General features: G+C 69.2%; 60 protein-coding genes (1 of these 60 cut by a window edge). 49 read left to right on the forward strand and 11 right to left on the reverse strand.

What is annotated here, in order from left to right:
• From rplJ to NQU54_RS26825, 4 genes are all read left to right on the forward strand, one after another.
• Nucleotides 1-109: the end of a 50S ribosomal protein L10 gene (gene rplJ / locus NQU54_RS26810; protein ID WP_069865240.1), read on the forward strand. It extends 455 nt beyond the left edge of the window; only the last 109 of its 564 coding nucleotides appear in the window; its start codon lies beyond the left edge, outside the window; it ends in the stop codon at nt 107-109.
• Nucleotides 110-193: 84 nt separating this feature from the next.
• Complete coding sequence (rplL, locus tag NQU54_RS26815; RefSeq protein WP_257633352.1) at nt 194-583, forward strand: 50S ribosomal protein L7/L12; 390 nt, start codon at nt 194-196, stop codon at nt 581-583.
• A gap of 606 nt (nt 584-1189) precedes the next feature.
• Nucleotides 1190-4672 carry a DNA-directed RNA polymerase subunit beta gene (gene rpoB / locus NQU54_RS26820; protein WP_069865236.1) on the forward strand — a complete coding sequence of 1161 codons (3483 nt, stop codon included), beginning with the start codon at nt 1190-1192 and terminating at the stop codon, nt 4670-4672.
• A 98-nt stretch (nt 4673-4770) separates the two neighbouring features.
• On the forward strand, nt 4771-8685 hold the full coding sequence (locus NQU54_RS26825; RefSeq protein WP_069865234.1) for a DNA-directed RNA polymerase subunit beta': 3915 nt from the start codon (nt 4771-4773) through the stop codon (nt 8683-8685).
• Nucleotides 8686-8768: 83 nt separating this feature from the next.
• On the opposite strand, the gene NQU54_RS26830 is transcribed toward NQU54_RS26825, so the two are convergent.
• From NQU54_RS26830 to NQU54_RS26855, 6 genes are all read right to left on the reverse strand, one after another.
• Nucleotides 8769-9722, reverse strand: coding sequence for a M48 family metalloprotease (locus NQU54_RS26830; RefSeq protein WP_257633353.1), 954 nt, complete (start codon nt 9720-9722; stop codon nt 8769-8771).
• 281 nt (nt 9723-10003) lie between these two features.
• On the reverse strand, nt 10004-10522 hold the full coding sequence (locus NQU54_RS26835) for a Pycsar system effector family protein (protein ID WP_257633354.1): 519 nt from the start codon (nt 10520-10522) through the stop codon (nt 10004-10006).
• Entirely contained in the window at nt 10519-11697 is a 1179-nt protein-coding gene (locus NQU54_RS26840; RefSeq protein ID WP_257633355.1) for a PE-PGRS family protein, read from the reverse strand. The genes NQU54_RS26835 and NQU54_RS26840 overlap by 4 nt, the downstream gene beginning before the upstream one ends.
• A gap of 31 nt (nt 11698-11728) precedes the next feature.
• Nucleotides 11729-13849, reverse strand: a complete 2121-nt coding sequence (locus NQU54_RS26845) for a hypothetical protein (protein WP_257633356.1) — start codon at nt 13847-13849, stop codon at nt 11729-11731.
• On the reverse strand, nt 13846-14661 hold the full coding sequence (locus NQU54_RS26850) for a hypothetical protein (protein WP_257633357.1): 816 nt from the start codon (nt 14659-14661) through the stop codon (nt 13846-13848). Before NQU54_RS26850 ends, NQU54_RS26845 begins: the two co-directional genes overlap by 4 nt.
• Before the next feature lie 260 nt (nt 14662-14921).
• Complete coding sequence (locus NQU54_RS26855; RefSeq protein WP_257633358.1) at nt 14922-15644, reverse strand: Crp/Fnr family transcriptional regulator; 723 nt, start codon at nt 15642-15644, stop codon at nt 14922-14924.
• Between the two features lie 391 nt (nt 15645-16035).
• On the opposite strand from NQU54_RS26855, the gene rpsL reads away from it, so the two are divergent.
• The 4 genes from rpsL (at nt 16036) to tuf (ending at nt 20459) form a co-directional block, all read left to right on the forward strand.
• Nucleotides 16036-16407 carry a 30S ribosomal protein S12 gene (gene rpsL, locus NQU54_RS26860; RefSeq protein WP_014054153.1) on the forward strand — a complete coding sequence of 124 codons (372 nt, stop codon included), beginning with the start codon at nt 16036-16038 and terminating at the stop codon, nt 16405-16407.
• Between the two features lie 2 nt (nt 16408-16409).
• Nucleotides 16410-16880, forward strand: a complete 471-nt coding sequence (gene rpsG / locus NQU54_RS26865; protein WP_137979061.1) for a 30S ribosomal protein S7 — start codon at nt 16410-16412, stop codon at nt 16878-16880.
• A gap of 38 nt (nt 16881-16918) precedes the next feature.
• Entirely contained in the window at nt 16919-19039 is a 2121-nt protein-coding gene (gene fusA, locus NQU54_RS26870; protein ID WP_069865220.1) for an elongation factor G, read from the forward strand.
• A 226-nt stretch (nt 19040-19265) separates the two neighbouring features.
• Entirely contained in the window at nt 19266-20459 is a 1194-nt protein-coding gene (tuf, locus tag NQU54_RS26875) for an elongation factor Tu (protein ID WP_069865218.1), read from the forward strand.
• 56 nt (nt 20460-20515) lie between these two features.
• Here the strand turns inward: tuf and NQU54_RS26880 are convergent, their stop codons facing one another.
• Together NQU54_RS26880 and NQU54_RS26885 are read right to left on the reverse strand one after the other, a co-directional pair.
• Entirely contained in the window at nt 20516-22678 is a 2163-nt protein-coding gene (locus tag NQU54_RS26880; protein WP_257633359.1) for a PIG-L family deacetylase, read from the reverse strand.
• Nucleotides 22679-22824: 146 nt separating this feature from the next.
• Nucleotides 22825-23814 (reverse strand): GNAT family N-acetyltransferase, encoded by a 990-nt coding sequence (locus NQU54_RS26885; RefSeq protein ID WP_257633360.1) that lies wholly within the window; start codon nt 23812-23814, stop codon nt 22825-22827.
• Nucleotides 23815-24297: 483 nt separating this feature from the next.
• Between NQU54_RS26885 and rpsJ the strand changes: the two genes are divergently transcribed.
• From rpsJ to NQU54_RS27070, 37 genes are all read left to right on the forward strand, one after another.
• Nucleotides 24298-24606: a 30S ribosomal protein S10 gene (rpsJ, locus tag NQU54_RS26890; RefSeq protein WP_003948644.1), complete on the forward strand. Its 309-nt coding sequence runs from the start codon at nt 24298-24300 to the stop codon at nt 24604-24606.
• A 13-nt stretch (nt 24607-24619) separates the two neighbouring features.
• Entirely contained in the window at nt 24620-25264 is a 645-nt protein-coding gene (rplC, locus tag NQU54_RS26895) for a 50S ribosomal protein L3 (protein WP_069865644.1), read from the forward strand.
• Between the two features lie 10 nt (nt 25265-25274).
• Nucleotides 25275-25934, forward strand: coding sequence for a 50S ribosomal protein L4 (gene rplD, locus NQU54_RS26900; protein ID WP_257633361.1), 660 nt, complete (start codon nt 25275-25277; stop codon nt 25932-25934).
• On the forward strand, nt 25934-26260 hold the full coding sequence (rplW, locus tag NQU54_RS26905; protein WP_069865211.1) for a 50S ribosomal protein L23: 327 nt from the start codon (nt 25934-25936) through the stop codon (nt 26258-26260). Before rplD ends, rplW begins: the two co-directional genes overlap by 1 nt.
• A gap of 48 nt (nt 26261-26308) precedes the next feature.
• The gene (rplB, locus tag NQU54_RS26910; RefSeq protein ID WP_069865209.1) at nt 26309-27145 is read left to right on the forward strand and encodes a 50S ribosomal protein L2; all 837 of its coding nucleotides are present in this window, start codon (nt 26309-26311) and stop codon (nt 27143-27145) included.
• 12 nt (nt 27146-27157) lie between these two features.
• Nucleotides 27158-27439 carry a 30S ribosomal protein S19 gene (rpsS, locus tag NQU54_RS26915; protein ID WP_020869258.1) on the forward strand — a complete coding sequence of 94 codons (282 nt, stop codon included), beginning with the start codon at nt 27158-27160 and terminating at the stop codon, nt 27437-27439.
• A gap of 43 nt (nt 27440-27482) precedes the next feature.
• A complete protein-coding gene (gene rplV, locus NQU54_RS26920; RefSeq protein ID WP_059148970.1) occupies nt 27483-27830 on the forward strand; it encodes a 50S ribosomal protein L22 in 348 nt (115 codons plus the stop codon).
• Complete coding sequence (gene rpsC, locus NQU54_RS26925) at nt 27830-28657, forward strand: 30S ribosomal protein S3 (protein WP_069865208.1); 828 nt, start codon at nt 27830-27832, stop codon at nt 28655-28657. Before rplV ends, rpsC begins: the two co-directional genes overlap by 1 nt.
• A gap of 5 nt (nt 28658-28662) precedes the next feature.
• Nucleotides 28663-29082, forward strand: coding sequence for a 50S ribosomal protein L16 (gene rplP, locus NQU54_RS26930; RefSeq protein ID WP_014178774.1), 420 nt, complete (start codon nt 28663-28665; stop codon nt 29080-29082).
• Nucleotides 29082-29306, forward strand: a complete 225-nt coding sequence (gene rpmC / locus NQU54_RS26935) for a 50S ribosomal protein L29 (protein ID WP_009715874.1) — start codon at nt 29082-29084, stop codon at nt 29304-29306. Before rplP ends, rpmC begins: the two co-directional genes overlap by 1 nt.
• A complete protein-coding gene (gene rpsQ / locus NQU54_RS26940; protein WP_014054172.1) occupies nt 29306-29593 on the forward strand; it encodes a 30S ribosomal protein S17 in 288 nt (95 codons plus the stop codon). Before rpmC ends, rpsQ begins: the two co-directional genes overlap by 1 nt.
• 99 nt (nt 29594-29692) lie before the next feature.
• On the forward strand, nt 29693-30061 hold the full coding sequence (gene rplN / locus NQU54_RS26945) for a 50S ribosomal protein L14 (protein ID WP_003998823.1): 369 nt from the start codon (nt 29693-29695) through the stop codon (nt 30059-30061).
• A gap of 3 nt (nt 30062-30064) precedes the next feature.
• Nucleotides 30065-30388, forward strand: coding sequence for a 50S ribosomal protein L24 (gene rplX / locus NQU54_RS26950; RefSeq protein WP_030835110.1), 324 nt, complete (start codon nt 30065-30067; stop codon nt 30386-30388).
• The gene (rplE, locus tag NQU54_RS26955; protein ID WP_020869255.1) at nt 30388-30948 is read left to right on the forward strand and encodes a 50S ribosomal protein L5; all 561 of its coding nucleotides are present in this window, start codon (nt 30388-30390) and stop codon (nt 30946-30948) included. The genes rplX and rplE overlap by 1 nt, the downstream gene beginning before the upstream one ends.
• Before the next feature lie 3 nt (nt 30949-30951).
• Entirely contained in the window at nt 30952-31137 is a 186-nt protein-coding gene (locus NQU54_RS26960; protein ID WP_003948630.1) for a type Z 30S ribosomal protein S14, read from the forward strand.
• A gap of 209 nt (nt 31138-31346) precedes the next feature.
• A complete protein-coding gene (rpsH, locus tag NQU54_RS26965) occupies nt 31347-31745 on the forward strand; it encodes a 30S ribosomal protein S8 (RefSeq protein ID WP_055556099.1) in 399 nt (132 codons plus the stop codon).
• 20 nt (nt 31746-31765) lie between these two features.
• Nucleotides 31766-32305 (forward strand): 50S ribosomal protein L6, encoded by a 540-nt coding sequence (rplF, locus tag NQU54_RS26970; protein ID WP_069865206.1) that lies wholly within the window; start codon nt 31766-31768, stop codon nt 32303-32305.
• Nucleotides 32306-32308: 3 nt separating this feature from the next.
• Nucleotides 32309-32692 carry a 50S ribosomal protein L18 gene (gene rplR, locus NQU54_RS26975; RefSeq protein WP_069865204.1) on the forward strand — a complete coding sequence of 128 codons (384 nt, stop codon included), beginning with the start codon at nt 32309-32311 and terminating at the stop codon, nt 32690-32692.
• 43 nt (nt 32693-32735) lie between these two features.
• Nucleotides 32736-33341 carry a 30S ribosomal protein S5 gene (gene rpsE, locus NQU54_RS26980; protein WP_030835127.1) on the forward strand — a complete coding sequence of 202 codons (606 nt, stop codon included), beginning with the start codon at nt 32736-32738 and terminating at the stop codon, nt 33339-33341.
• A 2-nt stretch (nt 33342-33343) separates the two neighbouring features.
• Nucleotides 33344-33526, forward strand: coding sequence for a 50S ribosomal protein L30 (gene rpmD, locus NQU54_RS26985; RefSeq protein WP_037952898.1), 183 nt, complete (start codon nt 33344-33346; stop codon nt 33524-33526).
• 1 nt (nt 33527) lies between these two features.
• Nucleotides 33528-33983, forward strand: coding sequence for a 50S ribosomal protein L15 (gene rplO / locus NQU54_RS26990; RefSeq protein ID WP_257633362.1), 456 nt, complete (start codon nt 33528-33530; stop codon nt 33981-33983).
• Nucleotides 33984-34186: 203 nt separating this feature from the next.
• Nucleotides 34187-35500, forward strand: a complete 1314-nt coding sequence (gene secY, locus NQU54_RS26995) for a preprotein translocase subunit SecY (protein ID WP_257633363.1) — start codon at nt 34187-34189, stop codon at nt 35498-35500.
• The gene (locus NQU54_RS27000) at nt 35500-36156 is read left to right on the forward strand and encodes an adenylate kinase (protein ID WP_257633364.1); all 657 of its coding nucleotides are present in this window, start codon (nt 35500-35502) and stop codon (nt 36154-36156) included. The genes secY and NQU54_RS27000 overlap by 1 nt, the downstream gene beginning before the upstream one ends.
• A 90-nt stretch (nt 36157-36246) precedes the next feature.
• Complete coding sequence (gene map, locus NQU54_RS27005) at nt 36247-37083, forward strand: type I methionyl aminopeptidase (RefSeq protein WP_257633365.1); 837 nt, start codon at nt 36247-36249, stop codon at nt 37081-37083.
• Between the two features lie 149 nt (nt 37084-37232).
• Nucleotides 37233-37454, forward strand: a complete 222-nt coding sequence (gene infA, locus NQU54_RS27010; protein WP_003956442.1) for a translation initiation factor IF-1 — start codon at nt 37233-37235, stop codon at nt 37452-37454.
• 28 nt (nt 37455-37482) lie between these two features.
• Nucleotides 37483-37596, forward strand: coding sequence for a 50S ribosomal protein L36 (rpmJ, locus tag NQU54_RS27015; protein WP_003956441.1), 114 nt, complete (start codon nt 37483-37485; stop codon nt 37594-37596).
• 211 nt (nt 37597-37807) lie between these two features.
• On the forward strand, nt 37808-38188 hold the full coding sequence (gene rpsM / locus NQU54_RS27020; protein ID WP_030835145.1) for a 30S ribosomal protein S13: 381 nt from the start codon (nt 37808-37810) through the stop codon (nt 38186-38188).
• Between the two features lie 66 nt (nt 38189-38254).
• Complete coding sequence (gene rpsK / locus NQU54_RS27025) at nt 38255-38659, forward strand: 30S ribosomal protein S11 (RefSeq protein WP_009715860.1); 405 nt, start codon at nt 38255-38257, stop codon at nt 38657-38659.
• 28 nt (nt 38660-38687) lie between these two features.
• A complete protein-coding gene (gene rpsD / locus NQU54_RS27030) occupies nt 38688-39314 on the forward strand; it encodes a 30S ribosomal protein S4 (protein WP_044571646.1) in 627 nt (208 codons plus the stop codon).
• A gap of 129 nt (nt 39315-39443) precedes the next feature.
• On the forward strand, nt 39444-40466 hold the full coding sequence (locus NQU54_RS27035) for a DNA-directed RNA polymerase subunit alpha (protein ID WP_009715858.1): 1023 nt from the start codon (nt 39444-39446) through the stop codon (nt 40464-40466).
• Between the two features lie 112 nt (nt 40467-40578).
• Nucleotides 40579-41106 (forward strand): 50S ribosomal protein L17, encoded by a 528-nt coding sequence (rplQ, locus tag NQU54_RS27040; protein ID WP_069865191.1) that lies wholly within the window; start codon nt 40579-40581, stop codon nt 41104-41106.
• Between the two features lie 86 nt (nt 41107-41192).
• Nucleotides 41193-42056, forward strand: a complete 864-nt coding sequence (truA, locus tag NQU54_RS27045; RefSeq protein ID WP_257633366.1) for a tRNA pseudouridine(38-40) synthase TruA — start codon at nt 41193-41195, stop codon at nt 42054-42056.
• A 178-nt stretch (nt 42057-42234) separates the two neighbouring features.
• Nucleotides 42235-43113, forward strand: coding sequence for an STAS domain-containing protein (locus NQU54_RS27050; RefSeq protein ID WP_167502745.1), 879 nt, complete (start codon nt 42235-42237; stop codon nt 43111-43113).
• Nucleotides 43110-43520: an STAS domain-containing protein gene (locus tag NQU54_RS27055; RefSeq protein WP_257633367.1), complete on the forward strand. Its 411-nt coding sequence runs from the start codon at nt 43110-43112 to the stop codon at nt 43518-43520. Before NQU54_RS27050 ends, NQU54_RS27055 begins: the two co-directional genes overlap by 4 nt.
• Nucleotides 43521-43557: 37 nt before the next feature.
• Nucleotides 43558-43983, forward strand: a complete 426-nt coding sequence (locus NQU54_RS27060; protein WP_167504491.1) for an anti-sigma regulatory factor — start codon at nt 43558-43560, stop codon at nt 43981-43983.
• Nucleotides 43980-44999 (forward strand): SpoIIE family protein phosphatase, encoded by a 1020-nt coding sequence (locus NQU54_RS27065; RefSeq protein WP_257633368.1) that lies wholly within the window; start codon nt 43980-43982, stop codon nt 44997-44999. The genes NQU54_RS27060 and NQU54_RS27065 overlap by 4 nt, the downstream gene beginning before the upstream one ends.
• The gene (locus tag NQU54_RS27070) at nt 44996-46228 is read left to right on the forward strand and encodes a PP2C family protein-serine/threonine phosphatase (protein WP_257633369.1); all 1233 of its coding nucleotides are present in this window, start codon (nt 44996-44998) and stop codon (nt 46226-46228) included. The genes NQU54_RS27065 and NQU54_RS27070 overlap by 4 nt, the downstream gene beginning before the upstream one ends.
• Here NQU54_RS27070 and NQU54_RS27075 read toward each other — a convergent pair.
• Together NQU54_RS27075 and NQU54_RS27080 are read right to left on the reverse strand one after the other, a co-directional pair.
• Entirely contained in the window at nt 46222-46758 is a 537-nt protein-coding gene (locus NQU54_RS27075) for a hypothetical protein (RefSeq protein ID WP_099014561.1), read from the reverse strand. The genes NQU54_RS27070 and NQU54_RS27075 overlap by 7 nt on opposite strands.
• 99 nt (nt 46759-46857) lie before the next feature.
• Nucleotides 46858-48954, reverse strand: a complete 2097-nt coding sequence (locus tag NQU54_RS27080) for a glycosyltransferase family 4 protein (RefSeq protein WP_257633370.1) — start codon at nt 48952-48954, stop codon at nt 46858-46860.
• A 306-nt stretch (nt 48955-49260) separates the two neighbouring features.
• Between NQU54_RS27080 and NQU54_RS27085 the strand changes: the two genes are divergently transcribed.
• Nucleotides 49261-50037: a hypothetical protein gene (locus tag NQU54_RS27085; protein ID WP_257633371.1), complete on the forward strand. Its 777-nt coding sequence runs from the start codon at nt 49261-49263 to the stop codon at nt 50035-50037.
• 92 nt (nt 50038-50129) lie between these two features.
• On the opposite strand, the gene NQU54_RS27090 is transcribed toward NQU54_RS27085, so the two are convergent.
• Complete coding sequence (locus NQU54_RS27090) at nt 50130-50990, reverse strand: hypothetical protein (RefSeq protein WP_257633372.1); 861 nt, start codon at nt 50988-50990, stop codon at nt 50130-50132.
• Nucleotides 50991-51407: 417 nt separating this feature from the next.
• On the opposite strand from NQU54_RS27090, the gene rplM reads away from it, so the two are divergent.
• From rplM to glmM, 3 genes are all read left to right on the forward strand, one after another.
• Nucleotides 51408-51851: a 50S ribosomal protein L13 gene (gene rplM, locus NQU54_RS27095; RefSeq protein WP_069865174.1), complete on the forward strand. Its 444-nt coding sequence runs from the start codon at nt 51408-51410 to the stop codon at nt 51849-51851.
• Nucleotides 51852-51891: 40 nt separating this feature from the next.
• A complete protein-coding gene (rpsI, locus tag NQU54_RS27100) occupies nt 51892-52419 on the forward strand; it encodes a 30S ribosomal protein S9 (protein ID WP_069865172.1) in 528 nt (175 codons plus the stop codon).
• 141 nt (nt 52420-52560) lie between these two features.
• Nucleotides 52561-53919 (forward strand): phosphoglucosamine mutase, encoded by a 1359-nt coding sequence (glmM, locus tag NQU54_RS27105; protein WP_093705773.1) that lies wholly within the window; start codon nt 52561-52563, stop codon nt 53917-53919.
• The last annotated feature ends 722 nt before the right edge of the window (nt 53920-54641 follow it).

The following is a 54641-nucleotide window of genomic DNA, read 5'->3' on the forward strand; positions in this document are numbered from 1 at the left end:
GGCCCCGCTGTCGAAGTTCGTCCGGACCGCCGAGGCGCTCCGGCAGAAGCAGGCCGAGCAGGGCGGTGCCGACACCCCGGCTCCCGCCGAGGCCGAGGCCGCCGAGTAATCAGGCCCCGGTCGCAGCGGGCCCGGAAGCCCGCCGACATGTACATCCGGCACCACCTGCCGAATTAGTGGAAGGACCGCCACCATGGCGAAGCTCAGCCAGGACGACCTGCTCGCGCAGTTCGAAGAGATGACCCTCATCGAGCTCTCCGAGTTCGTGAAGGCGTTCGAGGAGAAGTTCGACGTCACCGCCGCGGCCCCGGCCGCCGTGGTCGCCGCCGCCCCGGGTGTCCCCGGTGCCGCTGCCCCGGCCGAGGAGGAGAAGGACGAGTTCGACGTCATCCTCACCGGCGCCGGCGACAAGAAGATCCAGGTCATCAAGGTCGTGCGTGAGCTGACCTCCCTGGGTCTGAAGGAGGCCAAGGACCTCGTCGACGGCACCCCGAAGCCGGTCCTCGAGAAGGTCAACAAGGAGCAGGCCGACAAGGCCGCCGAGTCCCTCAAGGGCGCCGGCGCCTCCGTCGAGGTCAAGTGACCCGTCGAGGTCGCTGACCTCTCGGCCCGCCGCCACACGCCGATAGGACGTCCGGCGGCGTGATCCGATTCACGCCAGGGGCGATCACCCGTTCGGGTGGTCGCCCTTCGGCGTTCCCGTGACGGCTACATTGCCTTATGGGCTTGTGGAGGTAGGGTGATCTTCGTTGCCCGTCGCCACGCCCTGTGACGATCTCGCCGGAGTGGGGGGCCTTGACGAACGGCACGCAGCGCGCAATTCTCAGGACGCGACGTCACATCGATCCGAAATTCCGAGGCATGGATCGTCGGCGAAGCGGGCAGTATCGATATGCGCATCGAGCGCGCAGGCTGCCGACAGGGCGGATGAAGACAACGAGGGGCGCGCCCCCTCACCGGAGGGAGAGATTGGCACTGCCGGTCTCAGAAACTCGGCGCTGGACATCAGTGTGCCAAGTGGCTACACTGACCCTTTGCGCTGCCTGTTAGCTGCTCCCTGCCCGTCACCAGGGGCATACCTACCTTCGAGCACTACCGATGGAAACGCCCTGACCAGGGATTTCATCCATGGGCTCTCGGTGGGACCGGTACGCGCGTAGTGAGTCCGAGCCCTCGGAAGGACCCCCTCTTGGCCGCCTCGCGCAACGCCTCGACTGCCAATACGAACAATGGCGCCAGCACCGCCCCGCTGCGCATCTCCTTTGCGAAGATCAACGAGCCTCTCGAGGTTCCGAACCTCCTCGCGCTTCAGACCGAGAGCTTCGATTGGCTGCTCGGCAATGCCGCGTGGAAGGCTCGCGTCGAGGCTGCGCTGGACAGCGGTCAGGACGTCCCCACCAAGTCCGGTCTGGAGGAGATCTTCGAGGAGATCTCCCCGATCGAGGACTTCTCCGGGTCGATGTCCCTGACCTTCCGTGATCACCGTTTCGAGCCGCCGAAGAACTCGATCGACGAGTGCAAGGAGCGCGACTTCACGTACGCCGCTCCGCTCTTCGTCACGGCCGAGTTCACCAACAACGAGACCGGTGAGATCAAGTCTCAGACGGTCTTCATGGGCGACTTCCCGCTCATGACCGACAAGGGCACCTTCTGCATCAACGGCACCGAGCGTGTCGTCGTCTCGCAGCTGGTCCGCTCGCCGGGTGTCTACTTCGACTCCTCCATCGACAAGACCTCCGACAAGGACATCTTCTCGGTCAAGGTCATCCCCTCCCGGGGTGCCTGGCTGGAGATGGAGATCGACAAGCGCGACATGGTCGGTGTGCGCATCGACCGCAAGCGCAAGCAGTCCGTCACCGTCCTCCTGAAGGCGCTCGGCTGGACCACCGAGCAGATCCTGGAGGAGTTCGGCGAGTACGAGTCCATGCGCGCCACCCTGGAGAAGGACCACACCCAGGGTCAGGACGACGCGCTGCTCGACATCTACCGCAAGCTGCGTCCGGGCGAGCCCCCCACGCGTGAGGCCGCGCAGACGCTGCTGGAGAACCTCTATTTCAACCCCAAGCGCTACGACCTCGCCAAGGTCGGCCGTTACAAGGTCAACAAGAAGCTGGGTTCGGCCGCTCCGCTGGACGCGGGCGTCCTGACGGTCGAGGACGTCATCGCCTCGATCAAGTACCTGGTGAAGCTGCACGCCGGTGAGACCGAGACCGTCGGGGACAACGGCCAGTCCGTGGTCGTCGAGACCGACGACATCGACCACTTCGGCAACCGCCGTATCCGTAACGTCGGCGAGCTGATCCAGAACCAGGTCCGCACGGGTCTGGCCCGTATGGAGCGCGTCGTCCGCGAGCGCATGACCACTCAGGACGTCGAGGCGATCACGCCGCAGACCCTGATCAACATCCGGCCGGTCGTCGCCTCCATCAAGGAGTTCTTCGGCACCAGCCAGCTGTCGCAGTTCATGGACCAGACGAACCCGCTGTCCGGTCTGACCCACAAGCGCCGGCTGAACGCGCTCGGCCCCGGTGGTCTCTCCCGTGAGCGGGCGGGCTTCGAGGTCCGTGACGTGCACCCGTCGCACTACGGCCGCATGTGTCCGATCGAGACGCCCGAAGGCCCGAACATCGGTCTGATCGGCTCGCTCGCCTCGTACGGCCGGGTCAACGCGTTCGGTTTCATCGAGACCCCGTACCGCAAGGTCGTCGACGGTGTCGTCACCGACGAGGTCCACTACCTCACGGCCGACGAGGAGGACCGCTTCGTCATCGCGCAGGCCAATGCCCCGCTGACGAACGACCTGCACTTCGCCGAGAACCGCGTCCTGGTCCGCCGCCGTGGCGGTGAGGTCGACTACATCCCCGGCGACGACGTGGACTACATGGACGTCTCGCCGCGCCAGATGGTGTCGGTCGCGACCGCGATGATCCCGTTCCTGGAGCACGACGACGCCAACCGCGCCCTCATGGGCTCGAACATGATGCGCCAGGCCGTGCCGCTGATCAAGGCGGAGTCCCCGCTGGTCGGCACCGGTATGGAGTACCGCTGCGCGGTCGACGCCGGCGATGTCATCAAGGCCGAGAAGGACGGTGTCGTCCAGGAGGTCTCCGCCGACTACGTGACGGTGGCCAACGACGACGGCACCTACACCACCTACCGGGTGGCCAAGTTCTCCCGCTCCAACCAGGGCACCTCCTTCAACCAGAAGGTCGTCGTGGACGAGGGCGCCCGGGTGATCGCCGGCCAGGTGCTCGCCGACGGGCCGTCCACCGAGGACGGCGAGATGGCGCTCGGCAAGAACCTCCTGGTGGCGTTCATGCCGTGGGAGGGCCACAACTACGAGGACGCGATCATCCTCAGCCAGCGTCTGGTGCAGGACGACGTCCTCTCCTCGATCCACATCGAGGAGCACGAGGTCGACGCCCGGGACACCAAGCTGGGCCCCGAGGAGATCACCCGGGACATCCCGAACGTCTCCGAGGAGGTCCTGGCCGACCTCGACGAGCGCGGCATCATCCGCATCGGCGCCGAGGTCGTGGCCGGAGACATCCTGGTCGGCAAGGTCACCCCGAAGGGCGAGACCGAGCTGACCCCGGAGGAGCGCCTGCTGCGCGCGATCTTCGGTGAGAAGGCCCGTGAGGTCCGTGACACCTCGCTGAAGGTGCCGCACGGCGAGATCGGCAAGGTCATCGGCGTGCGCGTCTTCGACCGCGAGGAGGGCGACGAGCTGCCGCCCGGCGTGAACCAGCTGGTCCGCGTCTACGTGGCGCAGAAGCGCAAGATCACCGACGGTGACAAGCTGGCCGGCCGCCACGGCAACAAGGGCGTCATCTCCAAGATCCTCCCCGTCGAGGACATGCCGTTCCTGGAGGACGGCACCCCGGTCGACATCATCCTCAACCCGCTGGGTGTCCCGTCCCGGATGAACCCGGGGCAGGTGCTGGAGATCCACCTCGGCTGGCTGGCCTCCCAGGGCTGGAAGGTCGAGGGCGACGAGGACTGGATGAACCGGCTGCGGACGATCGGCGCGGACGAGGTCCAGCCCGGTACCAACGTCGCGACCCCGGTCTTCGACGGCGCCCGCGAGGACGAGCTGGCCGGCCTGTTCGAGCACACCGTGCCGAACCGGGACGGCGAGCGCATGGTGCTGCCCTCGGGCAAGGCCCGGCTGTTCGACGGCCGCTCCGGCGAGCCGTTCCCGGACCCGATCTCGATCGGCTACATGTACATCCTCAAGCTGCACCACCTGGTGGACGACAAGCTGCACGCCCGGTCCACCGGTCCGTACTCGATGATCACCCAGCAGCCGCTGGGTGGTAAGGCTCAGTTCGGTGGCCAGCGCTTCGGCGAGATGGAGGTGTGGGCGCTGGAGGCTTATGGCGCCGCGTACGCCCTCCAGGAGCTGCTGACCATCAAGTCCGACGACGTGACCGGCCGAGTGAAGGTCTACGAGGCCATCGTCAAGGGCGAGAACATTCCCGAGCCCGGCATCCCCGAGTCCTTCAAGGTGCTCATCAAGGAGATGCAGTCCCTGTGCCTCAACGTGGAGGTGCTGTCGTCCGACGGCATGTCCATCGAGATGCGCGACACCGACGAGGACGTCTTCCGCGCTGCGGAGGAGCTCGGTATCGACCTGTCCCGGCGGGAGCCGAGCAGCGTCGAAGAGGTCTGACGGGTCTGGTCGGGGCGCCCCCCACGCGACGCCCCGGCCTCTCCCCGGACCCCCAGTCAGACCCGAAGACACGACCCTGAAAGAGGGATTGACGACAAGTGCTCGACGTCAACTTCTTCGACGAGCTGCGGATCGGCCTCGCCACCGCTGATGACATCCGTCAGTGGTCCCACGGTGAGGTCAAGAAGCCGGAAACCATCAACTACCGCACCCTCAAGCCCGAAAAGGACGGACTCTTCTGCGAGAAGATCTTCGGTCCGACCCGGGACTGGGAGTGCTACTGCGGGAAGTACAAGCGCGTCCGTTTCAAGGGCATCATCTGTGAGCGCTGCGGTGTCGAGGTCACCCGCGCCAAGGTGCGCCGTGAGCGGATGGGCCACATCGAGCTGGCCGCTCCCGTCACCCACATCTGGTACTTCAAGGGCGTGCCCAGCCGTCTGGGCTACCTGCTCGACCTCGCCCCGAAGGACCTCGAGAAGGTCATCTACTTCGCCGCCTACATGATCACGTGGGTGGACGAGGAGCGCCGTACGCGCGATCTGCCCTCACTGGAGGCCCATGTCTCCGTCGAGCGTCAGCAGATCGAGCAGCGCCGCGACGCCGATCTGGAGGCCCGCGCCAAGAAGCTGGAGGCGGACCTCGCCGAGCTCGAGGCCGAGGGCGCCAAGGCCGATGTGCGCCGTAAGGTGCGCGAGGGCGCCGAGCGCGAGATGAAGCAGCTGCGCGACCGTGCCCAGCGCGAGATCGACCGTCTCGACGAGGTGTGGAACCGCTTCAAGAACCTCAAGGTCCAGGACCTGGAGGGCGACGAGCTGCTCTACCGCGAGCTGCGTGACCGCTTCGGCACGTACTTCATGGGCGGCATGGGCGCGGCCGCGCTCCAGAAGCGCCTGGAGTCCTTCGACCTCGACGAGGAGGCCGAGAAGCTCCGCGAGATCATCCGGACCGGCAAGGGCCAGAAGAAGACCCGTGCGCTCAAGCGCCTCAAGGTCGTCTCCGCCTTCCTCCAGACCCGCAACAGCCCCAACGGCATGGTGCTGGACTGCATCCCGGTGATCCCGCCGGACCTGCGTCCGATGGTGCAGCTGGACGGTGGCCGCTTCGCGACCTCCGACCTGAACGACCTGTACCGCCGTGTGATCAACCGGAACAACCGCCTCAAGCGTCTGCTCGACCTCGGTGCCCCCGAGATCATCGTGAACAACGAGAAGCGGATGCTCCAGGAGGCCGTCGACGCGCTGTTCGACAACGGCCGCCGCGGCCGCCCGGTCACCGGTCCCGGTAACCGTCCGCTGAAGTCCCTCAGCGACATGCTGAAGGGCAAGCAGGGCCGGTTCCGTCAGAACCTGCTCGGTAAGCGAGTCGACTACTCGGCCCGTTCGGTCATCGTCGTCGGCCCGCAGCTCAAGCTGCACCAGTGCGGTCTGCCCAAGGCCATGGCGCTGGAGCTCTTCAAGCCGTTCGTGATGAAGCGCCTGGTGGACCTGAACCACGCGCAGAACATCAAGTCGGCCAAGCGCATGGTCGAGCGCGGCCGCACGGTCGTGTACGACGTGCTCGAAGAGGTCATCGCCGAGCACCCGGTGCTGCTGAACCGTGCGCCGACCCTGCACCGCCTCGGTATCCAGGCGTTCGAGCCGCAGCTGGTCGAGGGCAAGGCCATTCAGATTCACCCGCTCGTCTGCACCGCGTTCAACGCGGACTTCGACGGTGACCAGATGGCCGTGCACCTGCCGCTGTCCGCGGAGGCGCAGGCCGAGGCCCGCATCCTGATGCTGTCCTCGAACAACATCCTCAAGCCGGCCGACGGCCGTCCGGTGACCATGCCGACCCAGGACATGGTGCTGGGCCTGTTCTTCCTCACCACCGACGAGGAGGAGCGCGAGGTCGTCGGCGAGGGCCGTTCCTTCGGCTCCACCGCCGAGGCGATCATGGCGTTCGACGCCCGGGAGCTCTCGCTCCAGGCGAAGATCGACATCCGCTTCCCGATCGGTACGGTTCCGCCCCGTGGCTGGACCCCGCCGGTGGCCGAGGAGGGGGACGACGGCGTCGGCGGCGGTGTCTGGCAGCCCGGTGACAGCTTCCGGCTGCGCACCACGCTGGGCCGCGCGCTCTTCAACGAGCTGCTGCCCGAGGACTACCCGTTCGTCGACTACTCGGTGGGCAAGAAGCAGCTCTCCGAGATCGTCAACGACCTCGCCGAGCGCTACCCCAAGGTCATCGTCGCGGCGACGCTGGACAACCTGAAGGCGGCCGGTTTCCACTGGGCCACCCGCTCCGGTGTCACCGTCGCCATCTCCGACGTGGTCGTGCCCGAGGCCAAGAAGGCCATCATCACGGGCTACGAGGCGCAGGACGAGAAGGTCCAGAAGCAGTACGAGCGCGGTCTGATCACCAAGGACGAGCGCACCCAGGAGCTGATCGCGATCTGGACCAAGGCGACCAACGAGGTCGCCGAGGCGATGAACGCGAACTTCCCGAAGACCAACCCGATCTTCATGATGGTCAACTCGGGCGCGCGCGGAAACATGATGCAGATGCGTCAGATCGCCGGTATGCGTGGTCTGGTGTCCAACGCGAAGAACGAGACCATCCCGCGGCCCATCAAGGCGTCGTTCCGTGAGGGTCTCTCCGTGCTGGAGTACTTCATCTCCACCCACGGTGCCCGTAAGGGTCTCGCCGACACCGCCCTGCGTACCGCCGACTCGGGTTACCTGACCCGTCGTCTGGTGGACGTCTCCCAGGACGTGATCATTCGCGAGGAGGACTGCGGCACCGACCGCGGCCTGAAGCTCGCGATCGCGTCCAGGGGCGCGGACGGTGTGCTGCGCAAGACGGAGGACGTCGAGACCAGCGTGTACGCGCGCTGCCTCGCCGAGGACATCGTCGTGGACGGGAAGGTCCTGGCCCCGGCCGGTACCGACCTGGGCGATGTGCTCATCGACGAGCTGGTCCGCCACGGCGTGGAGACGGTCAAGACCCGTTCGGTGCTCACCTGCGAGTCCGCCGTCGGCACCTGCGCCATGTGCTACGGCCGCTCGCTGGCGACCGGCAAGCTGGTGGACATCGGCGAGGCGGTCGGCATCATCGCCGCCCAGTCCATCGGTGAGCCCGGCACCCAGCTGACGATGCGTACCTTCCACACCGGTGGTGTGGCCGGTGACGACATCACCCAGGGTCTGCCGCGTGTCGTCGAGCTCTTCGAGGCCCGTACGCCCAAGGGTGTCGCCCCGATCTCGGAGGCGGCCGGCCGCGTCCGGATCGAGGAGACCGAGAAGACCAAGAAGCTCGTCGTCACCCCGGACGACGGCTCCGACGAGACGTCCTACGGCGTCTCCAAGCGAGCCCGTCTGCTGGTGGGCGAGGGCGACCACGTCGAGGTCGGCGAGCCGCTGACCGTGGGTGCCGTCAACCCGCACGACGTGCTGCGCATCCTCGGCCAGCGCGCCGTCCAGGTGCACCTGGTGGGCGAGGTGCAGAAGGTCTACAACTCGCAGGGTGTGTCGATCCACGACAAGCACATCGAGATCATCATCCGGCAGATGCTGCGCCGGGTGACGATCATCGAGTCCGGCGACGCCGAGCTGCTGCCGGGCGAGCTCGTGGAGCGCTCGCGCTTCGAGGGTGAGAACCGTCGTGTGGTCCAGGAAGGCGGCCACCCGGCCTCCGGCCGTCCGCAGCTGATGGGTATCACCAAGGCATCGCTGGCGACCGAGTCCTGGCTGTCGGCGGCGTCCTTCCAGGAGACGACCCGGGTGCTCACCGACGCGGCGATCAACGCCAAGTCGGACTCCCTGATCGGCCTCAAGGAGAACGTGATCATCGGTAAGCTCATCCCGGCCGGTACGGGCCTGTCCCGCTACCGCAACATCCGGGTCGAGCCGACCGAGGAGGCGAAGGCCGCGATGTACTCGGCCGTCGGTTACGACGACATCGACTACTCGCCCTTCGGCACGGGCTCCGGCCAGGCGGTTCCGCTGGAGGACTACGACTACGGTCCGTACAACCAGTAAGTCCCGATCCGCTCGCAGGGCGGTCACCCCCTCGGCGGGGTGGCCGCCCTGCGGCGTTTCCGGCCCCGGCCTTTCCGGGCGGCTCAGCCGGGGGGTTGGGGGTGCGGGCGCGGCTGGAGGTAGGGGGCCAGATGGTGCAGCCGGGTGTGGTGGTCGGGGTGGGAGGAGAGCAGCCGGGCGAGCGGGCTCTGCCTGGGCAGCGGCCGGCCCGCGGCCGCCGCGGCCGCCTTGCCCTGCTCCTGCGCCGTATGCATCCGCCACAGCACCTCGGCCAGCATCGGCGCGAAGTCCAGCGCCGCGGCCTGCCGGTCGGCGTGCAGCTCCGCCCGCCGGCTCACGGCGGCCATCAGATACGGGATGAGGGGCAGCAGCAGCGGCAGCCCGTACAGCGCGCTGACCGTCATGAAGGCCAGGAATCCGAAGAAGGCCAGGACGACGAGGCCGCCGAGGCAGGAGAAGGCGCTGGACACCCGGAAGATGACGTACGCCATGAGCTGCATGACCCGCCAGGCGATACGGCCGGGAAGCGCGTACCAGTAGCCGAGCAGGCCCGACCAGCTGTGCCCGCCGACATGGTGGCCCAGCTCATGCGCCAGCACGGCGGCGAGCTGCCCGGAGGGCAGCTGCTCCAGCGCGAAGCGGGTGACACCGACGATGTGCCCGGCCGCCGCCACGGCGTTCAGCTCATCGCTGTCCTCGACCCACAGCTCGTAGGTGTGCTGCTCGATACCCGCCCGGGTGAGCACCTCCCGCCACACCGGGGCGAGCCTGGCCAGCTCCTGATGGGTGGGCGGACGCAGCTTGAGGACGTACCGGGCGAGGGCGCGCTCGGTGGGGCGGTGGACGACCAGCGCGCCGCCGGCCAGCCAGGCGAGCACCAGCAGCAGACCGGGGGCGCCGAAGAACAGCGAGACCAGCCCGACCACCAGCAGGCTGCCGAGGAAGTTCGGCACATGGAGCAGCAGGCCGCCGATCGCGGTGGCGTCGGCACCGCGCTGGTACTCGGATATGTGGCTGCGGCGCTGCGTGAACCGCATCTCATGAGGGTGCGCGGGTGCGGGTGGCGGCTGGGGCGGCTGGGGCGGCTGGGGCGGGTGCGCCGGTTGTGGCTGTGCTTGTGGGTACGGGGGCGCGGGGTACGGGGGCGCTGGGTACGTGGGCGGCGGCGTCGGTGTGTGCGGGTAGGCGGGCGGGGGCGGGTCCGGGTACCGGGGTGCCTGTGGGTAGGCGGGCGGAGGGGTGTGCGGGTACTGCGGTGTCTGCGGGTACCGCGGCTCTGATGGTTCGGTCATCGCGTTTCCTCAGGAAGAAGTGAGCGTCAGCCCGCCAGGACCGCCCCGGGGAGCAGCACGGCGCCGCAGCAGAAGGCGATCAGTCCGGTGCGGATCCACTGGTGCTTGACCGTGGCGATACGGCTGGTCTCGGTCAGTGCGGCCAGCAGCCCCGAGACCGGGGCGCGGGCGGTGTCGTCGAGTGCGGTCGCCAGACGGCCGAGCCGGGCGGCGCGCTGGATGTCGCTGAAGTAGGCGAGCGGCCGCCCCGGCGCCCAGGCGGTGCCGCCATAGCGCGGCAATACGGTCATGAGCAGGGCGAACAGGGCCAGTGCGAGGGCGAGTATCCCGGTCCACCAGGCGAGGGAGCCGACGGCGGAGAGATCGCCGGGTGCCCAGGCGCTGTTGGCGAGCAGACCGGTGATGATCCCGGCCGTCATGCCGAGCACCGCGACCAGCACGGCCGCCTTGCCGTCGGCGCGGGCGATCTCGGCCCGCAGATCGCCCAGCAGCCGCTCGGCGGCCTCGACGTCCGTGGGCCCGGGAGCGCCGTCGCCGGAGGTCATCGGGGGTACTCCGCCCCGTCGGCCGGTTCGGCCGGTTCGGCCGGGGCCGGGGGCGCCTCCGGTGGCGCGGCCGGGGCCGGGGGCGGCGACTTCTCCGGGGGCGTAGCCGGGGCCGGAGGCATGGGCGGCACCGGCGGCACCGGCGGGCCCGGAGGCGGCAGCGCGGCGCCCTCTTCCCCCGGCGGCGGACCGTACGCCGGGGGCTCGGCCACCCCGGGGAGCCGCTGGTTGAGGATGTCGTTGACCACCTGGAGCGCGAGCCGCCGGGGCTCCTCCTTCTGGTAGTCCTCGACGCCCTCTCCCTTGAGGAGTTCGGTGGCCACCCCCAGCTGGCTCTTGATCAGCGCGAGCTGGTCCGACCGCATGCTCTCCATCACCAGCCGGGAGTCCTCCGGATGCTGCGCCAGATGGAGCGCCCAGGCGGCGACGCCGCCGTGCTGGAGGTGGTACTGGTAGAAGTTGATCTTCGCCGCGTTCAGCTCCTGCTCCTGCTGGGTCCGCAGGACCTCCAGTTGGTGCTGCTGGTGCTGCCGCCGCAGCTCCAGCTCATGCTGCGGGTCCAGGACCTCGCCCGCGTAGCGGATCTCGCGCAGCTGCTTGCGGTGGGCGATCGCCGCTTCGTCCGGCCGGAGCCGCACCACACAGGTGGTGTCCAGGCCGACGTTCGTCGCGAAGGCACCGCTGTCGACGGCGCGCTGTACGGCCTGTTCGGCCCAGGCGCTGTCCTCGATGGCGAAGCCGCGGCTGACCGGGCGGGCGAGGTGCTGGAACTCCCGGTTCAGCCGGGTCGGCACATCGCGTTCGCCGCTGGCCACGAAGCGCGCGGGATCGGCGACCCGCCAGGTGAGCTCGGCGGTGACCCCGAAGGAGAACGCGTCGTCGTCACTGGGGAGTTCGAGGTCGAGCGCGACGGGGTGGGTGCCCATGTCCACCTCGTACACGGCGGTGTAGCGGCGGCTCGCGGCGTCGGAGCGGCTCGGCCGCTGCGGTGGCAGATAGGTGTCGTACGCGCCCCTGGCCGTGACGAAGACGAGCGCGTGATCGATCGCGACCACCGGCCGGCGGGCCATGTATTCGAACCGCGCCATCGGACGGACGGCCAGCACGGGGTCGATCAGATGGGTGTGTCGGTCGGCTTGTTGCTGCCATTCGGGCTGACGGCGGAAGTCCGCCATGAGGTCAACTCCTCGGGTGAATCAGGGCGGGTCAACGGGACGGGAGGGCGGACAGCAGCCGGGCCGCGGCCTCGGGCGGCGGCCCGCCGTGTTCGCCGGGCAGGGTGCGCAGCAGATGGCTGAGGCGGGCGGCGTCCTGCGCGGTGACGGCCAGGGCCGGGAGCAGCGCGGTGAGGGCTTCCTCGGCGGACGGGTGCCGATCGGCCTCGTACACCCATGAGCGCAGCGCGTTGAGCGCGGCCTTGGTGTGCTCGGGGTCGGCGAGCGCGGCGCGCCACGGTCCGGCGAGCGCGCCGATGCCGGACGGGGTCCGGTCCTCGTCCTCGGCGAACCACGCCAGCAGCCCGTCCTCCTGGGCCTCGCACGCGGTCAGGAAGGCGGAGAGAACGAGGGCGCGCACCGGCGGGGCGTCCTCCAGGAAGCCGCCCAGCTCGGTGAGCGTGGCCCTGCGGTCGCCCGCGGACAGCAGCAGCGCCGTGGACTGGATGAAATGGTTCCGTTCGCGTTCGTCGCTCCCGCCGAGGCGGATACGGGCGGCGATCGTCTCCAGGGCCTGTCCGGTCTGCTCCGGGCGCAGCGGTACGAGCAGCGCATAGGCTCGCACCGCCGTCCAGCGGCGGGCGGGATGGTCGTCCAGACACCACTGGCTGAGGATGCGGGGGACCGCGGGCGCGCCCAGCAGATGGCTGAGGGTCAGGGTGTTGGCCGCGATCAGCCGGGGCGCGTAGCCACGGGCGGTGGCCCAGCCGTCGATGAGCAGGGCCATGGCCGACGGCAGGTCGGCGGCGGTGAGCATCGCGGCGGTGGCGGCGGCCCGGGTGCGCACCACGGGGCGGCCGTCCCGGGCCAGCCGCTGGATCCAGCGGATCAGCGCCGGACGCGCGGACGGATGGCCGGTCCACACCTCCTCCAGCAGGGTGCGGGCGATGCGGTCGTCCTGGAACCGGGCCACGAACTGGGGCACCTGGCCCCATTCGGTGCTCTCGTACTCCTCGTAGCCGCAGGCGCGGGCGAGTCGCAGCCGGTCGGCGATGGCCGGGCCGAAGACCGGGATCTCCGGCGTCCGCGCGGGGTCCTCGGTCTCCTGGAGCAGCACATAGAGCTGGTCGGCGAGTTCGGCGGCCAGCGGGTACGGGGCCTGGTCGAAGACCGCGAGCGATATCAGGAAGGACTTGTCGCGCAGGGACAGCTGCTCGTTCCCGAACCACTGCCGGACCTGCTCCTCCACACTGGCGCGGCTGAAGGCGGCCAGCTCCTCCAGGCTGCCGGACCCCCTGTCGTACGCGGCGACCTCCTCGGCGAAGCCGCGCACCTCCCACAGCTGATGGGCGTGGGCGAGGAAGTCGCGCACCGGGCTGAGGCCCAGCAGCCGCTCGACGGCGGACCCTTCGCCCACGTGATGGCGGAGATGGGCGCGCAGCACGGCCGCGGCGGAGGGCGGCTCCCAGGGGACGGGGGTGATGCCGGTGAGGGCGGCGGTGGATTCAAGGGTGATCACCATGTGGCCGTTCCGCTTGCGGAGCTCGTCCTGGACGGCCAGCAGATGGTTGTACTTCAACGGCTTGCCCCGGCTCAGGGCCAGGTCGCACAGCACATGGCCGGGGGCGTCGCCCAGCTGGTCGCGGAGGGCGGCGGGCGGCGTCTCGGCGTCGAGCGCGCGAACGGTGGTGATGCCCAGGCGGTGCAGCAGCATCAGCGCGGCGGCGCGGCGGCCGGTGGAGTGGGCACCGGTCAGGACGACGATCCGCTCGCCGCGGAGGCGGTCCAGGGCCGTGGCGAAGGGGCCGCTCTCCTCGAAGACCGCGGCGAGTCCCTCGACCTCCTCGGCGGGGATCTCACCGGAGGCGTGCGCGGGCCCCGCCGAGCCGTAGTAGTGGTGGCTCTCGGTCTTGCCGCCCATGAACACATCGCCGTCGACCCGGCCGCCGGACACCCCGTGCTGGCTGCCGCCGACCAGCGAACCGCCGAAGGACGCCGACGCCTTGAACATGAACTCCGGGGCGTGGTCGTACAGTTCGCGGCGGGCGGCACGGGCCTCCTGGGGCCGCTCCTCGGGCTCGGCCGCCACCGCCGAGAGGTCCGGTGGCGCGACGGGTTCGGACGCGGCCGGTTCCCCGGTGCGCTCCGGTGCCGGGGCCTCGGCCGCGCTCATCGCGTACCGCCCTGGTCCGTGCCGCCGAGGTGCACATCGCCGTGGACCGTGCCGCCGGATACGCCGTGCTGGTCGCCCGCGACGAGGCTGCCGCCGAAGGAGGGGGTGCCTCCGGAGAAGTGGAAGGTGGCGCCGGGCCCCTGGGACGCCGGGCCCGCGGCCGGTGCCTGAGCGGCGGGCGCCGCCGCGTCCTGGCCCGGGGCCGGATCGGCAGCAGGGGCGGCGTCCGGCGGGGCCGTCTTCGGCAGCGGCCCGTGCAGCCATGCGCCCAGCGGGCCGTTCTTGCTCTCCAGGGTGACCGGGTGGAACTCCTCCGGGGCGATCCCGGGGTGCCCGTGCCGGACGATGCCCTGGTGGATGGATTCGGAGACACAGAGCGCGAAGTCGTCCGTCCGCTCGCGCAGCGCGGCGCGCAGCAGCTTCGCGTCCAGCAGCCGGCAGGCGTGGTTGAGGTCGGAGCCGACCCAGCCGCCCTGGCCGTCGATGGCCACGAACCCGGTGGCCAGCACCGACCTCAGCCGGATCTGGGCGCTGCTGGACGCCATCCGGTTGACGGTGCGCAGCTGTGCCGGGGCCTCGGTGAGCAGGGACCGCAGCAGCGCGATGGGCGAGGCGTCCGCGTCGATGAGCTCCATGACGGAGTCGCCGCGGTCGGCCCGGAGCCGCTTGGTCTCCTCGACACCGGCCGCCGCCAGGGTGCGGTCGGCGATGTCGTAGAGCATGCGCCGCAGATATGCCTGCTCCACGTCATCGCGGTCGCTGTACCGCTCGATGTCGAAGAGCAGGATCGTTCGGTTGACGGGATGGGTCATGATCGCCTCCACTCGGTCGCCTGGTCCGACGGCAGCGTCGCGCGGTCGGCGAGGTGGGGGTGAGGGCGGATGACGCAGTCGGACTGTGACCGCGTACACACAACGCGTCCGCGAGAGGCTCTGAGCAGCGGACGGGCCCGAGCGAGCCAGCCGGAGCGAGCCAGCCGGAGTGGGCCAGCCGGAGTGGGCCAGCCGGAGTGGGCCAGCCGGAGTGGGCCAGCCCGAGCGAGTCGGCCCGAGCGAGTCGGCCCGAGCGCGGCTCAGTCCGAGCGGGCGACCTTCCGCAGGATGTCCGGCCGGAGGATCACCAGGGCCTTGCGCCCGGTCATCACGACCTGGCGCTCCCGCAGTTCCTTGAGGAGCCGCTGCACCATTTCGCGGGAGGCCCCGATGGACCCCGCGAGCTCCTGCTTGCTGAGCGGTACGGCCAGCTCGATGCCCTTGTCGGTACGTCGGCCATGCGACCTGGCGAGGTCGAGGAGCAGGACCGCGAAGCGCTCGCGCACGGTCAGCGAGGCGAAGTCGAGGCGGCGGCGGTCGGCGGCGCGCATCCGGTCGCTGGTCAGGGTGAGCAAGGTCAGCGAGGCTTCCGGGGAGTGCTCAAGGAAGAGCCGGAAGCGCTCGTGCTCGACCGCCACGGCCTCGACGCGCTCCAGGGCGGTGACCGTCGCCGAGCGCGGACGGCCGGTGAGGGCGGATGACTCGCCGATGATGTCGCCGGGGCCGCGCAGGGCGAGCAGCGCCTCGTAGCCGTTGGCGGCGGAGGCGGTGACCTTGGTCCAGCCGTGCAGGATCAGCAGGATGTGGGACGAGGGCTCGTTCTGGTGGATGATCGACGCCCGGGGCGTGAAGTCGAGTACCCTGCCCAGGGCGAGCAGTGCGGAGCGCTCTTCGCGCTCCAGCCGTGCTAAGAAGGGCACGCGGTCGTCGAGCCCACTGTCCTCGGGAATTCCCGTCCGGGCCGTGCTCCCGCTGCGTGTCATGATCCGGCTCCCCCCAAAGTGTCATGAATAGATCAACGTACCGAATTCACTCCCTATACAGGGAGTGACCCGCCTTGGTTCACTCGATCCGAGGGCGATCGCGCGGCGGATAAATCCGGCGTGTCGGGGCCCTCTGCATTTGTTTTGACCGAAGTCGGTGAGGTAGGTACGCTCAGACCTTGTGCCTGGGGTGTGCCCGGGTCCTTGCGTGTGCGCCCCCGGCCTACGGCGGGGAGGTGCCCCAGCATGCGAGGGGCCGAGGTGTCGACACCAACAATCTGCACTCTCTGACTTTCGCAGAGGGCTGCGATGCGCGACACACCCGACCGCGTGGGTCGGAGAAACCCCAGGTTAGCTTTACCGAGACTGGCACACAGAAACCGGAGAAACGGTGCCTACGATCCAGCAGCTGGTCCGCAAGGGCCGCCAGGACAAGGTCGAGAAGAACAAGACCCCCGCCCTCGCGGGGTCGCCGCAGCGCCGTGGTACATGCACCCGCGTGTTCACCACGACGCCGAAGAAGCCGAACTCGGCGCTCCGCAAGGTCGCGCGTGTCCGGCTGAGCAGTGGGATCGAGGTCACCGCCTACGTCCCGGGTGAGGGGCACAACCTCCAGGAGCACTCCATCGTGCTCGTGCGTGGCGGTCGTGTGAAGGACCTGCCGGGTGTTCGTTACAAGATCATCCGCGGCTCCCTCGACACGCAGGGCGTCAAGAACCGCAAGCAGGCTCGCAGCCGCTACGGCGCCAAGAAGGAGAAGTAAGAATGCCTCGTAAGGGCCCTGCCCCGAAGCGCCCGGTCATCATCGACCCGGTCTACAACTCTCCTCTGGTGACCTCCCTCATCAACAAGGTGCTGCTGAACGGCAAGCGCTCCACCGCCGAGCGCATCGTCTACGGCGCCATGGAAGGTCTGCGGGACAAGACCGGCAACGACCCGGTCATCACCCTCAAGCGCGCGCTGGAGAACGTGAAGCCGACCCTCGAGGTCCGCTCCCGTCGTGTCGGTGGCGCCACCTACCAGGTGCCGGTCGAGGTCCGTCCCGGCCGCTCCTCCACCCTCGCCCTGCGCTGGCTGGTGGGCTACTCGCGCGCGCGTCGTGAGAAGACCATGACCGAGCGGCTCATGAACGAGCTGCTGGACGCCAGCAATGGTCTGGGTGCCTCCGTCAAGCGGCGTGAGGACACCCACAAGATGGCCGAGTCCAACAAGGCCTTCGCGCACTACCGCTGGTAGTCGCTACCCCATCGAGAACCGAGAGAAGACTGAGCCATATGGCCACCACTTCACTTGACCTGGCCAAGGTCCGCAACATTGGGATCATGGCCCACATCGACGCGGGCAAGACGACCACCACCGAGCGGATCCTGTTCTACACCGGCGTGAGCTACAAGATCGGTGAAGTTCACGACGGCGCTGCCACCATGGACTGGATGGAGCAGGAGCAGGAGCGCGGCATCACGATCACGTCGGCCGCGACGACTTGTCACTGGCCGCTTGAGAACGTCGATCACACCATCAACATCATCGACACCCCGGGCCACGTCGACTTCACCGTCGAGGTGGAGCGTTCACTGCGCGTACTCGACGGTGCCGTGACCGTGTTCGATGGCGTCGCCGGTGTGGAGCCGCAGTCCGAGACGGTGTGGCGTCAGGCGGACCGCTACGGCGTTCCGCGCATCTGCTTCGTGAACAAGCTCGACCGTACGGGTGCCGAGTTCCACCGCTGCGTCGACATGATCACGGACCGGCTGGGTGCCCAGCCGCTGGTCATGCAGCTGCCGATCGGCACCGAGGCCGACTTCAAGGGCGTGGTCGACCTCGTCCGGATGCAGGCGCTGGTCTGGTCCGCCGAGGCGACCAAGGGCGAGATGTACGACACCGTCGACATCCCGGAGACCCACAAGGAAGCCGCCGACGAGTGGCGCGGCAAGCTGCTCGAGGCCGTCGCCGAGAACGACGAAGAGATGATGGAGCTGTACCTGGAGGGCGAGGAGCCCTCCGAGGAGCAGCTGTACGCGGCGATCCGCCGTATCACCATCGCCTCCGGCAAGGGTGGCGGCATCACCATCACCCCCGTGTTCTGCGGCACCGCCTTCAAGAACAAGGGCGTTCAGCCCCTGCTCGACGCGGTTGTGCGGTACCTGCCCTCGCCGCTCGACATCGAGGCGATCGAGGGCCACTCGGTCAAGGACCCCGACGAGGTCGTCAAGCGCAAGCCGTCCGAGGACGAGCCGCTGTCGGCCCTGGCGTTCAAGATCGCGAGCGACCCGCACCTGGGCAAGCTCACCTTCATCCGTGTGTACTCCGGCCGCATGGACGCCGGCACCCAGGTGCTGAACTCCGTGAAGGGCAAGAAGGAGCGCATCGGCAAGATCTACCGGATGCACGCGAACAAGCGTGAGGAGATCGACTCGGTGGGTGCCGGCGACATCGTCGCCGTCATGGGTCTGAAGCAGACCACCACCGGTGAGACCCTCTCCGACGCGTCGAACCCGGTGATCCTGGAGTCGATGGACTTCCCGGCCCCGGTCATCGAGGTGGCCATCGAGCCCAAGTCCAAGGGCGACCAGGAGAAGCTGGCCGTCGCGATCCAGCGGCTTGCCGAGGAGGACCCGTCCTTCCGCGTCAAGACCGATGAGGAGACCGGCCAGACGATCATCTCCGGCATGGGCGAGCTCCACCTCGACGTGCTGGTCGACCGCATGCGCCGTGAGTTCAAGGTCGAGGCCAACGTCGGCAAGCCGCAGGTGGCCTACCGCGAGACGCTGCGCAAGCCGGTCGAGCGGTACGACTACACGCACAAGAAGCAGACTGGTGGTTCCGGCCAGTTCGCCAAGGTGCAGATCGCGCTGGAGCCGCTCGAGGGCGATGGCTACGAGTTCGAGAACAAGGTCACCGGTGGCCGTATCCCGCGGGAGTACATCCCGTCCGTGGACGCGGGCTGCCAGGAGGCCATGGAGTTCGGTGTGCTCGCGGGCTACCCGCTGACCGGTGTGAAGGTCACCCTGCTCGACGGTGGCTACCACGAGGTCGACTCGTCCGAGATGGCGTTCAAGATCGCCGGTTCGATGGCCTTCAAGGAGGCCGCCCGCAAGGCCAGCCCGGCCCTGCTCGAGCCGATGATGAAGGTCGAGGTCACCACACCCGAGGACTACATGGGTGATGTGATCGGCGACATCAACTCCCGTCGCGGGCAGATCCAGTCCATGGAGGACCGGAGCGGCGCCAAGCTGGTCACCGGCCTGGTTCCGCTGTCGGAGATGTTCGGCTACGTGGGCGACCTGCGCAGCAAGACGTCCGGCCGCGCCAGCTACTCCATGCAGTTCGACTCCTACGCCGAGGTTCCGCGGAACGTCGCCGAGGAGATCATCGCGAAGGCCAAGGGCGAGTAAGGCGGGTTCATCCGCATTCCTCACCCTTTAGGCTGGAAGCACAAGGCATCGGGGCATTCCGTCGTGGAGCGCGTTCACCGCGTTTCACGGCGGGTCCCGGGAGCCGGCCCCCCAGACGAATACGGCGAAGGGCATCCCCCTCGGGGTCCTGGCCGGTTCGGTAAGACCACCTGAACCCATCCGCAAAGCGTGGATGCGTACAGAACCACTCCACAGGAGGACCCCAGTGGCGAAGGCGAAGTTCGAGCGGACTAAGCCGCACGTCAACATCGGCACCATCGGTCACATCGACCACGGTAAGACCACGCTTACCGCTGCGATCACCAAGGTGCTGCACGACGCGTACCCGGACCTGAACGAGGCCTCGGCCTTCGACCAGATCGACAAGGCTCCTGAGGAGCGCCAGCGCGGTATCACCATCTCCATCGCGCACGTCGAGTACCAGACCGAGTCGCGTCACTACGCGCACGTCGACTGCCCCGGTCACGCGGACTACATCAAGAACATGATCACCGGTGCCGCGCAGATGGACGGCGCCATCCTCGTGGTCGCCGCCACCGACGGCCCGATGCCGCAGACCAAGGAGCACGTGCTTCTCGCTCGCCAGGTCGGCGTGCCGTACATCGTTGTCGCCCTGAACAAGGCCGACATGGTGGACGACGAGGAGATCCTGGAGCTCGTCGAGCTCGAGGTCCGTGAGCTGCTCTCCGAGTACGAGTTCCCGGGCGACGACGTCCCGGTCGTCAAGGTCTCGGCGCTGAAGGCGCTCGAGGGCGACGCCGAGTGGGGCAAGTCCGTCCTCGACCTGATGAAGGCCGTCGACGAGTCGATCCCGCAGCCGGAGCGCGACGTCGACAAGCCGTTCCTGATGCCGATCGAGGACGTCTTCACCATCACCGGCCGCGGTACGGTCGTCACCGGCCGTATCGAGCGCGGTGTGCTGAAGGTCAACGAGAACGTCGACATCATCGGCATCAAGCAGGAGAAGACCTCGACCACCGTCACCGGTATCGAGATGTTCCGCAAGCTGCTCGACGAGGGCCAGGCCGGTGAGAACGTCGGTCTGCTGCTCCGCGGCATCAAGCGCGAGGACGTCGAGCGCGGCCAGGTCATCATCAAGCCGGGTTCGGTCACCCCGCACACCGAGTTCGAGGCTCAGGCGTACATCCTGTCCAAGGACGAGGGTGGCCGTCACACGCCGTTCTTCAACAACTACCGTCCGCAGTTCTACTTCCGTACCACGGACGTGACGGGCGTTGTGACCCTCCCCGAGGGCACCGAGATGGTCATGCCGGGCGACAACACCGAGATGTCCGTCCAGCTGATCCAGCCGGTCGCCATGGAGGAGGGCCTGAAGTTCGCCATCCGTGAGGGTGGCCGGACCGTCGGCGCCGGCCAGGTCACCAAGATCGTCAAGTGACCTGACGCTCCCCGGAGCAAAGAGCCCCGCTCGCCTTTGGCGAGTGGGGCTCTTTCCTATGCGCGTGAGGTGGGCCGTGGATGCCAGATCCAGGGGATGGCGTCCGGGGCCATGCCCACCACGCGGACGCCCTGACGGCCGCCCTCCGCCAGCAGCGCCGGGGTGCCGACCGGGATCAGGTGACTGGGGGAGCGCAGCGGTCTGGCGTCCGGGCCGGTGCCGTACTGGACCTGGACCTCGCCGCTCAGGTCCCGGCCGACCAGCAGTAATGTCCGCGTCTCGCGCCGCCCGGACGGTTCGGTCACGGTGTGGGCGGCGATCGCGCCGTAGCCCTCGAAGTGCCGTACGGTGAGCGAGGTTTCGCTGTGGACGGCGGGCACGGTGGCCGCGGGGGCGCGGTAGACCAGCGTGAGCGTGCCGTCGGGCGCCACCGCGGCGCCCAGCTGATCCCCGCCGGGGCGCGGCAGACCGGACGGCGGGCGCGGGGTGACCGGGCCGCCGTCCCACTCCTGGGCCCAGTGGTGGACGGTGTCGCGGCCGGGGGCGAGGACATGGACGCGCCCCTCGGCGTCCAGCAGCGCGGTCAGCCCGTCCTGGATCTCGCCGCCGCCGAGCCGCTGCCAGGGACTCCAGCGGCCGGTCGCGTCCCGTACGCGGGTGGCGAGGCCCTTGTCCGCGGTCCGTACGAACAGGTGGACCCGGCCGTCCGGCGTGGCCACCGCCGCCGGGCAGCCGACCCGGCGGCCGTGCTCGGTGTCGGTCTCGGGGGTGCCGAGCCCGGTCCAGGGGCGGAACGGGCCGTCCGGGCGGCGCTGTTCCAGCGCCACGATCTCGCGGAGTCCGGCCGCGCCCCGCCCGCCCAGCGCCGCGAACCGCAGGGCGAAGAGCGTCTGCCGCCCCGCGCTGTCCCGCACCGCGGCGAGCGCGGGGGCGAGCGGTCCGCCGCCGAGCCCCAGCGGCGCCCCGAACCGCCCGCTGCCGGGCGCCGTCTCGCGCCACCGCACGGCCTGGGTGCCGAGCACGCCGTACGCCACGAGTCGGCCCTGGGCGTCGACGGTGGGGGTGGGCAGGGCGGTGGGGTAGCGGTAGTGGGTGGAGCGGATCCAGCCCTTGCGGTTCCGCAGCGGGCGCACACCGCCCTGGCTGTAGTCGCCGCAGCCGGCCGCGTTTCCGCAGTCCCAGTCCGGCGTGCCGCCGTAGGACTTGATCGCCCGCGCCTTCTGGGCGAGCAGGGCGGGCGGCAGATTGTGCGGCCAGCGCTGGTTGTAGTAGCCGCGGAACGCGGTGGTGGTGAAGCGCGGGGCGTGCTTGTCCCGCTGGGTGGACGCGGCCACCCACTGGGCGATCGCCTTCCAGGTGAACAGCGCGACCGGGGTGTGGTCGCGGTGGTCCGAGCAGCCCGGCTGATCGTTGTCCCGGGGGTGCAGGGCGTCGTGCACCTGGAAGTCGGGGTCCGGATCCAGTGTGTGGATCAGCGTGGGCCGATAGCGGTCCATGATCTCGGCGAGCATGTCGACCAGCGTCTGATGGCCGTACGAACTGGGGCGCGCCACGGGGGAGCCGGTGGCCGGCAGGGTGTGCGTCACGGCGCCGGGGGCGTTCCACAGCGCGGGGAGCCGTACGCCGCCGTCCGACAGCATCGCGATGTTGAGGAAGATCAGCCGGACCCCGCGGCCGCCGTTCGCGAGGGTGTTGGTCTCCGCCGTGACCCCGCCGGGCAGCCGCAGCACCGACCGCTGCCAGGGCGCGAACTGGTTCAGCCCCAGCATCTGCGCGTACGCCTGCCGCAGCCCCTGGTGGCGGGAGGCGGAGTAGGCGGCCTTGTCGGCGGGCGGGATCGGCGTTCCGGCCTGGTGGTTGATTCCCCGGGCCTCACCTGCCGTGACGTACACGCAGACCACCGGGACGCCGGAGCGCAGCACCTGCTCGGCGTCCGGGTTCATGAAGTACAGGTCGTCGTCGGGGTGCGCCATGACCTGGAGCAGCAGCGCCTCCTTGTCGCCCACCGCCGAGGTGAAGGGCTCGGCCGCCCCGGGCGCGCTCGCCTGCGCGGGCCCGGTGGGTACGGAGGCGGCGGTGCCCGGACGGCCGGCGCTGCATCCGGCGATGCCGGCGATCCCGGCGACACCGGCGGTTCCCGCGGCGCTGAGCGCCGCCAGCGCGGTGAGCGTCTGCCTGCGGGTGGTTCCCGTGCTCCGCAGTGTCCATCGACTGTTCAATTCGGTGACCCTGTCACTTCGGCAGCGCGTGGTATCCGGCTGCTCCGAGTGAAGGGACGGTTGGTGATCTTGACAGGTTGTCCGCCGACCGGGAGGTATCGGTCACAGAACGGACACATCGCCGGGCGCCACGGCCCCCGGCCGTCTCAGTCGGCGATCAGCACCCCGAGCACCGCGAGCCAGCAGGCCGCGACCAGCACCGGCAGCAGCATCATGATCGCACCGGTGGGGGACACCTTCAGATAGGCGGAGCGCGGGTCATCGGTGTGGCGGTTCACGATCCGCTCGCCGCCGTGCCAGGCCATGTACTCCTCGAGGTCGATCACCGCCTCCTTGCGCGCCAGGAGGTACTGACGTCCGAAGCGCAGCATCAGCGAGAAGCCCAGCGACACTCCGATGCCGATGACCGCGATGATCGTCGCGAGCCCCTTGCCGAGGCTGCCGCCCGCGCCCTCCTTGCCGAGGCAGAAGGCGGTGGCGGCCGCGAGGCCCGCGGTGATGTAGAAGAAGTTGTTCAGCTTCTGCCAGTTGAGGTTGTCCTCGTGCTTGTAGAGGTCCACCGCGATCCCGTACTGCGCGTGGAGCATCGCCTCCCGCGGTTTGCGCCACACCCACACCACCCGGGGCAGCCCGTCCGGCGGGGTCAGCCGGGTCAGCTCCTGGAAGCCGAGCTTGTGGTGGAAGCGCGCGGACGCGTCGTTGGGGGGATCGTTGACCACGGCGGCGATCACGGGGCTCTCGTCCCACTGGTCGAGGACGTGGTAGTAGAGCATCGAGGCGATACCGCCCCGCGCCGCGTCCTGGGCCACACAGATCTGCTTGATCACCAGGAAGTTTCCGAGGGTGGTCTTGATCCGGCGGTTCAGCCATTCGTCCGGCTCGACCCGGTCGGAGCTGTAGGCCAGCAGGAACGCCAGCACCTGACCGCCCTTGACCGCCACATAGAAGTGCTCGGCGGTCTCCAGCCGGGCGCGGTAGTCGGCCTCGCTGTACGCAGAGACCAGGAAGCCGCCCTCCACCGACCCCGGGGTGCCGTCCGGCCGGTTCAGGCTCCGTGACTCGGCGAGCCGGGCGATCTGCTCCACGTGCTCCTCGCCCGCCCGTAAGATCTCCACCCGCAGCGGTACACCGGCCATCCCGATCCCCCTCTTCTCGGCGCGCCGAACCTACCGTGGGCGCGGTTCCTCGTACCAGGATGCGGACCGAGCCCGGAGGAGGTCGGCGTGGGTTTGAGCGCTCACCCGCAGGGGGTATCCTTCCTGGCCCCCTGATTGGCGTCGGCGCCGCCCGCTATGGCACACTAACCAGGTTGCTCGGTTGAGTGCCGATGCTGCGCGCCTCCCGCCGGGAGGACCGGAAGCGAGTCCCACAGTACTCGTCGCCCCTGATCAGGGGCGGAAGTACGGGAATCTTCCGGGAAGTGTCAGCGGGGCCCCGGCCAGGCGCCCGGTGGGTGACTTTCTCCCCCAGCAAACCCCCTTCACCAGGGATCTCCAATCGCGGAGATTTATGGGAAGGACTGCGACACGCCCGACCGCGTGGGTCGGGAGTGGGGTGGAGCGGGACGCGAACGCCACCGGGTCCCAGAGCGTTACGAGAGACAGGACTACGAAGTAGCCATGGCGGGACAGAAGATCCGCATCCGGCTCAAGGCTTACGACCACGAGGTCATCGACTCCTCGGCGAAGAAGATCGTCGAGACGGTGACCCGGACTGGTGCGTCGGTCGCGGGCCCGGTGCCGCTGCCCACAGAGAAGAACGTGTACTGCGTCATCAAGTCGCCGCACAAGTACAAGGACTCGCGCGAGCACTTCGAGATGCGTACGCACAAGCGCCTCATCGACATCCTCGACCCCACGCCGAAGACGGTTGACTCGCTCATGCGTCTCGACCTGCCGGCCGGCGTCGACATCGAGATCAAGCTCTGAGGTGACGCGCGAGATGGCTAAGCAGATCAAGGGCGTCCTGGGCGAGAAGCTCGGTATGACGCAGGTGTGGGACGAGAACAACCGCGTCGTCCCGGTCACCGTCGTCAAGGCCGGTCCCTGCGTCGTTACCCAGGTCCGTACCGCTGACGCGGACGGCTACAGCGCCGTCCAGATCGCCTTCGGCGAGATCGACCCGCGCAAGGTGAACAAGCCCCTCAAGGGCCACTTCGCCAAGGCCGATGTGACCCCGCGCCGCCACCTGGTGGAGCTGCGTACCACCGACGCCGGTGAGTACACGCTCGGCCAGGAGGTCACGGCCGAGGTGTTCGAGTCCGGTGTCAAGGTCGACGTGACCGGCACCAGCAAGGGCAAGGGCACCGCCGGTGTCATGAAGCGCCACGGCTTCGCCGGCCTCGGCGCCGGCCACGGCACCCAGCGCAAGCACCGCTCGCCGGGCTCCATCGGTGGCTGCGCCACCCCGGGCCGCGTGTTCAAGGGCCTGCGCATGGCCGGCCGTATGGGCAATGAGCGGGTCACCACCCAGAACCTGACCGTCCACGCCGTTGACGCGGAGAAGGGTCTGCTCCTGATCAAGGGAGCGGTTCCTGGTCCGAACGGCGGCCTCGTCCTGGTCCGCACCGCGGCCAAGGGGGCCTGAGGTAAAAGCCATGACTACCAGTACCGTTGACATCCTTTCGCCGGCGGGCGACAAGGCCGGGTCCGTCGAGCTCCCCGCTGAGATCTTCGACGCGCAGGTCAGCGTTCCGCTGATCCACCAGGTCGTCGTCGCCCAGCTGGCAGCCGCCCGCCAGGGCACGCACAAGACCAAGACCCGCGGTGAGGTCCGGGGCGGTGGCAAGAAGCCGTACCGCCAGAAGGGCACCGGCCGCGCGCGCCAGGGTTCGACCCGCGCGCCGCAGTTCGCCGGCGGTGGCGTCGTGCACGGCCCCGTGCCGCGCGACTACAGCCAGCGCACCCCGAAGAAGATGAAGGCCGCCGCGCTGCGCGGTGCCCTCTCCGACCGGGCGCGTCACGAGCGGATCCACGTCGTGACCGGCGTGGTCGACGGCGAGATCTCCACCAAGGCCGCGAAGGCCCTGCTGGGCAAGATCAGCGAGCGCAAGAACGTGCTCCTGGTCGCCGAGCGGACCGACGAGGCCGCGTGGCTGTCCGCCCGCAACCTGCCCCAGGTGCACATCCTGGAGCCGGGCCAGCTGAACACGTACGACGTGCTCGTCTCCGACGACGTGGTCTTCACCAAGGCCGCCTTCGAGTCCTTCGTGGCTGGTCCCAAGGCCGCTGAGAAGACCGAAGGGAGCGCCGCCTGATGACTGAGGCGACCGCTGTCACCAGCAAGACCTTCACCGACCACCGCGACGTGCTCGTCAAGCCGGTGGTCTCGGAGAAGAGCTACGCGCTGCTGGACGAGAACAAGTACACGTTCATCGTCGACCCGCGCGCGAACAAGACCCAGATCAAGCAGGCCGTCGAGGCGGTCTTCTCGGTCAAGGTCACCGGGGTCAACACGATCAACCGGCAGGGCAAGCGCAAGCGCACCCGCACCGGTTTCGGCAAGCGCAAGGACACCAAGCGCGCCATCGTGACCCTCGCCGAGGGCGACCGTATCGACATCTTCGGCGGCCCGACCTCCTGACGGGGGCCGGAATCGTCCAGAAGTCCGGAATCTTCCGAGGACTGAGAAATGGGTATCCGCAAGTACAAGCCGACGACCCCGGGCCGTCGTGGCTCCAGCGTCGCCGACTTCGTCGAGATCACGCGGTCCACGCCGGAGAAGTCGCTGGTCCGCCCGCTGCACAGCAAGGGTGGTCGTAACAACGCCGGCCGCATCACGGTCCGCCACCAGGGTGGCGGTCACAAGCGTGCGTACCGCGTGATCGACTTCCGCCGTCACGACAAGGACGGCGTCCCGGCGAAGGTCGCGCACATCGAATACGACCCCAACCGCACCGCGCGCATCGCGCTGCTGCACTACGCCGACGGCGAGAAGCGCTACATCCTCGCCCCGCGTGGCCTGAAGCAGAACGACCGGATCGAGAACGGCCCCGGCGCCGACATCAAGCCCGGTAACAACCTCTCGCTGCGCAACATCCCGGTTGGTACCACGCTCCACGCCATCGAGCTGCGGCCCGGCGGCGGCGCGAAGTTCGCCCGCTCCGCGGGTGCCTCCGTGCAGCTGCTGGCGAAGGAGGGCTCCATGGCCCACCTGCGCATGCCGTCCGGTGAGATCCGCCTGGTCGACGTCCGCTGCCGCGCCACCGTCGGCGAGGTCGGCAACGCCGAGCAGTCGAACATCAACTGGGGCAAGGCCGGCCGCATGCGCTGGAAGGGCGTCCGCCCGACCGTTCGTGGTGTGGTCATGAACCCCGTCGACCACCCGCACGGTGGTGGTGAGGGCAAGACCTCCGGTGGTCGCCACCCGGTCTCGCCGTGGGGTCAGAAGGAGGGCCGTACGCGCTCGCCGAAGAAGGCCAGCAACAAGTACATCGTCCGCCGCCGCAAGACGAACAAGAAGCGCTAGGAGCGGGTTCAGATGCCGCGCAGTCTCAAGAAGGGGCCCTTCGTCGACGACCACCTGATCAAGAAGGTGGACACGCAGAACGAAGCAGGCACCAAGAACGTCATCAAGACCTGGTCCCGCCGCTCGATGATCGTCCCGGCCATGCTCGGCCACACGATCGCGGTGCACGACGGCCGCAAGCACGTCCCGGTGTTCGTCACCGAGTCGATGGTCGGCCACAAGCTCGGCGAGTTCGCGCCGACCCGCACCTTCCGCGGCCATGAGAAGGACGACCGCAAGTCGCGTCGTCGCTGATCAGCGGAGTGCGAAGACTATGACTGACACCGAAGGGACAACCATGGAAGCCAGGGCCCAGGCGCGGTACATCCGCGTCACGCCCATGAAGGCCCGCCGCGTGGTGGACCTCATCCGTGGCATGAGCGCCACGGAGGCTCAGGCGGTCCTGCGTTTCGCCCCGCAGGCCGCGAGCGTGCCGGTCGGCAAGGTGCTGGACAGCGCCATCGCCAACGCCGCGCACAACTACGACCACACCGACGCCGACAGCCTCTTCATCTCCGAGGCGTACGTCGACGAGGGCCCGACCCTGAAGCGGTTCCGTCCGCGTGCCCAGGGGCGTGCCTACCGGATCCGCAAGCGGACCAGCCACATCACCGTGGTCGTCAGCAGCAAGGAAGGAACCCGGTAATGGGCCAGAAGGTAAACCCGCACGGGTTCCGGCTCGGCATCACCACCGACTTCAAGTCGCGCTGGTACGCCGACAAGCTGTACAAGGACTACGTCAAGGAAGACGTCGCCATCCGCCGGATGATGACGAAGGGCATGGAGCGCGCCGGTATCTCCAAGGTGGAGATCGAGCGCACCCGTGACCGCGTCCGCGTCGACATCCACACCGCCCGGCCGGGCATCGTCATCGGCCGCCGCGGCGCGGAGGCCGACCGTATCCGCGGCGAGCTGGAGAAGCTGACCGGCAAGCAGGTGCAGCTGAACATCCTCGAGGTCAAGAACCCCGAGATCGATGCTCAGCTGGTGGCCCAGGCCGTCGCCGAGCAGCTCTCCTCCCGCGTCTCCTTCCGTCGTGCGATGCGCAAGTCGATGCAGAGCTCGATGAAGGCCGGCGCCAAGGGCATCAAGATCCAGTGCGGTGGCCGTCTCGGCGGCGCCGAGATGTCCCGCTCGGAGTTCTACCGCGAGGGCCGTGTGCCCCTGCACACGCTCCGGGCCAACGTCGACTACGGCTTCTTCGAGGCCCGTACGACCTTCGGCCGCATCGGCGTCAAGGTGTGGATCTACAAGGGCGATGTGAAGAACATCGCCGAGGTCCGCGCCGAGAACGCCGCCGCCCGCGCCGGCAACCGCCCGTCGCGCGGTGGCAGCGACCGCCCGCAGCGCCGTGGTGGCGAGCGCGGTGGCCGTGGCCGTAAGCCGCAGCAGCAGCAGAGCGCTCCCGCCGAGGCCCCCAAGGCCGAGGCCACCGCCGCTCCGGCTGCTGAGAGCACCGGAACGGAGGCCTGACCGACATGCTGATCCCTCGCAGGGTCAAGCACCGCAAGCAGCACCACCCCAAGCGGTCCGGTATGGCCAAGGGCGGTACGGAGCTGGCGTTCGGCGAGTACGGCATCCAGGCCGTCACCCCGGCGTACGTCACCAACCGTCAGATCGAGGCCGCTCGTATCGCGATGACCCGCCACATCAAGCGTGGCGGCAAGGTCTGGATCAACATCTACCCGGACCGTCCGCTGACGAAGAAGCCTGCCGAGACCCGTATGGGTTCCGGTAAGGGTTCGCCGGAGTGGTGGATCGCGAACGTCAAGCCCGGTCGGGTGATGTTCGAGCTGTCCTACCCGAACGAGAAGACTGCGCGTGAGGCGCTCACCCGCGCTGCTCACAAGCTCCCGATGAAGTGCCGGATCGTTCGGCGCGAGGCAGGTGAGTCGTGATGGCGGCCGGTACCAAGGCGTCCGAGCTGCGTGAGCTGAACAACGAGGACCTCGTTGGCAAGCTCCGTGAGGCCAAGGAAGAGCTGTTCAACCTCCGCTTCCAGGCGGCCACCGGACAGCTCGAGAACCACGGCCGGCTGAAGGCCGTCCGCAAGGACATCGCCCGGATCTACACCCTGATGCGGGAGCGCGAGCTCGGCATCGAGACGGTGGAGAGCGCCTGATGAGCGAGACGAATGTGACTGAGAACGCAACGCAGAACCGCGGCTTCCGCAAGACCCGTGAGGGTCTGGTCGTCAGCGACAAGATGGACAAGACCGTCGTCGTCGCCGTCGAGGACCGCGTCAAGCACGCGCTGTACGGCAAGGTCATCCGCCGTACCAACAAGCTCAAGGCGCACGACGAGCAGAACGCCGCGGGTGTCGGCGACCGCGTCCTCCTGATGGAGACCCGGCCGCTGTCCGCGACCAAGCGCTGGCGCGTCGTCGAGATCCTCGAGAAGGCCAAGTAATTCCTGCGGGGATTCCCCCGCAGGCAGTTCCGCCAGGCTCGGCGGGGGCCTGATCCATCAGGCCCCCGCCGGGAACCGGCAGACGATCAGGAGATAGACGTGATCCAGCAGGAGTCGCGACTGCGTGTCGCCGACAACACGGGCGCGAAGGAGATCCTTTGCATCCGTGTTCTCGGTGGCTCCGGTCGCCGCTACGCGGGCATTGGTGACGTCATCGTCGCCACCGTCAAGGACGCGATCCCCGGTGGCAACGTGAAGAAGGGTGACGTCGTCAAGGCGGTCATCGTGCGCACCGTCAAGGAGCGCCGCCGCCCGGACGGTTCGTACATCCGCTTCGACGAGAACGCGGCCGTCATCCTCAAGAACGATGGCGACCCCCGCGGCACCCGTATCTTCGGCCCGGTGGGCCGTGAGCTGCGCGAGAAGAAGTTCATGAAGATCATCTCCCTCGCGCCGGAGGTGCTGTAACCGATGAAGATCAAGAAGGGCGACCTGGTCCAGGTCATCACCGGTAAGGACAAGGGCAAGCAGGGCAAGGTCATCGCGGCCTTCCCGCGCGAGGACCGCGTCCTGGTCGAGGGTGTCAACCGGGTCAAGAAGCACACCAAGGCCGGACAGACCGCTCGTGGTTCGAAGACCGGCGGCATCGTGACGACCGAGGCCCCGATCCACGTGAGCAATGTGCAGCTCGTGGTGGAGAAGGACGGCAAGAAGGTCGTCACCCGCGTCGGATACCGCTTCGACGACGAGGGCAACAAGATCCGCGTTGCCAAGCGGACCGGTGAGGACATCTGATGACTGCCACCACCACTGCACCGCGCCTCAAGGCGCGCTACCGCGAAGAGATCCAGGGCAAGCTGCAGGAGCAGTTCTCCTACGAGAACGTCATGCAGATCCCGGGTCTGACCAAGGTCGTGGTCAACATGGGTGTGGGCGACGCCGCCCGCGACTCCAAGCTGATCGAGGGCGCCATCCGCGACCTCGCCACGATCACCGGCCAGAAGCCCGCCGTCACCAAGGCCCGTAAGTCCATCGCGCAGTTCAAGCTGCGTGAGGGCCAGCCGATCGGCGCCCACGTCACCCTCCGCGGTGACCGCATGTGGGAGTTCCTGGACCGCCTGGTGTCGCTCGCGCTGCCGCGCATCCGCGACTTCCGCGGTCTGTCGCCGAAGCAGTTCGACGGCCGGGGCAACTACACCTTCGGTCTCACGGAGCAGGTCATGTTCCACGAGATCGACCAGGACAAGATCGACCGCGTCCGGGGTATGGACATCACCGTGGTGACCACGGCGACCAACGACGAAGAGGGCCGCGCCCTGCTGCGTCACCTCGGCTTCCCGTTCAAGGAGGCGTGAGCCGTGGCGAAGAAGGCTCTCATTGCCAAGGCCGCCCGCAAGCCCAAGTTCGGCGTGCGTGGGTACACGCGCTGCCAGCGCTGCGGACGTCCGCACTCCGTGTACCGCAAGTTCGGCCTGTGCCGCGTGTGCCTTCGTGAGATGGCTCACCGTGGCGAGCTGCCGGGCGTGACCAAGAGCTCCTGGTAATCCGTCCAAACGGACGGATACCGGGCTCTCGGTAAGCAAATGGATGGCGAGGCCCATCCGTCCGCTCCCGTAGAGTGGAACGGTTGGGCGCTCGCCGCCCAGAATCCTTACTACGCCGTAGGTCCCCGCGCCGCACCCGTGCCCGCCAGTGAGTGGGTGAGAGGGATGGCGCATACAGGAAACCCCGGCGAGAGAGGCCGAAGGCCATCATGACCATGACCGATCCGATCGCAGACATGCTGACGCGTCTGCGAAACGCGAACTCGGCGTACCACGACTCCGTCGTGATGCCCCACAGCAAGATCAAGTCGCATATCGCGGAGATCCTCCAGCAGGAGGGCTACATCACCGGCTGGAAGGTCGAGGACGCCGAGGTCGGCAAGAACCTCACCCTCGAGCTGAAGTTCGGCCCGAACCGCGAGCGCTCGATCGCCGGCATCAAGCGGATTTCGAAGCCGGGTCTGCGGGTCTACGCAAAGTCCACCAACCTGCCGAAGGTGCTCGGCGGCCTGGGCGTGGCGATCATCTCCACGTCGCACGGGCTCCTCACCGACAAGCAGGCCGGCAAGAAGGGCGTGGGTGGGGAAGTCCTCGCCTACGTCTGGTAACCAGGGAACGGAGGAAGCACATGTCGCGCATTGGCAAGCTGCCCATCCAGGTTCCCGCTGGTGTGGACGTCACCATCGATGGCCGCACGGTCGCCGTGAAGGGTCCCAAGGGCTCTCTCTCGCACACCGTCGCCGCGCCGATCGAGGTCGCCCAGGGTGAGGACAACGTGCTCGTTGTCAGCCGCCCCAACGACGAGCGTCAGAACAAGGCCCTGCACGGCCTGTCCCGCACGCTGGTGGCGAACATGATCACTGGCGTGACCCAGGGCTACAGCAAGGCGCTCGAGATCAGCGGTGTGGGTTACCGCGTCCAGGCCAAGGGCTCCAACCTGGAGTTCTCCCTGGGCTACAGCCACCCGATCCTGGTCGAGGCCCCCGAGGGCATCACCTTCAAGGTGGAGTCCCCGACCAAGCTGAGCGTCGAGGGCATCGACAAGCAGAAGGTCGGCGAGGTCGCCGCGAACATCCGCAAGCTGCGCAAGCCCGACCCGTACAAGGCCAAGGGCGTGAAGTACGCGGGCGAGGTCATCCGCCGCAAGGTCGGAAAGGCTGGTAAGTAAGCCATGGCATACGGTGTGAAGATCGCCAAGGGCAACGCCCGCAAGGCCGCTGCCGTCAAGCGGCGTCACATCCGCGTCCGCAAGCGGGTCTCCGGTACGCCGGCCCGTCCCCGCCTCGTGGTGACGCGGTCCAACCGTCACATGGTGGCGCAGGTCATCGACGACATCGCGGGCCACACCCTGGCCTCGGCGTCGACGCTGGACAGCTCCATCCGGGCGGCTGAGGGCGACAAGAGCGCCCAGGCGCAGCAGGTCGGCGCCCTGGTGGCCGAGCGGGCGAAGGCCGCGGGCATCGAGGCCGTCGTGTTCGACCGCGGTGGCAACCAGTACGCCGGGCGGATCGCCGCTCTGGCGGACGCCGCCCGCGAGGCCGGGCTGAAGTTCTGAGCCCCGGTTCCAACGCAAAGCGGAAACGAGAGAGGTAAATCCAATGGCTGGACCCCAGCGCCGCGGTGGCGGCGCCGGTGGCGGCGAGCGGCGGGACCGGAAGGACCGGCGGGACGGTGGCGCTGCCGCCGAGAAGACCGCTTACGTCGAGCGTGTTGTCGCGATCAACCGCGTCGCCAAGGTTGTGAAGGGTGGTCGTCGCTTCAGCTTCACCGCGCTGGTCGTGGTGGGCGACGGTGACGGCACCGTGGGTGTCGGTTACGGCAAGGCCAAGGAGGTGCCGGCCGCGATCGCCAAGGGCGTGGAGGAGGCCAAGAAGCACTTCTTCAAGGTCCCCCGGATCGCCGGCACCATCCCGCACCCGATCCAGGGTGAGGAGGCCGCGGGTGTCGTGCTGCTGAAGCCGGCGTCCCCCGGTACCGGTGTGATCGCCGGTGGCCCGGTGCGCGCGGTGCTGGAGTGCGCGGGCATCCACGACGTGCTGAGCAAGTCGCTGGGCTCGTCGAACCCCATCAACATCGTGCACGCCACGGTGGCCGCTCTCCAGGGGCTTCAGCGCCCCGAGGAGATCGCCGCGCGTCGTGGTCTGCCGCTGGAGGACGTCGCCCCCGCCGCTCTGCTGCGGGCGCGTGCCGGGGTGGGTGTGTGAGCATGGCCCGCCTGAAGATCACGCAGACGAAGTCCTACATCGGCAGCAAGCAGAACCACCGTGACACGCTGCGTTCGCTCGGGCTGAAGAAGCTCGGCGACGTGGTCGTCAAGGAGGACCGCCCCGAGTTCCGCGGCATGGCGCAGACCGTGCGGCACCTCGTGACGGTCGAGGAGGTCGACTGACATGGCGGAGAGCAACCCGCTGAAGGTCCACAACCTCCGGCCCGCCCCGGGCGCCAAGACCGCCAAGACCCGTGTCGGTCGTGGTGAGGCGTCCAAGGGTAAGACCGCTGGTCGTGGCACCAAGGGCACGAAGGCCCGCTACCAGGTTCCGGAGCGCTTCGAGGGTGGGCAGATGCCCCTCCACATGCGGCTCCCGAAGCTCAAGGGCTTCAAGAACCCGTTCCGCACCGAGTACCAGGTCGTGAACCTGGACAAGCTGACCGCGCTCTACCCCGAGGGTGGCGAGGTCACGGTGGCCGATCTGGTCGCCAAGGGTGCGGTTCGCAAGAACCAGCTCGTCAAGGTGCTGGGCAACGGTGAGGTCTCCGTGGCGCTCCAGGTGACGGTCGACGCCGTCTCCGGCTCCGCCAAGGAGAAGATCACCGCTGCTGGTGGCACCGTCACCGAGCTCGTCTGAGCAACGTGCGGATCTGACCGGGGGTGCCCCAGATACGGGGCATCCCCGGTTGGTCGTTCCAAGCGGGGCCAGGTCGCCGGTAAGGTGGCGTGCGTTGTTACCTTCCGCGCGGTACGTCTCGCGCGGGTGCTGGCTGATAAGTATTCGTCGATCCTCAAGACCGTCACCTCTCGCGCAAGCACGCGGGGGGCGCAGGAGGCACCGTGCTCACCGCGTTCGCCCGGGCGTTCAAGACGCCCGACCTGCGCAAGAAGCTGCTGTTCACTCTGGGCATCATCGTGCTGTTCCGGCTCGGGCAACACATCCCGATCCCGGGCATCGACTACAAGAACGTCCAGACGTGCATGGACCTCGCCAAGGGCCAGCAGGGGCTGTTCGGCTTGGTCAACATGTTCAGTGGTGGCGCACTGCTCCAGATCACCATCTTCGCGCTAGGGATCATGCCGTACATCACGGCGAGTATCATCCTTCAGCTGCTGACCGTGGTGATCCCGCGTCTCGAGGCCCTCAAGAAAGAGGGCCAATCCGGTCAGGCGAAGATCACGCAGTACACCCGCTACCTGACCATCGCGCTGGCGATCCTCCAGGGCACCGGACTCGTCGCCACCGCCCGCAGTGGCTCGCTCTTCCAGAGCTGCCCGGTCGGCGGTCAGATCGTCCGGGACGACTCGATCTTCACCACCGCTGTGATGGTCATCACGATGACCGCCGGTACCGCGCTGATCATGTGGCTCGGTGAGCTGGTCACCGACCGCGGCATCGGCAACGGCATGTCCATCCTGATGTTCGTCTCGATCGCCGCCGGTTTCCCGAGCGCGATGTGGAGCATCAAGCAGCAGGGCAAGATCATGGACGGCTGGCTGGAGTTCGGCCTGGTGATCCTCTGTGGTCTGGCCATGGTCGGCCTGGTGGTCTTCGTCGAGCAGGCCCAGCGCCGGATCCCCGTGCAATACGCCAAACGCATGATCGGCCGTCGTTCGTACGGCGGTACGTCCACCTACATCCCGATGAAGGTGAACCAGGCGGGTGTGATTCCCGTGATCTTCGCCTCATCGCTGCTGTACATTCCGGCGCTGATCGTCCAGTTCTCCAATTCGAAGGCCGGCTGGGCGACCTGGATCTCGCAGAACTTCGTCAAGGGCGACCACCCGGTCTACATCGCCACGTACTTCCTGCTGATCGTCTTCTTCGCATTCTTCTATGTCGCCATCAGCTTCAACCCCGAAGAAGTTGCCGACAACATGAAGAAGTATGGTGGGTTCATCCCGGGTATCCGGGCTGGTCGTCCCACTGCGGAGTATCTGAGCTACGTGCTGAACCGCATCACGTGGCCCGGTGCGCTCTATCTGGGCCTGATCGCCCTGGTGCCCACGGTGGCGCTGGTGACGCTCAACGCCAATCAGAACTTCCCGTTCGGCGGCACGAGCATCCTGATCATCGTGGGTGTCGGCCTGGAGACTGTGAAGCAGATCGAGAGCCAGCTTCAGCAGCGACACTACGAAGGGTTCCTCCGCTGATGCGAATCGTCCTCGTCGGACCTCCGGGAGCCGGCAAGGGTACGCAGGCCGCGTACCTCGCCGAGAAGCTGTCCATCCCGCATATCTCCACAGGCGACCTGTTCCGCGCGAACATCAGCCAAGGCACTTCCCTCGGCAAGCAGGCGCAGGAGTACATGCGGGCCGGGCAGCTGGTGCCGGACGAGGTCACGATCGGCATGGCGGAGGACCGGCTGGACCAGCCGGACGCGGAGCAGGGCTTTCTGCTGGACGGGTTCCCCCGGAACCAGATCCAGGCCGAGGCACTGGACGCCTATCTGGCGGAGCGCGGTGTCTCGCTGGACGCGGTGCTGGACCTGGAGGTCCCCGAGTCCGAGGTGATCAAGCGCATCGCGGGCCGTCGCACCTGTCGCAACGACAGCTCGCACACCTTCCACGTGGAGTACAAGCCGTCGAAGGCCCCGGGCGTGTGCGACACCTGCGGCGGCGAGCTGTACCAACGCGAGGACGACAGTGAGGAAACGGTCCGCAAGCGCCTCGAGGTCTACCACCGGGAGACCGAGCCGATCATCGACTACTACAAGGCCAAGGGCCTGGTGGTGACGATCTCGGCGCTCGGCAAGGTGGCCGAGGTCACCCAGCGGGCGATGGACGCGCTGGCCGCCAAGGCGGCCTAGGGACCCACAGCTGACCGGCCGCGATGCCCTCCTGGGCATCGCGGCCGTACTGTTGAGCAGATACGTGTATGGACCGCGGAAGGTTGAGTGATGGTGGAGATCAAGACCCCCGAGCAGATCGCGAAGATGCGTGAGGCGGGACTGGTCGTCGCCGCCATCCATGAGGCGACGCGGGCGGCGGCCGTCCCCGGCGCCAGCACCAAGGACCTGGACGACGTCGCCCGTAAGGTCCTCGCCGACCACGGCGCCAAGTCGAACTTCCTGGGCTACGGCGGCTTCCCCGCCACGATCTGCACCTCCGTGAACGATGTCGTGGTGCATGGCATCCCGGACCGGGAGACCGTCCTGAAGGACGGCGACATCATCTCCGTCGACGCGGGCGCGATCGTGGACGGCTGGCACGGCGACGCCGCCTTCACGGTCTTCGTGGGCACCGGCCACGCTCCGGAGCTGCACGAGCTCAGCCGGGTCACCGAGGAGTCGATGTGGGCCGGGATCGCGGCGGTCCGCAAGGGTAACCGGCTCGTCGACATCTCCAAGGCGATCGAGGGCTACATCCGCCGTCAGCCCCGCCCGGCCTCCGGCAAGTACGGGATCATCGAGGACTACGGCGGCCATGGCATCGGCAGCCAGATGCATATGGACCCGCATCTGCTGAACTACGTCTCCAAGAAGCGCGGCAAGGGCCCCCGGCTGGTCACCGGCTTCTGTATCGCGATCGAGCCCATGGTGAGCCTGGGCACCGTGAAGACGCACGTACTGTCCGACGACTGGACGGTCAAGACCGACGACGGGACCTGGTCCAGCCACTGGGAGCACTCGGTCGCGCTGACCGAGGCGGGCCCGCTGGTGCTGACCGCCGTGGACGGCGGCAAGGCCAAGCTGGCCGAGCTGGGCGTGGAGACCGCGCCGGACCCGCTGGGCTGACGCCCCCGAGGGCATAAAGATCTCAAAATCGGGGCATGATGCCTCGGATTCGTGTTTCGGGATGCCCTGACGTAGACTGACACGTCGGCTCTCGCATGCCCTCCCGCATGTCGCGAGCCGATCAAGGTAGCCGATCCCGAAAGCAGGACATGGCCAAGAAGCAAGGCGCCATCGAAATCGAGGGCACCGTGATCGAGTCTCTGCCGAACGCGATGTTCAAGGTGGAGCTCCAGAACGGTCACAAGGTCCTCGCGCACATCAGCGGCAAGATGCGTATGCACTACATCCGCATCCTGCCCGATGACCGGGTCGTCGTGGAGCTGTCTCCGTACGACCTCACGCGCGGACGGATCGTCTACCGCTACAAGTAGATCTCACGACCCGGAGAACCTCACACCCATGAAGGTCAAGCCGAGCGTCAAGAAGATCTGCGACAAGTGCAAGGTGATCCGCCGCCACGGCCGGGTCATGGTCATCTGCGACAACCTGCGCCACAAGCAGCGCCAGGGCTGACGTACGCCGGCCGCAGACCTGCACCATTCGCAGCAATCTTCGCGCGACGCATAACTGAACGTACATACGCAGTCACCCGTTCCCCTGGCGCCGTTACGACGTTTCTACGGTGTTTCGGGAGCGACACCCCCGGTCGGAGGCCGGGGACCCGGCCCGCCCGGCCGGGAGTGGTGCTGCGGAAGACCTCCGACAACCATCTGGAGCCAGATTCATGGCACGCCTCGCAGGCGTTGATCTCCCGCGCGACAAGCGCGTCGAGGTCGCCCTCACCTACGTCTTCGGCATCGGTCGCACCCTTGCCCAGCAGACGCTCGCCAACACCGGCGTGAACCCGGACACCCGCGTTCGCGACCTGGGCGAAGAGGACCTGGTCAAGATCCGCGAGTACGTGGACAACAACATCAAGACCGAGGGTGACCTCCGTCGCGAGATCCAGGCCGACATCCGTCGCAAGGTCGAGATCGGTTGCTACCAGGGGCTGCGCCACCGCCGCGGCCTTCCGGTCCACGGCCAGCGCACCAGCACCAACGCCCGCACCCGCAAGGGCCCGCGTCGCGCCATCGCCGGTAAGAAGAAGCCGGGCAAGAAGTAGTCCGCACCGGACGCTGACAAGCGGTCCGAGCTGTAGGACCGACCACCTCCACGGGAGAATTCAGGAATGCCTCCGAAGAGCAGGACGGCCGGCGCCAAGAAGGTGCGCCGCAAGGAAAAGAAGAACGTCGCCCACGGGCACGCTCACATCAAGAGCACGTTCAACAACACCATCGTCTCGATCACCGACCCGACCGGTAACGTGATCTCTTGGGCCTCGGCCGGCCACGTCGGCTTCAAGGGCTCGCGCAAGTCCACTCCGTTCGCCGCGCAGATGGCCGCCGAGTCGGCCGCCCGCCGCGCGCAGGAGCACGGCATGCGCAAGGTCGACGTGTTCGTCAAGGGTCCGGGCTCCGGCCGTGAGACCGCGATCCGCTCGCTCCAGGCCACCGGCCTGGAGGTGGGGTCGATCCAGGACGTCACTCCGACTCCGCACAACGGATGCCGCCCGCCCAAGCGCCGGCGCGTCTGACCGGCTGAAGTAGGAGACAACACAAACAATGGCGCGTTACACCGGGGCCGACTGCAAGCGTTGCCGTCGGGAGAAGCAGAAGCTCTTCCTCAAGGGGAGCAAGTGCGAGAGCGCGAAGTGCCCGATCGAGATCCGTCCTTACCCCCCGGGTGAGCACGGTCGCGGGCGCACCAAGGACAGCGAGTACCTCCTTCAGCTCCGTGAGAAGCAGAAGGCCACCCGCATCTACGGTGTCCTTGAGAAGCAGTTCCGTGGTTACTACGCGGAGGCGAACAAGAAGACCGGCAAGACCGGTGAGAACCTTCTTCGCATCCTCGAGACCCGCCTCGACAACGTGGTCTACCGGGCCGGCTTCGCCAAGTCCCGCGACCACGCCCGTCAGCTGGTCCGCCACGGCCACATCAATGTGAACGGCCGCAAGACCGACATCCCGTCGGCCCGCGTCACCGTGAACGACATCATCGAGGTACGTCCGAAGTCCCGGACCCTGACCCCCTTCCAGGTGGCTCAGGCCGAGGCGGGCGAGCGCACGGTGCCGGCGTGGCTGGAGGCCATTCCGTCGCAGCTGCGGATCCTCGTGCACTCCATGCCCGAGCGCCAGGTGATCGACACCCAGGTGCAGGAGCAGCTGATCGTCGAGCTCTACTCCAAGTAGTAGCGAGGCTCGCCGGCGCAGCCGGCTGATGTGAGGTTCGGGCGGTACGGAGCCGTTTGGCACGTACCGCCCGTACCATTGAAGGGTTCGGCGTCAAATAGCGGGCGCCGGAGACTGGAGGCAAAACCCATGCTGATCGCTCAGCGTCCCTCGTTGACCGAAGAGGTCGTCGACGAGTTCCGCTCCCGGTTCGTGATCGAGCCGCTGGAGCCGGGCTTCGGCTACACCCTCGGAAACTCCCTGCGTCGTACGCTCCTCTCCTCGATCCCCGGTGCGGCTGTCACCAGCATCCGGATCGATGGGGTCCTGCACGAGTTCACCACCGTGCCGGGCGTCAAGGAGGACGTCACCGACCTGATCCTCAACATCAAGCAGCTGGTCGTTTCGAGCGAGCACGACGAGCCGGTTGTGATGTACCTGCGCAAGCAGGGCCCGGGTCTGGTCACCGCCGCCGACATCGCCCCGCCGGCCGGTGTCGAGGTGCACAACCCGGACCTGGTCCTGGCCACGCTGAACGGCAAGGGCAAGCTGGAGATGGAGCTGACCGTCGAGCGCGGTCGCGGCTATGTCTCCGCCGTGCAGAACAAGCAGGTCGGCCAGGAGATCGGCCGGATCCCGGTCGACTCGATCTACTCGCCGGTGCTCAAGGTCACCTACAAGGTCGAGGCGACCCGTGTCGAGCAGCGCACCGACTTCGACAAGCTGATCGTCGACGTCGAGACCAAGCAGGCCATGCGGCCGCGCGACGCCATGGCGTCGGCCGGTAAGACCCTGGTCGAGCTGTTCGGCCTGGCCCGCGAGCTCAATGTGGACGCCGAGGGCATCGACATGGGCCCGTCCCCGACGGACGCCGCCCTCGCCGCCGATCTGGCGCTGCCGATCGAGGAGCTCGAGCTCACCGTCCGTTCGTACAACTGCCTCAAGCGCGAGGGCATCCACTCGGTGGGTGAGCTCGTGGCGCGCTCCGAGGCGGACCTGCTCGACATCCGGAACTTCGGCGCCAAGTCGATCGACGAGGTCAAGGCGAAGCTGGCCGGGATGGGCCTGGCGCTCAAGGACAGCCCGCCCGGATTCGACCCGACCGCCGCGGCGGACGCGTTCGGCGCGGACGACGACGCGGACGCCGGTTTCGTGGAGACCGAGCAGTACTAGAACCTGCTGGTCCGCTGTGGCTGAGGTCTTGTCCTCAATCGCCGGACGGGCTGGATTTTGTTCACTGACACCGGTACCTGATACGGCCGGTGCAGACATCTAGGAGATAGACATGCCGAGGCCCACCAAGGGTGCCCGTCTGGGCGGCAGCGCTGCGCACGAGCGGCTTCTGCTGGCGAACCTCGCCACCGCGCTGTTCGAGCACGGCCGGATCACCACCACCGAGGCGAAGGCCCGCCGCCTGCGCCCGGTCGCGGAGAAGCTGGTCACCAAGGCGAAGAAGGGCGACCTTCACAACCGCCGTCTGGTGCTCCAGACCATCCGCGACAAGAGCGTTGTGCACACTCTCTTCACCGAGATCGGGCCACGCTACGAGAACCGCCCGGGTGGTTACACCCGCATCACCAAGATCGGTAACCGTCGTGGCGACAACGCCCCGATGGCGGTCATCGAGCTGGTCGAGGCGTTGACGGTGCAGCAGGAGGCCGTCGGCGAGGCGGAGGCGGCCACCAAGCGCACCGCCAAGGACGCCGCCGGTGACCAGGCCGTCGCGGACCTCAAGAAGGAGACCCCGGCTGCCGAGGCCGCCGAGGCTCCGGCCGAGGCCGAGGCTCCGGCCGAGGAGTCGAAGGACGCCTGAGGCGCCTTGACGGCTTTCGTTCACACGGACGGGCCCGCCCCCAGATCCTGGGAGCGGGCCCGTTCCGCATGGAGAGGAACGGTTGGGTGAGTGACGAGGCGGCGCCCGGTTTCGTGCGGGTCCGGCTGGATCTGGCCTACGACGGCCAGGAGTTCTCGGGCTGGGCCAAGCAGCGCGAGCGGCGCACCGTACAGGGCGAACTGGAGGGCGCGCTGCGGACGGTGACGCGCTCTTCGGAGACCTTCGAGCTGACCGTCGCGGGCCGCACCGACTCCGGGGTCCACGCCCGGGGCCAGGTGGCACATGTGGATCTGCCCGAGGAGCTGTGGGCCGAGCACCGGGACAAGCTGCTGCGGCGGCTGGCCGGACGGCTGCCCCATGACGTACGGGTCTGGAAGGTCGCCGAGGCCCCGCCCGGGTTCAACGCCCGCTTCTCCGCGATCTGGCGGCGCTACGCCTACCGGGTCACCGACCACCCCGGCGGGGTCGATCCGCTGCTGCGCGGCCATGTGCTGTGGCACGACTGGCCGCTGGACGTGGCCGCCATGAACGCGGCCTCCGAACGGCTCCTGGGCGAGCACGACTTCGCCGCGTACTGCAAGAAGCGCGACGGAGCCACCACCATCCGCACCCTCCAGCGGCTGGAGTGGGCGCGCGGGGCGGACGGTGTCATCACGGCGACGGTGCGGGCGGACGCCTTCTGCCACAACATGGTGCGCTCGCTGGTGGGCGCCCTGCTCTTCGTGGGCGACGGACACCGCCCCCCGGACTGGCCGGCCAAGGTGCTCGCCGCGGGAGTGCGCGACTCGGCCGTCCATGTGGTCCGGCCCCATGGCCTGACCCTGGAGGAGGTCGGCTATCCGGCCGACGGCCAACTCGCCGCCCGTAACCGGGAGTCCCGCAACAAGCGCTCCCTGCCGGGCGCGACGGCGATTTCCGGCTGCTGCTGAACCGGGCGGGTGTGGGGCCGCCGATCGCGGGGTACCCGCCACGCGCATCGTGTGCGGTAACGACTGGGCGACAGGAGTCAAGGCGGCACGGCGATCGGCATGATGCGGCTTCCGGGGCCCCCGGAAGATCGATAAAATTTGCCAACCGACAACGGTCGCCGACCGCGAAGGGATCCGCGTGAGTACCAGCGAGGCCGCTGTCCGAGAGCGCTTGACCAGGGCGCTCCAGGAACGCGGCGAGGAGATCGCCGATCGGTGGGTCGAGCTGCAAATGGAGCAGGCCCTGCTCGACACCGACATCGGCGAGGCCGAACTCCGCGAGGAGGCCGACGCGTTGTTCGAGGCGCTGGTCCCGGGCCTTCAGAGCGGGGTGCCGGTGGACCGTGTGGTGACCTCGACCCCGGGGCTGCACGAGGCCGTGGTCGGGCTTTCCATGCGCCGGGCTCGGGCCGGGGCCACGCCCACGGCGACCTCGCTCGCGGTGCTCGCGCTCAAGGAGGCGCTGCTCAAGGCGGTGCAGCGGGACACCCGGGACGCCGAGGAGCTGTTCGCCTCGGCCGTCTTCATGAACCGGCTGCTCGATGTGGCGGGGGCGCTGTCCTTCGAGACGTATGTGGAGGGCCGGGAGGAGATCATCCGCCGGCAGAGCCAGCAGCTGATGGAGCAGTCGACACCGGTGGTGCGGCTGTGGCGGCAGGTGCTGGCCGTGCCGCTGATCGGCACGCTGGACACCGCCAGGACCCAGGTGGTGATGGAGAATCTGCTCCAGGCCATCCAGGACCATGAGGCGCTGGTCGCGATCGTCGACATCACGGGTGTGCCGACGGTGGACACCGCCGTCGCCCAGCATCTGATGCAGACCGTCAACGCGGTGCGGCTGATGGGCGCGGACTGTGTGATCAGCGGGGTGCGCCCCTCGATCGCCCAGACCATCGCCCAGCTCGGCATCGATCTGTCCACCATCCTCACGCGGGGGACGCTGGCCGACGCGCTGGCCGCCGCGATCAAGCTGATCGACGGGCCCGGTCCCGACGGTGACGAAGGAGACGGTCGGTGACCGGTCATCGCTCGCCCGGTGTTCCCATTCTGCGACTGGGAGATGTCCTGGTCACCGGCCTGCTCAATGAGCTCGACGACCGGGCCGCCATCGCCTTCACCGAGGAGCTGACCGAGCGGATCTCGGCCGAGGGCGCCCGTGGGGTGCTCATCGACATCTCCCGGCTGGAGGTCATCGACTCCTTCGTGGCCTGGACGCTGATGGAGCTGACCACGGTGGCCCGGCTGCTGGGGGCCCGGGTGATCGTGGCCGGGATGCGACCGCCGGTGGCGATCACCCTGGTCGAGCTGGGGATCGAGCTCGTCGGTGTGGAGACCGCACTCAATCCGGAGCAGGGCTTGGCCGCGCTGGGGTGGCGTCAGGCCCCGCAGCCCCTGGAAGGGGCCCGACGTGGCACTGCCCGGTGAATCCATCCTCGCCTCCCGCGGGGCCAAGAGGCCCGCGCTGACGGAGGATCGGCGCCCGCCCGCGCCGGCCACCTATCCGGTGCGCACGGAGGAGGACCTGCTGTCGGTCCGCCACGCGGTGCGCGCGGCCACCGTCGAGGTGGGCTTCGGCCTGGTGGACCAGACCCGTGTGGTCACGGCCGCCAGCGAGCTCGCCCGTAACGCCTTCGTCCACGGGGGCGGTGGCACGGTGACCCTGGAGTATCCGCGCGATCCCCGTGGGCGGCGGGGGCTGCGGCTGATCGTCAAGGACGAGGGGCCGGGCATCGTGGATCTCGACGCGGCGCTCACCGATGGCTTCACCACCGGCGCGGGGCTGGGCCATGGACTGGGCGGCGCGCGGCGGCTGATGGACGAGTTCACCGTGCGCACCGGTCCGGGCGAGGGCACGGTGGTGGTCGTCACCCGCTGGCTGGCCTGGTGATCCATACGTTCACGGCGCCCACCGCACAGGTGCGCGTCGACCACCACAGCGCCGTGCACCTGGCCGCCGAGACGGCGCGTGAGGTGGCCCGGGAGTGCGAGCTGCCGGGGGCGCTGCCCGATCAGGCGGCGGTGATCGCCTCGGAGCTGGCGACCAACCTGGACAAGTACGCCAGCGACGGCACGCTCTACGTCCAGCCGCTGCCGCTGGGCCAGGGGGTGGAGATCCTCGCCGCCGACCGGGGCCCCGGGATGCGCGACCCCGAGCGCTGTCTGGCGGACGGCTACACCACCGCCGGAACGCTGGGCGTCGGGCTCGGCGCCGTCAAACGGATGGCGACCCACTTCACCATCCGCAGCACGGGCGGCGCCGACGCGGGCACCTGGGCCTGCGCCCGCCTCACCGCGCCGGGCGAGCAGCGGCCGGAGTGGCAGGCGGCGGGCGCCGTATGTCTGCCCGCCGAAGGGGAGGAGAGCTGTGGCGACGCCCGCGCGATCGTCGACACGGACGCCGCCCGCACCGCTGCCGTCCTCGACGGCCTCGGCCACGGCCGGCCCGCCGCCGAGGCGGCCCAGGCGGCGCTGCGGACCTTCCACGCCGACCCCGACCGGCCGCTGCCGGAGGTGCTCAACCGGATGAACCGGGCCCTGCGGCACACCCGGGGGGCCGCCGTGGGACTGCTGCGGCTGCGCCCCGATCACGCCGACTACTGCGGCATCGGCAACATCCGCGCCCTCGCCCTGACCCCCGACGGCGTCCAGCACCGGCTGACCGGGCAGCCCGGGATCGTCGGCTGGGGCATGCCCACCCCGCGCGTCCACGGCTTCCCGCTGCCCCAGGGCGCCACGGCGGTGCTGCACAGCGACGGGATCGACGCCCGCTGGGCACTCGACCCGCCCCCTTCCGTGCTCCGCCTTCCGCCGCCCCTGCTGTCCGCCGCACTCGCCCATGGCCATCGCCGCGTCCGCGACGACGCCACGGTCCTCGCGGCCAGGTCCCTTTTAAGGCTTCCATGACGACGAGGAACCTCACCTGCGCCACGACGGCCGGGCTCAGCCGGGCCGTTCGGGCGCTGGCACGGGAGCACGCCCTGGACCCGGCGGTCCGGGCGCGCCTCGTGCTGTCCGCGGCCGAGGCCGCCGGGGCGGCGCTGCGCGCCGGGCGGGAGACCGTCCTGGAGTGGGCGTACGACCCGGACGAGGGGCTGCTCACGGTGGTGCTGCGCACGCCGGGCGATACGGACCCATCGGCGGCGGACCTCCCGGTGGCCCCCGACGCGGTGACCGGGGAGGAGGTGGTCTGGCGCCTCCCGGCGGCTCCACCCGCGTCCACCGCGGTCGTGACCGCGGTGGACGCCACTGAAGAGGCGCCCGGCGACGAGGCCCTCGCCGCGGAGGAGCTGCGCGCCGTCGTGGCCGCCGCCGACGCGCTCACCGCCGAGCACCGCCGCCTCAACGACGAACTCGCGGAGACCAACAGCGGGGTGCTCGCGCTCTACGTCCAGCTCGACGAGCGGGACAAGCAGTTGCGCACCGCGCACGGCCAGACCCTGCGCGAGCTGGAGGACGCGCTGCGCCCGCCGCCCATCGAGGCCGACGGGCTCGAACTCGCCGTGCACTACGCGCCGGCCGGCACCGACGCGCCCACCGGCGGGGATCTGTACGACTGGTTCGTGCTGCCCGACGGCACCGTCCACATCACCATCGTGGACGCGCTGGGCCATGGGGTGACCAGTACGCGCAGCGCGCTCAACGTCACCCACGCGGTGCGCACCCTGGCCCTGGAGGGCCATCGCCTCCAGTCGATCGTGGCCCGCACCGACGAGATCCTGCGCCCCTTCGACCGGTCCGTGATGGCCACCGTGCAGCTCGCCCGCATCGATCCGGCCACCGGTGAGCTCTGGCTGGCCAACGGGAGCCATCCGCCCGCGCTGCTGCTGCGCCGCGACGGGGCGGCCCGGTATCTGGAGGCCCGGGGGCGCGGGATCGGCTTTCCGCTGCCCGGGAGCGAGACGCCGCTGACCGAGCGGCTGGCCCCCGGGGACCTCCTCCTGCTCTACACCGACGGTCTCACCGAGAGCCGCCGGGACCCGATCGAGGGTGAGAAGCGCCTGGTCGAGGCGGCGCACAAGCACCTTCAGAGCCCGATCGAGGAGGTCCCCGGCGCCATCGCGGAGGAGATGCACACGGTGATCCTGCATCCGGATGACACCCTCGCGCTGGCGGTGCGGCTCACCGGTCAGTGATCGGCGGCCGGGCCGAGGCGCTGCCGCGGGATGCGGCCCCGCTCGAGGTCCCGCTGACGGGGGACCGGGGGTGGGAGCGGGCGCTCGTCATGCGGCTGTGCGCGGACCAGTTGCTCGAACAGGGGCCGCGCCGCGACCAGCGCCTCCCGCATCCGCTCGGTGGCGGCCTCGGCTCCCTCACCGTGGTTCATCCGCGCCGCCATGGCGTGCAGCCGGCGGTAGCCCTCGATCTCCCGGGGGTGACGGACGGACAGCGCGTCCATCCGCTTCTCGTCGGACTCGGCCGGATAGCCGCGGTCGACGGCCAACGCGCCGAGCAGCCGGTCGGCTTCGCGCAGCGCCCATCCGGGGGAGTCGACGAACCGCTCCTGGAGGCCCGCCCACCGTGCCGCGTACTGCTCCCTGGCTTCCGAGGGCAGGCTCCGGACCGGCAGATCGCCCTTGCGGCCCTGCCGCACCGAGGGGGCGATCACCAGGCCGGCCATGGCGGCCAGGGCCGCCACCAGGATGATGAGCGTGACTGTTGACATCGTCATGCCTTCCGCAGAGATTTCCCTCGCTCGAGGCTGTTATCACCGAGTGTTACCGGTGATCTCCGCGGCAAACACCGCACCTATGACCCAAGTCCCTCAATTCCCCGTGGGGAGGGAGGTGATGGAGAGGTCATTGGTGCGGGTGAGCTGGGGCCGGACACCGTGGGTGACCGGGAAGAGGTCCGTTTTGTCGCGGTCCACGATGTCGCCGACGATCCGGCCGATCCGGATGGGGGTCTCGCTCCCGGTGGACTTATGGAGCGTCAGGGTCCAGACGGCGGCGCCCCGATCGCCGTCACGGGCTTGCTCGATCCGCTCGTACGGCACGGTGAAGCGGAACCGGCCGCCGTCGAGCGCCGTGACCCCGGTGAGGAACGGGCGGGCCGGGCCCCGGGACGGGGTGGCCACCGCGGCCGGGGCCGCGTCGGGTCCGAAGCGCGCCCCGTGCAGGGTGCCTTCGACCGCGAGCCCTTCGGCGTCCATGCGGATCACCCGGGCCTCGGCGTGGGCCGGGCGCCGCCAGGCGCGCAACGCGAGATAGCCGTCGACGGTGGGGTAGGGGATCCACCAGGTGAACGGGGAGCCGGGCAGCGGCTCCAGGCCCAGCAGCCCGCGCCCCTCGGCGAAGCGGCACCCCACCCGGCGGCGGACGCCGTCGGAGGGGCGGACCACATGCAGATCCCAGCGGCCCTCGGCGAGGTCGAGCGTGGCCCGGTCGAGCGTGGCCGTCCAGGGCGCGGACGGCCCGGCGTCGGCCGGGGGCAGCAGCGGAACGCGGAAGGGGGTCTCGTCGCTCCTCCGGCGGGTGACGGTCAGTTCGAGCTCGCCGTGCAGGTCGGTGGGTTCCAGCAGTACCGACAGATTGCCCTCGGCGGTGACCCGGCAGGACGCGACGGGCCGCAGCGGCCTGCGGATCAGCTGCTTGACCGCGCCCTTGAGGGTGGAGGCCAGCGGCGTCCCGGCCACCTTGCCCCACGACGGCGCTGCCGTACGGCGCCGGTGGGCCGGGGCCGCGGTGGAGCGGGCGGTGTGCAGCTCCTCGATGAGTCGCTCGTAGGCGGCGGCCACGCGCTCGGGTGCGTACCGCCGCGCCGAGATACGGGCCGCCTCGCCCATCGAGCGGCGCAGTTCGTCGTCCTCGATCAGGGTCAGCAGCCCCTTGGCGATCGCGTCGGAGTCGCCGACCGGCACCAGCAGACCGTCCCGGCCATCGGTGATGATCTCGCCCGGCCCGTGCGGGCAGTCGGTGGCGACCACCGGCAGCCCGCAGTGCATCGCCTCCACGATCGTCATGCCGAAGGACTCCTCACGGGAGGTGACGGCGGCGATCGCGCCCTTGGCCCACTCGGTCTCGATGGGGGAGTGGGCGCCCATGAGCGTGATGTGCCCGGACAGCCCGAGCTCGTCGATCTGGCGGCGCAGCGCGGGGAGTTGGGGGCCGCGGCCGTAGATGCGCAACCGCCAGTCGGGGTGTTTGGCGGCGACCGTCTCCCAGGCGGCCACCAGCAGGTCGTAGCGCTTGACGGGGATCAGCCGGCCCGCGGCCACGACCAGTTTGGCGCGGCCGTCGGAGGGCTCGATCCCGGTGGCGGGCACGCCATTGGGCAGGGCGGTCAGCCGGGTGGTGACACCGGGGAGATGGGCCCGGTGGGTCGCCGCGTCGGCCTCGGAGACGGAGGTGTACGCGTCGAGGTGGGGGATGGCGGCGTCGCAGGCGGCGCGGATCTCGGCGCGGTGGGTGCCGTGGAGGCGGTGCTCCTGGCCGATCCGCAGAAAGCGGCCGGTGCGGCCGAGCGCGGCGAGATAGATGACCAGGCCGGGGCGGGTGGCGATGACGACATCGGCGTCGGTGTGGTCCAGGTGGTCGGCCACGCGCTCATCGGTGAGGGCGTTGAAGTTGGTGGTACCCCTGGCCTCGGCGGCGGGGATATGGGTGCTGGGCCGCGTCAGCAGCGGATGACCGAGGTCGGTGGCCCCGCGCCCGGCGGGCCCGGAGTCCTCGCGGGGGCGCAGGTCGATCAGGGGTCTGAGCCGCACGGCGGGGTGGAGGGGGAGGTTCGGGGCGTCGATGGTGCGGATCAGGGAGACGATCTCCACGGTGTGGTGAGCGGCGAGCGCCCCGGCCACATTGAAGGTCGACCGGATGGTGCCGCCGATGCCATAGGCGTTGTGGAGCAGGAAAGAAATCTTCACGGTGATGTACGCGCGGCGGCGCTGAACTGCCGCGACGTGCCCTCCCCTCCGAAGCCGTGCTGTGTTCTGGCTCCGAACCATGCTGCATTGGGCCGATATGGGGCCGGTGTGATGCCGGTATGGAGTCAGTAAGGACCGATCGGTCGGTAAGACTGGTCAGGGCCCCGAAGGTTGCTTATGCGTGTGGTGATATGGGATCCACCACATTTGGGAAAGGGATTACAACCCTCCCGGTGTTCTGGGAGTCTGCGGGGTGTCCGTGCGGTGGCCGTACGGGCCCGATATCGACCAGGGGTGGACAGAGGAATGAACGAGTCCGGTGCGAAACGGGCCGTGGGCGCGGCCGTCGCGGTGGTGGCGGCGCTGGGGCTGATGACCGGATGCGGCAGCGACTCCGGCGACGGCAAGGCCGATGGCGCCAAGCAGTCCGGCGGCGCCGAGCAGGGCGACAAGGCCGCCGCGAGCACCGCCCCGGCCGGGAAGCCGCTGTCCGAATCCGCCCTGGCGAAGGCCGCCCTGACCAACGGTGAGGTCAAGGGGCTCGAGGTCCAGAAGATGACGGACAAGGAGGTCGCCGAGGGCGGTTCCGCCAAGTCCCGGAAGGCCCAATGCCAGCCGCTGGCCGCGCTGATGGGCACCCGGTACGACCCGGCGCCCAAGGCCAGCGTCCACCGCGCCTACGCCACCGACCTCACCAAGGCGCGGGTCGGCGGCACCGGCCTGATCCGGATCTCCTCCTACGGACCGGGCGACGCCGAGCGGACGGTGAAGGACCTGCGCGAGGCCGTGACCGCCTGCCAGGGTGGATTCCCGGCCGAGGACGGCTCGGGCGAGAAGGCGGACGTCAAGAAGGTGACATCGCTGGACGCGCCCAAGGCCGGGGACGAGGCGGTGGCCTTCAGCCTGCATGACGCGGGCAAGGAGAAGGCCGTCATCAAGTTCACGGTCGTGCGGACCGGGGCGCAGGTGACGGTCTTCTTCGGGGTGAACATCGCGGACCCCACGAAGTCCGAGATCCCGGCCGAGCTGGTGTCCGCGCAGGTGGCGAAGGTGGAGAAGGCGACGCGGGGCGCCGCCTCGTAGCGGAACGCGGGAGCCGCATCATAGCGGAACGGGCGGGGAGGCCCTGGCGGCCTCTGCCCGGCGGCCTCTGCCCGGCGGCCCCGCCCGGCGGCTCAGCCTCCGTTGGTGGCGGCCGCCTCCGCCGACGCCTGGGCGCTGCCGCGGGCCAGGATGCGGCGGAAGGTGTAGTCGGCCACATCGCGGCCGGCCTGGAGGGCGGCGGTGTCCGACGCCGTGACGGCCTTGCCCGACGCATAGCCGGAGATCGTGAAGTAGGCGTACCGCCCGATCGCGTTCGCCGAGCTCTGGCAGGCCGTACGGCGGCAGAAGGCCGGGATGTCCCCGCCCGCGAGCGAGGCGATATTGGGCTTGTACTGGTCCTTGGCCTTCTCGGCCGCCGCCTTGCCGTCGAAGACGGCGACGCCGACCGTCACCGCGACGCCGTCCCGGGAGAACGTGGCCCGGAGCAGCTTGCGGCACCCGTTGTTCACCAGGACCGAGCCGAGCGCCCCCTGGGTGGCGGCGGCACAGCTGGTCGTCGAGGCGGTCGCCGCCTTGGCGTACGAGCGGTCGTCCTTCGCGGCGCTCTTCTCGGGGAAGAGTGTGGCCGGGCTCAGCGGCGCCTTGTCCCGCTGGGCGCTGGAGATGATGTCCAGCGGCTTCGGCGGCGCGGGCGGCGCCACATCGGAGAACGTGGGCTCGGGCGCCGCCGACTCGCTGGGGAGGTCCTGGGGTGTGGGCAGCCCGCCGGACGAGTCGCCGCCGCCGTTGTCCTTGTGGCCGCTGCTGATCACGGCGGTGGCGACGATCGCGGCGACGGCGGCGGTGGCCAGCGCCCCGCCGCCGATGAAGAGCAGCTTGCGGCGGCGGTTGCGCGCGGCGGACTGGTCGGCGAGCGCCGCCCAGTCCGGTGTCGACGGCTGGGGCGGCTGAGGCCCCCCGGGCCCGTAAGGCCCCCCTTGCCCATAGCTCATGGCGCGCATCTTAGACCGGCCGGGTGACGCTTTGGACCCACCGGCGGGACGCCGCGCACCGGGCACGGCCCGCGACCGGTCGGCGTCGGGAACCCCGTCCGCGGGGCGCGGGCGTTTTGACCCGGACCGCGCTCGGACGCGGTCGACGGACCCATCCGTGAGCGCGGGGGCGTTTTGACCCGCGTGGGGGCGGGCCGGTACTCTGCCAGTTCGTTATGCGTATTGGCTTGCTCGTTCTCACGTGAGAGGCCGTTACGCCGGTCCACCGGGCCGATGACCAGCGGCAGGCACTCGGATGCGTCACCGATGTGCGGCCAGGGCTGTCGTGATCGTCCGGGTGGCCTTGTCCGGACCTGTCCTCCCGGTCCTCGCGGACCCGGGGAGACTCCACTCACTGAAGAAGCGAAGGCTACGACCGTGCGTACGTACAGCCCCAAGCCCGGCGACGTCCAGCGTCAGTGGCACGTCATCGACGCCACCGACGTGGTTCTGGGCCGTCTGGCCTCTCAGGCCGCCACCCTTTTGCGGGGCAAGCACAAGCCGGTGTACGCACCTCATGTCGACGCTGGTGACTTCGTCATCATCATCAACGCCGACAAGGTGCACCTCTCCGGTAACAAGCGGACCCAGAAGATGGCGTACCGCCACTCCGGCTACCCGGGTGGCCTGCGCTCCATCCGCTACGACGAGCTGCTGGCGAAGAGCCCGGAGAAGGCCGTCGAGAAGGCCATCAAGGGCATGCTTCCCAAGAACACCCTGGGCCGTCAGATGCTCTCGAAGCTGAAGGTGTACTCGGGCGACCAGCACCCGCACGCCGCTCAGCAGCCGGTCCCGTTCGAGATCACCCAGGTCGCGCAGTAGTCCGGCCACCCCTTACGACGAAGAGAATCTGAGGAGCATCGTGGCCGAGACCACCGCCGAGACCCCTGTCGAGACCCCCGCCGAGGTTCCCCTCGACGTCGAGGAGTACACCACCGAGAGCGTCGAGACGGTCGAGTCGGAGTACACCTCCGAGTCGCTCGCCTCCCGCTTCGGTGACCCGCAGCCGGCCGCCGGCACCGGGCGCCGCAAGAACGCCGTGGCGCGCGTCCGCATCGTGCCGGGCAGCGGGCAGTGGAAGATCAATGGGCGTACGCTCGAGGAGTACTTCCCCAACAAGGTTCACCAGCAGGAAGTCAACGAGCCCTTCAAGGTGCTCGAGCTGGACGACCGCTACGACGTCATCGCCCGCATCTCGGGTGGCGGCGTCTCCGGTCAGGCCGGGGCGCTGCGCCTGGGCATCGCCCGCGCGCTGAACGAGGCGGACGTGGACAACAACCGCGGCCCCCTCAAGAAGGCCGGCTTCCTGACCCGTGACGACCGCGCCACCGAGCGTAAGAAGGCCGGTCTGAAGAAGGCCCGCAAGGCGCCGCAGTACAGCAAGCGCTGACGCCCATCGCGGCACCGCTGCTTCACCCGAACGCCCCGGCGGCACCACCTGTGCCTCCGGGGCGTTCGGCTATCGCCACCGGGGGGGCGTATATCTACAAGCAAACTTCAGCCCCCCAGCTCGTAACTTCGGAGGACACCAGTGGGACGACTCTTCGGTACGGATGGTGTGCGCGGCGTCGCGAACGCCGATCTGACGGCTGAGATGGCGCTTGGCCTGTCGGTAGCGGCGGCGCATGTGCTCGCCGAGGCGGGAACCTTCGAGGGCCATCGACCGGTGGCGGTGGTCGGGCGGGATCCGCGAGCGTCCGGGGAGTTCCTGGAAGCGGCCGTGGTGGCGGGGCTGGCCAGCGCCGGGGTGGATGTGCTCCGGGTCGGCGTGCTGCCCACGCCGGCCGTCGCGCATCTGACCGGGGCGCTGGACGCGGACCTCGGGGTGATGCTCTCCGCGAGCCACAACCCGATGCCCGACAACGGGATCAAGTTCTTCGCCCGCGGCGGCCACAAGCTGGCCGACGAGCTCGAGGACCGCATCGAGACCACGTACCGCGCCCACGCCTCCGGTGAGCCCTGGGACCGGCCGACCGGCACCGGGGTGGGCCGGGTCCGGGAGTACGACGAGGGCTTCGACACCTATGTGTCCCACCTGGTCGGTGCCCTCCCCAACCGGCTCGACGGCCTCAAGATCGTCATCGACGGGGCGCACGGCGCCGCCGCCCGGGTCTCCCCGGAGGCGTTCGCGCGGGCCGGGGCCGAGGTCGTGACGATCGGCACCGACCCGGACGGGGTCAACATCAACGACGGCTACGGCTCCACCCACCTCGCCCGGCTCCAGGCCGCCGTCGTGGAGCACCGGGCGGACCTCGGCGTCGCCCACGACGGGGACGCCGACCGCTGTCTCGCGGTGGACGCGACCGGCCGCGAGGTCGACGGCGACCAGATCCTCGCCGTCCTGGCCCTGGCCATGCGCGAGGCGGGCGAACTGCGCAAGGGCACCGTGGTCGGCACCGTGATGTCCAACCTCGGCTTCAAGCTGGCCATGCGGCGGGAGGGCGTCGACCTGGTCCAGACGGCGGTCGGGGACCGCTACGTCCTGGAGGAGATGAAGACCCGCGGCTACGCACTGGGCGGCGAGCAGTCCGGGCATGTGATCGTCCTCGACCACGCCACCACCGGTGACGGCACGCTCACCGGTCTGCTGCTGGCCGCCCGCGTGGCCGCGACCGGCCGCACCCTGGCCGACCTCGCGGCCGTCATGGAGCGCATGCCGCAGGTGCTGATCAACGTCCCCGACGTGGACAAGTCCCGCGTCGCCTCCAGCGCCGACCTGGCCGCGGCCGTCGCCGAGGCGGAGCGCGAGCTGGGCGAGACCGGCCGCGTCCTGCTCCGCCCCTCGGGCACCGAGCCGCTGGTCCGGGTCATGGTCGAGGCCGCCGACATCGAGCAGGCCCGCTCGGTCGCCGGCCGCCTGGCGGACGCGGTGAAGTCGGCCCTGGGCTGACGCTCCGCTCGGCCGATGGTGGTTCGCGGCGCCGTCGTGGCCGATCCGTCGACCGCCCGCGGCGCCATCGCGGCCGACCGCACCCACCCGGCGGAACCGCACAAGGACGCAGCCCCCGCGCCCCGTCAGTGCGCCCGCCCTTCGAACCGGGGCGGACTTCCGCGGATCTGCTCAGCGGGCGGGGCGGGGTTGCCGTGATGTGGGTGGTGGGTCGACGGTCCGGCTTGGCGGCCGTCATGTGGGTTCTGGGGCAGCGGTCCGGGCGGGGTTGGGTCGTCACGTGGGTCGTGGGCCGGCGGTCTGGTTGGGGCCGCTGTCGTGTGGGTCTTGGGCTGGCGGTCCGGGCTTGGCGGCCGTCATGTGGGTCCTGACCTGGTGGCCTTGGTGGGGCCGACCGTTCACGTGGGCTCTGGGCCAGCAGGTGGGGTTGGGGCTGCCGCCGTCCCACTCGGTGGAGCCCGGGGTCGGCCGCCTCGCGCGGCCGGTGTCACCCCACGTCGGCCGGGTCAGGCCCCTGCGGCGGCCGGCCGGCCTCCCCGGCGCTTGAGGAGCGGGGTCCGGGGCGGCGCCCCGGCGGGGGGCCGGGGGCGGAGCCCCCGGTTTCGGGAAGGGGCGGGGGGGGGGGGACCCCCCCCCCCCCCCCCCACACCCTCTTCGCCCCCCGCGTCAACGTCCCCCCCCCCCCCCACCCCCCCCGAATCAGCAGCAACTGCCCGGGCCAG

The sequence above is a fragment of the Streptomyces malaysiensis subsp. samsunensis genome (assembly GCF_024519315.1).
GTDB lineage: Bacteria > Actinomycetota > Actinomycetes > Streptomycetales > Streptomycetaceae > Streptomyces > Streptomyces malaysiensis.

Coding starts and splice junctions, on each gene's coding strand:
- NQU54_RS27085 (WP_257633371.1), top strand. CDS start 49,261: ATGAACGAGTCCGGTGCGAAACGGGCCGTGGGCGCGGCCGTCGCGGTG.
- rpmJ (WP_003956441.1), top strand. CDS start 37,483: ATGAAGGTCAAGCCGAGCGTCAAGAAGATCTGCGACAAGTGCAAGGTG.
- NQU54_RS26850 (WP_257633357.1), bottom strand. CDS start 14,661: ATGACCCATCCCGTCAACCGAACGATCCTGCTCTTCGACATCGAGCGG.
- NQU54_RS26840 (WP_257633355.1), bottom strand. CDS start 11,697: ATGGCGGACTTCCGCCGTCAGCCCGAATGGCAGCAACAAGCCGACCGA.
- NQU54_RS26845 (WP_257633356.1), bottom strand. CDS start 13,849: ATGAGCGCGGCCGAGGCCCCGGCACCGGAGCGCACCGGGGAACCGGCC.
- rplF (WP_069865206.1), top strand. CDS start 31,766: ATGTCGCGCATTGGCAAGCTGCCCATCCAGGTTCCCGCTGGTGTGGAC.
- NQU54_RS27000 (WP_257633364.1), top strand. CDS start 35,500: ATGCGAATCGTCCTCGTCGGACCTCCGGGAGCCGGCAAGGGTACGCAG.
- rplL (WP_257633352.1), top strand. CDS start 194: ATGGCGAAGCTCAGCCAGGACGACCTGCTCGCGCAGTTCGAAGAGATG.
- NQU54_RS27090 (WP_257633372.1), bottom strand. CDS start 50,990: ATGAGCTATGGGCAAGGGGGGCCTTACGGGCCCGGGGGGCCTCAGCCG.
- rpsM (WP_030835145.1), top strand. CDS start 37,808: ATGGCACGCCTCGCAGGCGTTGATCTCCCGCGCGACAAGCGCGTCGAG.
- rpsE (WP_030835127.1), top strand. CDS start 32,736: ATGGCTGGACCCCAGCGCCGCGGTGGCGGCGCCGGTGGCGGCGAGCGG.
- rplO (WP_257633362.1), top strand. CDS start 33,528: ATGGCGGAGAGCAACCCGCTGAAGGTCCACAACCTCCGGCCCGCCCCG.
- rpsD (WP_044571646.1), top strand. CDS start 38,688: ATGGCGCGTTACACCGGGGCCGACTGCAAGCGTTGCCGTCGGGAGAAG.
- rplB (WP_069865209.1), top strand. CDS start 26,309: ATGGGTATCCGCAAGTACAAGCCGACGACCCCGGGCCGTCGTGGCTCC.
- rpsG (WP_137979061.1), top strand. CDS start 16,410: ATGCCTCGTAAGGGCCCTGCCCCGAAGCGCCCGGTCATCATCGACCCG.
- rplC (WP_069865644.1), top strand. CDS start 24,620: ATGGCTAAGCAGATCAAGGGCGTCCTGGGCGAGAAGCTCGGTATGACG.
- rplW (WP_069865211.1), top strand. CDS start 25,934: ATGACTGAGGCGACCGCTGTCACCAGCAAGACCTTCACCGACCACCGC.
- NQU54_RS27035 (WP_009715858.1), top strand. CDS start 39,444: ATGCTGATCGCTCAGCGTCCCTCGTTGACCGAAGAGGTCGTCGACGAG.
- rpsC (WP_069865208.1), top strand. CDS start 27,830: ATGGGCCAGAAGGTAAACCCGCACGGGTTCCGGCTCGGCATCACCACC.
- NQU54_RS26885 (WP_257633360.1), bottom strand. CDS start 23,814: ATGGCCGGTGTACCGCTGCGGGTGGAGATCTTACGGGCGGGCGAGGAG.
- rplE (WP_020869255.1), top strand. CDS start 30,388: ATGACTGCCACCACCACTGCACCGCGCCTCAAGGCGCGCTACCGCGAA.
- rpmD (WP_037952898.1), top strand. CDS start 33,344: ATGGCCCGCCTGAAGATCACGCAGACGAAGTCCTACATCGGCAGCAAG.
- rpsS (WP_020869258.1), top strand. CDS start 27,158: ATGCCGCGCAGTCTCAAGAAGGGGCCCTTCGTCGACGACCACCTGATC.
- NQU54_RS26830 (WP_257633353.1), bottom strand. CDS start 9,722: ATGCGGTTCACGCAGCGCCGCAGCCACATATCCGAGTACCAGCGCGGT.
- rpsH (WP_055556099.1), top strand. CDS start 31,347: ATGACCATGACCGATCCGATCGCAGACATGCTGACGCGTCTGCGAAAC.
- rplX (WP_030835110.1), top strand. CDS start 30,065: ATGAAGATCAAGAAGGGCGACCTGGTCCAGGTCATCACCGGTAAGGAC.
- NQU54_RS27070 (WP_257633369.1), top strand. CDS start 44,996: ATGACGACGAGGAACCTCACCTGCGCCACGACGGCCGGGCTCAGCCGG.
- fusA (WP_069865220.1), top strand. CDS start 16,919: ATGGCCACCACTTCACTTGACCTGGCCAAGGTCCGCAACATTGGGATC.
- map (WP_257633365.1), top strand. CDS start 36,247: ATGGTGGAGATCAAGACCCCCGAGCAGATCGCGAAGATGCGTGAGGCG.
- NQU54_RS26835 (WP_257633354.1), bottom strand. CDS start 10,522: ATGACCTCCGGCGACGGCGCTCCCGGGCCCACGGACGTCGAGGCCGCC.
- rplV (WP_059148970.1), top strand. CDS start 27,483: ATGGAAGCCAGGGCCCAGGCGCGGTACATCCGCGTCACGCCCATGAAG.
- rpmC (WP_009715874.1), top strand. CDS start 29,082: ATGGCGGCCGGTACCAAGGCGTCCGAGCTGCGTGAGCTGAACAACGAG.
- rpsK (WP_009715860.1), top strand. CDS start 38,255: ATGCCTCCGAAGAGCAGGACGGCCGGCGCCAAGAAGGTGCGCCGCAAG.
- NQU54_RS26855 (WP_257633358.1), bottom strand. CDS start 15,644: ATGACACGCAGCGGGAGCACGGCCCGGACGGGAATTCCCGAGGACAGT.
- rplR (WP_069865204.1), top strand. CDS start 32,309: ATGGCATACGGTGTGAAGATCGCCAAGGGCAACGCCCGCAAGGCCGCT.
- NQU54_RS27075 (WP_099014561.1), bottom strand. CDS start 46,758: ATGTCAACAGTCACGCTCATCATCCTGGTGGCGGCCCTGGCCGCCATG.
- rpsJ (WP_003948644.1), top strand. CDS start 24,298: ATGGCGGGACAGAAGATCCGCATCCGGCTCAAGGCTTACGACCACGAG.
- rplP (WP_014178774.1), top strand. CDS start 28,663: ATGCTGATCCCTCGCAGGGTCAAGCACCGCAAGCAGCACCACCCCAAG.
- rplD (WP_257633361.1), top strand. CDS start 25,275: ATGACTACCAGTACCGTTGACATCCTTTCGCCGGCGGGCGACAAGGCC.
- rplQ (WP_069865191.1), top strand. CDS start 40,579: ATGCCGAGGCCCACCAAGGGTGCCCGTCTGGGCGGCAGCGCTGCGCAC.
- rpsQ (WP_014054172.1), top strand. CDS start 29,306: ATGAGCGAGACGAATGTGACTGAGAACGCAACGCAGAACCGCGGCTTC.
- infA (WP_003956442.1), top strand. CDS start 37,233: ATGGCCAAGAAGCAAGGCGCCATCGAAATCGAGGGCACCGTGATCGAG.